The sequence below is a fragment of the uncultured Pedobacter sp. genome (genome assembly GCF_913776295.1).
GTDB lineage: Bacteria > Bacteroidota > Bacteroidia > Sphingobacteriales > Sphingobacteriaceae > Pedobacter.
Genome location: NZ_CAJYOJ010000013.1, coordinates 1 through 57,671 on the forward strand (window position 1 = coordinate 1; position 57,671 = coordinate 57,671).

General features: G+C 37.5%; 49 protein-coding genes (1 of these 49 running past the window's edge). 7 read left to right on the forward strand and 42 right to left on the reverse strand.

Annotation, left to right across the window (positions count from 1 at the left end; all coding sequences use genetic code 11):
• Positions 1 to 239: 239 nt before the first annotated feature.
• From QZ738_RS02320 to QZ738_RS02495, 36 genes are all read right to left on the reverse strand, one after another.
• On the reverse strand, positions 240 to 1,847 hold the full coding sequence (locus QZ738_RS02320) for a gliding motility protein RemB (RefSeq protein ID WP_293783965.1): 1,608 nt from the start codon (positions 1,845 to 1,847) through the stop codon (positions 240 to 242).
• A gap of 108 nt (positions 1,848 to 1,955) precedes the next feature.
• Complete coding sequence (locus QZ738_RS02325) at positions 1,956 to 3,290, reverse strand: undecaprenyl-phosphate glucose phosphotransferase (protein WP_293783968.1); 1,335 nt, start codon at positions 3,288 to 3,290, stop codon at positions 1,956 to 1,958.
• Between the two features lie 315 nt (positions 3,291 to 3,605).
• Entirely contained in the window at positions 3,606 to 4,700 is a 1,095-nt protein-coding gene (locus QZ738_RS02330; protein ID WP_293783971.1) for a mannose-1-phosphate guanylyltransferase, read from the reverse strand.
• Between the two features lie 17 nt (positions 4,701 to 4,717).
• The gene (locus QZ738_RS02335; protein ID WP_293783974.1) at positions 4,718 to 5,827 is read right to left on the reverse strand and encodes a glycosyltransferase family 4 protein; all 1,110 of its coding nucleotides are present in this window, start codon (positions 5,825 to 5,827) and stop codon (positions 4,718 to 4,720) included.
• Positions 5,828 to 5,865: 38 nt separating this feature from the next.
• The gene (gene galE, locus QZ738_RS02340; protein WP_293783977.1) at positions 5,866 to 6,885 is read right to left on the reverse strand and encodes a UDP-glucose 4-epimerase GalE; all 1,020 of its coding nucleotides are present in this window, start codon (positions 6,883 to 6,885) and stop codon (positions 5,866 to 5,868) included.
• A gap of 1 nt (position 6,886) precedes the next feature.
• Positions 6,887 to 7,876 (reverse strand): UDP-glucuronic acid decarboxylase family protein, encoded by a 990-nt coding sequence (locus QZ738_RS02345; protein WP_293783980.1) that lies wholly within the window; start codon positions 7,874 to 7,876, stop codon positions 6,887 to 6,889.
• A 1-nt stretch (position 7,877) separates the two neighbouring features.
• A complete protein-coding gene (locus QZ738_RS02350; RefSeq protein ID WP_293783983.1) occupies positions 7,878 to 9,188 on the reverse strand; it encodes a UDP-glucose/GDP-mannose dehydrogenase family protein in 1,311 nt (436 codons plus the stop codon).
• Between the two features lie 29 nt (positions 9,189 to 9,217).
• A complete protein-coding gene (locus QZ738_RS02355; RefSeq protein WP_293783986.1) occupies positions 9,218 to 10,066 on the reverse strand; it encodes an alpha-1,2-fucosyltransferase in 849 nt (282 codons plus the stop codon).
• 3 nt (positions 10,067 to 10,069) lie between these two features.
• Positions 10,070 to 11,245: a DegT/DnrJ/EryC1/StrS aminotransferase family protein gene (locus tag QZ738_RS02360; RefSeq protein ID WP_293783989.1), complete on the reverse strand. Its 1,176-nt coding sequence runs from the start codon at positions 11,243 to 11,245 to the stop codon at positions 10,070 to 10,072.
• The gene (locus QZ738_RS02365) at positions 11,242 to 12,192 is read right to left on the reverse strand and encodes a GDP-L-fucose synthase family protein (protein ID WP_367268554.1); all 951 of its coding nucleotides are present in this window, start codon (positions 12,190 to 12,192) and stop codon (positions 11,242 to 11,244) included. The genes QZ738_RS02360 and QZ738_RS02365 overlap by 4 nt, the downstream gene beginning before the upstream one ends.
• Complete coding sequence (locus QZ738_RS02370; protein WP_293783992.1) at positions 12,185 to 12,655, reverse strand: CatB-related O-acetyltransferase; 471 nt, start codon at positions 12,653 to 12,655, stop codon at positions 12,185 to 12,187. The genes QZ738_RS02365 and QZ738_RS02370 overlap by 8 nt, the downstream gene beginning before the upstream one ends.
• A gap of 75 nt (positions 12,656 to 12,730) precedes the next feature.
• Positions 12,731 to 13,660, reverse strand: coding sequence for a glycosyltransferase family 10 (locus QZ738_RS02375; protein WP_293783995.1), 930 nt, complete (start codon positions 13,658 to 13,660; stop codon positions 12,731 to 12,733).
• 1 nt (position 13,661) lies between these two features.
• Positions 13,662 to 14,435: a WecB/TagA/CpsF family glycosyltransferase gene (locus tag QZ738_RS02380; RefSeq protein ID WP_293783998.1), complete on the reverse strand. Its 774-nt coding sequence runs from the start codon at positions 14,433 to 14,435 to the stop codon at positions 13,662 to 13,664.
• Positions 14,425 to 15,684 carry a hypothetical protein gene (locus QZ738_RS02385; protein WP_293784001.1) on the reverse strand — a complete coding sequence of 420 codons (1,260 nt, stop codon included), beginning with the start codon at positions 15,682 to 15,684 and terminating at the stop codon, positions 14,425 to 14,427. Before QZ738_RS02385 ends, QZ738_RS02380 begins: the two co-directional genes overlap by 11 nt.
• 31 nt (positions 15,685 to 15,715) lie before the next feature.
• Positions 15,716 to 17,086 carry a hypothetical protein gene (locus QZ738_RS02390; RefSeq protein WP_293784004.1) on the reverse strand — a complete coding sequence of 457 codons (1,371 nt, stop codon included), beginning with the start codon at positions 17,084 to 17,086 and terminating at the stop codon, positions 15,716 to 15,718.
• Positions 17,087 to 17,096: 10 nt separating this feature from the next.
• Positions 17,097 to 18,008 carry a glycosyltransferase family 2 protein gene (locus tag QZ738_RS02395; RefSeq protein WP_293784006.1) on the reverse strand — a complete coding sequence of 304 codons (912 nt, stop codon included), beginning with the start codon at positions 18,006 to 18,008 and terminating at the stop codon, positions 17,097 to 17,099.
• Positions 18,009 to 18,037: 29 nt separating this feature from the next.
• A complete protein-coding gene (gene gmd, locus QZ738_RS02400) occupies positions 18,038 to 19,150 on the reverse strand; it encodes a GDP-mannose 4,6-dehydratase (protein ID WP_293784008.1) in 1,113 nt (370 codons plus the stop codon).
• Between the two features lie 20 nt (positions 19,151 to 19,170).
• Positions 19,171 to 21,522 (reverse strand): tyrosine-protein kinase, encoded by a 2,352-nt coding sequence (locus QZ738_RS02405; protein WP_293784011.1) that lies wholly within the window; start codon positions 21,520 to 21,522, stop codon positions 19,171 to 19,173.
• Between the two features lie 12 nt (positions 21,523 to 21,534).
• On the reverse strand, positions 21,535 to 22,341 hold the full coding sequence (locus QZ738_RS02410; RefSeq protein WP_293784014.1) for a polysaccharide biosynthesis/export family protein: 807 nt from the start codon (positions 22,339 to 22,341) through the stop codon (positions 21,535 to 21,537).
• A 157-nt stretch (positions 22,342 to 22,498) separates the two neighbouring features.
• Entirely contained in the window at positions 22,499 to 23,239 is a 741-nt protein-coding gene (locus tag QZ738_RS02415) for a CpsB/CapC family capsule biosynthesis tyrosine phosphatase (protein WP_293784017.1), read from the reverse strand.
• Between the two features lie 491 nt (positions 23,240 to 23,730).
• Complete coding sequence (locus QZ738_RS02420) at positions 23,731 to 25,014, reverse strand: nucleotide sugar dehydrogenase (protein WP_293784020.1); 1,284 nt, start codon at positions 25,012 to 25,014, stop codon at positions 23,731 to 23,733.
• A gap of 458 nt (positions 25,015 to 25,472) precedes the next feature.
• Positions 25,473 to 26,333 (reverse strand): glucose-1-phosphate thymidylyltransferase RfbA, encoded by an 861-nt coding sequence (gene rfbA, locus QZ738_RS02425; RefSeq protein ID WP_293784023.1) that lies wholly within the window; start codon positions 26,331 to 26,333, stop codon positions 25,473 to 25,475.
• Between the two features lie 72 nt (positions 26,334 to 26,405).
• Complete coding sequence (gene rfbD, locus QZ738_RS02430) at positions 26,406 to 27,263, reverse strand: dTDP-4-dehydrorhamnose reductase (protein WP_293784026.1); 858 nt, start codon at positions 27,261 to 27,263, stop codon at positions 26,406 to 26,408.
• Positions 27,260 to 27,808, reverse strand: a complete 549-nt coding sequence (gene rfbC / locus QZ738_RS02435; protein WP_293784029.1) for a dTDP-4-dehydrorhamnose 3,5-epimerase — start codon at positions 27,806 to 27,808, stop codon at positions 27,260 to 27,262. The genes rfbD and rfbC overlap by 4 nt, the downstream gene beginning before the upstream one ends.
• Entirely contained in the window at positions 27,808 to 28,860 is a 1,053-nt protein-coding gene (rfbB, locus tag QZ738_RS02440; RefSeq protein ID WP_293784033.1) for a dTDP-glucose 4,6-dehydratase, read from the reverse strand. The genes rfbC and rfbB overlap by 1 nt, the downstream gene beginning before the upstream one ends.
• Positions 28,861 to 29,075: 215 nt before the next feature.
• The gene (locus tag QZ738_RS02445) at positions 29,076 to 29,639 is read right to left on the reverse strand and encodes a DUF3109 family protein (protein ID WP_293784335.1); all 564 of its coding nucleotides are present in this window, start codon (positions 29,637 to 29,639) and stop codon (positions 29,076 to 29,078) included.
• Between the two features lie 2 nt (positions 29,640 to 29,641).
• Positions 29,642 to 30,415 (reverse strand): DUF3108 domain-containing protein, encoded by a 774-nt coding sequence (locus QZ738_RS02450; protein WP_293784338.1) that lies wholly within the window; start codon positions 30,413 to 30,415, stop codon positions 29,642 to 29,644.
• 293 nt (positions 30,416 to 30,708) lie between these two features.
• The gene (locus QZ738_RS02455) at positions 30,709 to 31,224 is read right to left on the reverse strand and encodes a DUF2480 family protein (protein WP_293784036.1); all 516 of its coding nucleotides are present in this window, start codon (positions 31,222 to 31,224) and stop codon (positions 30,709 to 30,711) included.
• 65 nt (positions 31,225 to 31,289) lie between these two features.
• Entirely contained in the window at positions 31,290 to 33,374 is a 2,085-nt protein-coding gene (locus QZ738_RS02460; protein ID WP_293784039.1) for a SurA N-terminal domain-containing protein, read from the reverse strand.
• Between the two features lie 243 nt (positions 33,375 to 33,617).
• Positions 33,618 to 34,190 carry a hypothetical protein gene (locus QZ738_RS02465; RefSeq protein ID WP_293784042.1) on the reverse strand — a complete coding sequence of 191 codons (573 nt, stop codon included), beginning with the start codon at positions 34,188 to 34,190 and terminating at the stop codon, positions 33,618 to 33,620.
• Positions 34,190 to 35,503, reverse strand: a complete 1,314-nt coding sequence (locus QZ738_RS02470) for a hypothetical protein (RefSeq protein ID WP_293784045.1) — start codon at positions 35,501 to 35,503, stop codon at positions 34,190 to 34,192. The genes QZ738_RS02465 and QZ738_RS02470 overlap by 1 nt, the downstream gene beginning before the upstream one ends.
• Positions 35,484 to 36,218 (reverse strand): type III pantothenate kinase, encoded by a 735-nt coding sequence (locus QZ738_RS02475; RefSeq protein WP_293784048.1) that lies wholly within the window; start codon positions 36,216 to 36,218, stop codon positions 35,484 to 35,486. Before QZ738_RS02475 ends, QZ738_RS02470 begins: the two co-directional genes overlap by 20 nt.
• 152 nt (positions 36,219 to 36,370) lie before the next feature.
• Complete coding sequence (locus tag QZ738_RS02480) at positions 36,371 to 37,351, reverse strand: DUF6427 family protein (protein WP_293784051.1); 981 nt, start codon at positions 37,349 to 37,351, stop codon at positions 36,371 to 36,373.
• Positions 37,352 to 38,045: 694 nt separating this feature from the next.
• Positions 38,046 to 39,035 carry a glycosyltransferase family protein gene (locus QZ738_RS02485; protein WP_293784054.1) on the reverse strand — a complete coding sequence of 330 codons (990 nt, stop codon included), beginning with the start codon at positions 39,033 to 39,035 and terminating at the stop codon, positions 38,046 to 38,048.
• Between the two features lie 20 nt (positions 39,036 to 39,055).
• Positions 39,056 to 39,910 (reverse strand): UDP-2,3-diacylglucosamine diphosphatase, encoded by an 855-nt coding sequence (locus QZ738_RS02490; protein ID WP_293784057.1) that lies wholly within the window; start codon positions 39,908 to 39,910, stop codon positions 39,056 to 39,058.
• 792 nt (positions 39,911 to 40,702) lie between these two features.
• The gene (locus QZ738_RS02495; RefSeq protein WP_293784060.1) at positions 40,703 to 43,204 is read right to left on the reverse strand and encodes a YfhO family protein; all 2,502 of its coding nucleotides are present in this window, start codon (positions 43,202 to 43,204) and stop codon (positions 40,703 to 40,705) included.
• A gap of 130 nt (positions 43,205 to 43,334) precedes the next feature.
• Here QZ738_RS02495 and QZ738_RS02500 point away from each other — a divergent pair, with 130 nt between their 5' ends.
• The 4 genes from QZ738_RS02500 to QZ738_RS02515 all read left to right on the forward strand — a co-directional run bounded on the left by QZ738_RS02500 (position 43,335) and on the right by QZ738_RS02515 (position 46,932).
• Positions 43,335 to 44,429 carry an alginate lyase family protein gene (locus tag QZ738_RS02500; RefSeq protein WP_293784062.1) on the forward strand — a complete coding sequence of 365 codons (1,095 nt, stop codon included), beginning with the start codon at positions 43,335 to 43,337 and terminating at the stop codon, positions 44,427 to 44,429.
• 51 nt (positions 44,430 to 44,480) lie between these two features.
• Entirely contained in the window at positions 44,481 to 44,987 is a 507-nt protein-coding gene (locus tag QZ738_RS02505) for a MarR family transcriptional regulator (RefSeq protein WP_293784064.1), read from the forward strand.
• 203 nt (positions 44,988 to 45,190) lie between these two features.
• The gene (locus tag QZ738_RS02510) at positions 45,191 to 46,006 is read left to right on the forward strand and encodes a DUF393 domain-containing protein (RefSeq protein WP_293784067.1); all 816 of its coding nucleotides are present in this window, start codon (positions 45,191 to 45,193) and stop codon (positions 46,004 to 46,006) included.
• Positions 46,007 to 46,011: 5 nt separating this feature from the next.
• Entirely contained in the window at positions 46,012 to 46,932 is a 921-nt protein-coding gene (locus QZ738_RS02515) for a TIGR01777 family oxidoreductase (protein ID WP_293784070.1), read from the forward strand.
• Positions 46,933 to 47,537: 605 nt separating this feature from the next.
• On the opposite strand, the gene QZ738_RS02520 is transcribed toward QZ738_RS02515, so the two are convergent.
• The 4 genes from QZ738_RS02520 to uvrB form a co-directional block, all read right to left on the reverse strand.
• Entirely contained in the window at positions 47,538 to 47,786 is a 249-nt protein-coding gene (locus QZ738_RS02520; RefSeq protein ID WP_293784073.1) for a DUF4834 family protein, read from the reverse strand.
• A 131-nt stretch (positions 47,787 to 47,917) separates the two neighbouring features.
• A complete protein-coding gene (locus tag QZ738_RS02525; protein ID WP_293784076.1) occupies positions 47,918 to 48,115 on the reverse strand; it encodes a YwbE family protein in 198 nt (65 codons plus the stop codon).
• A 49-nt stretch (positions 48,116 to 48,164) separates the two neighbouring features.
• Positions 48,165 to 49,457, reverse strand: coding sequence for a DUF3472 domain-containing protein (locus QZ738_RS02530; protein ID WP_293784079.1), 1,293 nt, complete (start codon positions 49,455 to 49,457; stop codon positions 48,165 to 48,167).
• 66 nt (positions 49,458 to 49,523) lie between these two features.
• The gene (uvrB, locus tag QZ738_RS02535; protein WP_293784082.1) at positions 49,524 to 51,566 is read right to left on the reverse strand and encodes an excinuclease ABC subunit UvrB; all 2,043 of its coding nucleotides are present in this window, start codon (positions 51,564 to 51,566) and stop codon (positions 49,524 to 49,526) included.
• 195 nt (positions 51,567 to 51,761) lie between these two features.
• Here uvrB and QZ738_RS02540 point away from each other — a divergent pair, with 195 nt between their 5' ends.
• Positions 51,762 to 52,922, forward strand: coding sequence for an ATP-binding protein (locus QZ738_RS02540; RefSeq protein ID WP_293784085.1), 1,161 nt, complete (start codon positions 51,762 to 51,764; stop codon positions 52,920 to 52,922).
• A 107-nt stretch (positions 52,923 to 53,029) separates the two neighbouring features.
• On the opposite strand, the gene QZ738_RS02545 is transcribed toward QZ738_RS02540, so the two are convergent.
• On the reverse strand, positions 53,030 to 55,402 hold the full coding sequence (locus QZ738_RS02545) for a M1 family metallopeptidase (RefSeq protein WP_293784088.1): 2,373 nt from the start codon (positions 55,400 to 55,402) through the stop codon (positions 53,030 to 53,032).
• An 11-nt stretch (positions 55,403 to 55,413) separates the two neighbouring features.
• A complete protein-coding gene (locus QZ738_RS02550; protein ID WP_293784091.1) occupies positions 55,414 to 55,998 on the reverse strand; it encodes a HupE/UreJ family protein in 585 nt (194 codons plus the stop codon).
• A 185-nt stretch (positions 55,999 to 56,183) separates the two neighbouring features.
• On the opposite strand from QZ738_RS02550, the gene QZ738_RS02555 reads away from it, so the two are divergent.
• Positions 56,184 to 56,690 carry a DUF6702 family protein gene (locus QZ738_RS02555; protein ID WP_293784094.1) on the forward strand — a complete coding sequence of 169 codons (507 nt, stop codon included), beginning with the start codon at positions 56,184 to 56,186 and terminating at the stop codon, positions 56,688 to 56,690.
• Positions 56,691 to 56,824: 134 nt separating this feature from the next.
• Positions 56,825 to 57,671, forward strand: partial view of a hypothetical protein gene (locus QZ738_RS02560; protein ID WP_293784097.1) — the 5' portion only. The gene runs 422 nt beyond the window's last position; only the first 847 of its 1,269 coding nucleotides appear in the window; it begins with the start codon at positions 56,825 to 56,827; its stop codon lies beyond the right edge, outside the window.

Below are 57,671 nucleotides of genomic sequence, written 5' to 3' on the forward strand. Positions count from 1 at the left end.
AAAATTTGTTAGGCCGGATTTAAGCGAAACGGAGATACGGTGCTACGGCCTAGCTACGCGGAAATGCATAGGTTCCGCAAGTCGCTCATTAATAAATAATTGCAAAATAACGTCAATGGTAGCGCAGCGAAGAATCTTAAAATGGAAAAGATCTTCCGATCGTCAGGACACCAGCTAAACTAACTAAAAAGCCTCAGCTATAATAATAGCTGGAGCTTTAATTTTTTTAGGAGGCCTTTTTAAAAATCAGAATATAAATTCCTAAACGAACTCCGTAAACCAAAAGTGATTAAACCGGTATTGTTTTTACCCAGGCTGTTGCTTTCACGTCTTAATATACCACCTAGTTCCAAACGTAAGTTATATTTCGGATTAATGACGTAAGCCACCCTGCCTTCTGCATAAAAAAGATCGGTACGGATACCCTGAGTGGTGTAATTTCCGGTAGGTTGTACCGCATCCGTATAAGGCTCGAAAATATTCTTGCCATAATTTTGTCCGGCAATGTCCAGGCCGTATTTGGCGTACATCAATTCTCCACTAAAATCGAAACGTTTGTAAGAGTAGTTTAACAAGCCTACCACTTCTCTGAAGTTTGCGCCCATTGGGTGGGCTAAGGGCTCGTTATAATTGGCGTAATTGCCGATACGTGTTCGTGATGAAAAGGTGTAGGGTTTTGCAGTGTTGTATTCTAACAAGTAATTTAGACCATCAACTTTAAAAACATCTGCTCCTCTTACCCCTAACTGCCAGCCATATTTATTCCTGGAACTACCTGAACTCGAGAAGAAATTTTTAGCTTCAAACTCATCTAAGGAGAATTGCCCATAGGCAACCAATTCTTTCATAAATTTATATTTACTGGTAAAACCGATTAAAGCATTATCAGGAGAGCCACTTGATGCTTCAACTGGTCTTAAAAAGATAATTGGATTTGCATACCCCCAATCGAAACCTCTATTGTTACCAGCTTCATCGGTTTGTGCCCATATAATAGAATCAAAAAATCCTAACGATAATCTGTTATTTACATTCCAATCTAAGTAATGAAATACACCTCCTTTTTTACGGTTACCTGCATCGTAAGATAATTTGGAAGCTCCGGGGTCTTGCATGGAAGTCCACATGGCCATATACTGTACATTTCCTAAATTTCCAGTCAGTTTTAAAAAGGGTGCTGGAGAAGAGAAATCGGACAATAATAATGACCGGTACCCATCGCCAATAAAGGTTTTATCATAGCCAGCAGTAATGTTTAAATATTTTACCGGCGTATAAGATAGCGTTGCAGTTACATAAGACCAATCTAAAGAGCTCTTACCTGCATTAAAACCATAGGCACGATTATAAGACTGTCCTGGAACAACCTCGCTTGAGTTTACGTAATTATTATAATATTGCGAGAATTGCCCCTGATTTTCAAAGCCGCTTGTATAAAAAGAGAACTTTTTACCAACTGTCCCACCTACCTGATACCCCCTGGTGTTTAACCACAGGTTTTGCTTACCCGAAAAATCTCTGCCAATTTGAAAATCCGGCAAAAAATCTGCATATACCGTAAAGTCTTCTTTTTTAATATCCAGCAGGTGTTCATTAAACAACTTTCGCGAAACCCAAGAATGTCTGCTTGAATCGACCCCAACACTTAGTAATAAATTGCTTATATTCCTTAACAAACTATCATCAATAAAAAAAGGTTTTAATGAGCTGTGTATTCTGTTATTGGGGTTATAAACCTCACCGCTTAATTTTTGATAGAATTGAAAAGAATAGGGTTGATATACTGCCTGTGCCTTTAAGTCATAAAAAGAGACTGATAGAAGGAGCAGAAATAAAAGTTTCTTCATTTGGTAAATTTTAATTCAAGGGGGCAAAGAAAGTAATTATTTATTAATTTAATGATGAATGCTAAAGTTCATAAAAAAGAAAAGCCCTTTCGGGCCTGTATTTTGTTATTAAAAGGCATTTTCTTCACCCTTAACCATATTAATTACCGTCATAAAAATAATCTTAACATCTAACATTGCGCTCCAGTTTTCCAAATACCAGATATCATGTTCTACACGCTTAACCATTTTATAATCTTCCTTTGTTTCGCCACGATATCCGTTTACTTGAGCCCAACCGGTAATACCGGGTTTTAAAAAGTGACGCACCATAAACTGATCTACAATACCTTTATATTGTTCGGTATGGCTTAACATATGAGGACGGGGTCCTACTACACTCATGTGCCCCATAAATACGTTAAAAAATTGCGGTAGTTCATCCAAACTCGATTTCCTTAAAAACTTTCCAATAGACGTTATGCGGTCGTCATTCTTACTGGCCTGTCTTTTATCGCTATCCGCATTCATACGCATGCTCCTGAATTTAAAACACCAGAAAGGCTCATCATCACGGCCGCTTCTTAATTGTTTAAATAACACTGGGCCTCTACTTTGCATTTTAATCAATAAGGCGATAATTGGGTATAACCAACTTAACACGAATAGAATCACCAAACCGCTGAAAACTACATCAATTACCCGTTTTTTGAAGCGGTTGTGAATTTTCTCTAAAGGTTCTGAACGCAAAGAAATCACAGGGAATTCATTTCCCAGATAACTTACCGTATAAGGAGACAGTAGGGCTCCACTAATATCAGGAATAAATTTTAACCGTACACATTGCCGCTCAGCTTCCTCTGTTAATAAGGCCATATCAGCCATTCGATCAGGGGCGATCGTTACGTAAATATCTTTAATCCCCTTATCAACTGCCATCTTAAACTGCCTTCCCACTACATCGGAAATCTGACCGTTACGGTCTAAATAATTGTCTGGTACATCGTTAATAAAACCATGAAATTCAATATAGCGCTGCTTTTCAAAATAATTAGCCAGTTGTAAACCTGTTGCATTATTCCCCATAATGGCTACTGATTTAACTCCCCGGAGATGATTAAATAGCAAGAACTGGAATGAAGTGCCTATGAAACGGTTAACCAAGAACAAAATGGCTAACATACCATAAAATATCACAAGGAACGACCTTGAAAAATCATTTTGTTTTGAAAAGAAAAGGTAAATAGAAAATAAAACTGCATGCAACACCACGCTCTTCCAGGTTCCCCTGTAAATTCGTTCTATTCTTCTTGAACCATATTCACTGTAAAGACCAAAGCTGGTGGTGCTCACAATCCAAATCAGGTTACAAACTACTACATAATGCCATTGCAATTCCGAGCTTACCGCCTTACCCATGTAAGCTGTAAATTCGTAGGCAAAAAAGTACACAATATTGACCATGATCAGATCAGTTATTGGCAGAATATATTTTAGTATAAATAAGTAACGTGTTTGCATAGGCCTAAAAAGGAAACTTAAACATTTAATCGGTGTTTTTGTTTGAGCGAATTACAATGAACAAAATTAATGCCTAAATTCAGACCCAAAGTTAATTAATCATTACCAAATTAAAAACCGATTAACAGTTGCGCAATGTAAGCTTAAAATAAATTCTAAAAAATTTGAGTATCTGTATACTGATAATTAGTAGATTAATCCATTTAATCGGTAGATACCAAAACTTACGACAAGCCAGATAAAAATAGTGGCCTATAATTAAGCATATTTTATCCCATGCTCAACGACCATATTTTTTGCGACCTGTTTAATCTCCTGCTCATCTGATTTTGGATAAATCAAGAGTATCTCACCATCATCCACCACGATATAATTATCAAGCCCTTTTATCACGGCAGCCTTTTCTTTTGGCAAATGAATAATACAGTTGGTTGTATCTTTTAAATTAACTTTACCTAAATTAACCATGTTATTTGCTGTATCCTTTTCTCCAACGGCATGTAAAGATGCCCAAGTACCTAAATCAGACCAACCTATCTCGGCCGGAATAGTATACACATTATCAGCCTTCTCAAGAATGGCATAATCAATAGATATATTAGGGCTAGAAGGGTAATGATCAGCGATAAATTTCGATTCGTTTGCGGTATTATAAAATGGCAGGCCGCTTTCAAACAATGCAGCGATCTCAGGAGCATGACTACAAAATGCCCTTATCAACGAATTTGCCGACCAGACAAATATACCCGCGTTCCAAACGTAATCCCCACTTTTAAGGTATTCTTCTGCTTTGGCTAAAATAGGCTTCTCCATAAATGCACTTACCTTTTTAACCTCATTTAACTCGTCATGACCTGTTACATCCGTTTTTTGATACCTGATGTACCCATAACCGGTATCAGGTCTTGTAGGACTAATGCCTAAAGTTAACAGCGCATTGTTTTCAAAACTAAACTCCAGGGCCTGTAGCACTTTGGATATAAAAACATCTTCCTTTAAAATCAAATGATCAGAAGGGGCAACTACAATATTAGCATCCGGGTTTAATTTACTAATCTTGTAGGTTGCATAAGCTATGCAAGGTGCGGTGTTATTTCTGCTTGGCTCTAAAAGGATATTTTCCTTTAAAACTTCAGGTAACTGCTCGGCAACCAAATTTGCGTAGGCTTCATTGGTTAAAATAAAGATTTGGTCGTTCGGACAGATATTTAAAAAACGTTCGTAAGTTAACTGTAATAAAGATTTGCCTATTCCTAAGATATCTATAAACTGTTTTGGAAAAAGATTCCGGCTTTTTGGCCAAAAGCGGGAACCTACTCCACCCGCCATTATTAATACATAATTATTTTTCATTTATTTCATTATCAAATTTAATTTCCAGATAATTTTAGAAGGTTTTCAATCATTCTATCACTAATACTATTGCTAGAAAAGTTCAGCGAAGTTTTTATAGCGTTATCTGAAAGAACATTCTTTTCATCCTGATTTAAAGAGTAAAAATTAACAACCTGCTCCATTAGTTTCGTGTGGCTTCCAGGTTCAAATTTAAATCCATTTATACCATTTTGTAAATAATCATTTATGCCCCCTCTATCTGATCCAATTACCGGGGTACCACAGGCCATAGCTTCCAATCCAACCAAACCGAGGCTTTCGTACATTTTTGTTGGAAAAACAAAAGCATCCATTTGATTAAATATCTCTGGTAATTCCAATTGAGATTTAAAGCCCAGGTATTTAACGTATTTGTTAAGGTTTAATGAGCTAATCATTTCAGAAAAAGCTTGTTCACTATCGCCACGCCCAACAACCAATACCTCTAAGTTGTTAAACTCTGGTAGCTTAATGAGCTCATGTGTTGCCAATAATAGTGTATCCCATCCTTTTTCAGGCGCAAGTCTAGAAACATATCCAAGAACACGGCTGCTACTGTTGGATTTAGGCTTAGGTTTAAAACTGTCAAGATTTACTCCTCCAGATGCAGATATAAAGGTTTTATCAATGTTTAAATCGTATTTCTTCACAATTTCATCCCTGTAAAAAATGCTTGGACAAACAATTTGATCAGCTAACTTGATCAAGGGGATCGACATTTTTAACAAAAATCCATCGAGCGAATGGGTTATGATCATGTCTTCACCATGAGGATTAACGATGATTAAGAATTTATTGAATATCTTTTTTATTAAAAGTGCATATACCGGTAAAAGGCTATGTGAAACATTGTGAATATAAATAATGTCGTATTTCTTAAAAAAACCAAAGAAAAGCACATTCAAATAAAATTTAAGATATTTATACAGTTTGGATAAGGCGCTTTTACCCTGCCCCTTTATAAGAGATTTGTGTACTATATTTATTTGATCTCCTTGTTCCAAACCAGTGCAAAAATTCTTAACAAACACCCCGAAATATGCATCATCTTCAGATGGGTACATATTGGAAACCACATAAACTTTTAAACCTTTATCAATACTCATTAGGCGTTGCTTTTATAATTTTATCCCAAAAGAGCTTACTAAAAAATATGATGTACATTTTTTTCCCATTCCCATGCCGAGCGCATCATCTCATTGATATCAAGATTAGCTCTCCAGCCTAGTTCATTGTTCGATTTCTGTACATCGCCATATACCTTCACCACATCACCAGCCCTTCTTGGTCCGATCTTATAGTCCAGTTTCCCACCATTTACCCTTTCAAAGGCAGCAATAATCTCCAAAACAGAAGAACCTTTACCTGTACCGATATTGAAAACATCGTAATTCCCGTTCGGGTTTCCATCTTCTAATTTTTTGATCGCGGCAACATGTGCTTTTGCAAGATCTACAACGTGAATATAATCGCGGATGGCCGATCCATCTGGGGTATCGTAATCATTGCCATAAACCGTAATCGGGCCACGTTTACCAATTGCAGATTGGGTAATAAAAGGAACCAGATTTGCAGGAACGCCATTTGGCAATTCACCAATCAAAGCGGTTTCGTGCGCGCCAACCGGATTAAAATAACGCAAAGAGATTACATTTAAATCAGGGGTTACAGCTGCGGTTTCGGCCAAAATTTCTTCGGCTATCTGCTTGGTGTTTCCATAAGGAGATTCTGCTTTCTGCACAGGTGCAGCCTCGGTTACAGGCAAGGTTTCTGGCTGACCGTAAACGGTACATGAAGAAGAAAACACAAAATCAATCTTCCTGTTAAAAGAGGTTAACAGGTTAATTAAGCTATAGAAATTGTTTCTGTAATATTTTAAAGGTTCCGCTACCGATTCGCCAACTGCCTTGTAAGCCGCAAAGTGGATAATCCCGTCGATATCAGTGTGCTTTTCGGCAAATTCCTGCACCGCCTTATCTTCCTGCAGGTCGATTTCGTGAAAATCGAACCACTTGCCGGTGATGGCATGTAGCTGGGTTAAAATTTTGATATTCGAGTTAGAAAGATTGTCGATAATTACAACTTCGTATCCTGCATTGTGTAATTCTACAGCGGTATGCGAACCTATGTAACCAGTTCCACCAGTAACTAATATTTTTGCCATTTTAACGGTTAAATGTTGTAAAATCTTTATGTTCTATCTTTTCCAAAGCCTCTGCAGGCAGTGATTTAAAATATTCGTATGTAATTTTTAATCCTTCCGCACGCCCTATTTTAGGTTCCCATCCCAATAGCTCCTTTGCCTTTGTAATATCAGGCCTGCGCTGTTTCGGATCATCCTGAGGCAGTTCTTTGTACATAATTTTCTGTGTGGTACCCGTAAGTTTAATAATTTCTTCGCAGAACTGTTTAATGGTAATTTCATCAGGGTTACCAATGTTTACAGGCTGGGCATAATCGCCCATCAATAAACGGTAAATCCCTTCAATCAGATCATCAACATAACAGAAAGAGCGGGTCTGGCTTCCATCGCCAAATATAGTTAGATCTTCTCCCCTTAGGGCCTGTCCGATAAAAGCAGGTAAAACACGACCATCATTCAGACGCATTCGTGGACCATAAGTATTAAAAATCCTTACAATCCTTGTTTCTACGCCATGAAAAGTATGGTAGGCCATGGTAATGGCTTCTTGGAAACGTTTCGCCTCGTCGTAAACACCACGCGGACCTACCGGGTTTACATTGCCCCAGTATTCTTCGGGTTGTGGGTTAACACTAGGATCACCGTAAACTTCGGAAGTTGAAGCAATCAGCATCCTGGCTTTTTTACTGCGGGCCAAACCTAAAAGATTGTGTGTACCCAACGAACCTACTTTAAGGGTCTGGATTGGGATTTTAAGGTAATCAATCGGACTTGCAGGTGAGGCAAAGTGTAGTATATAATGAAGCTCACCAGGAACATGTACAAATTTGGAAACGTCGTGGTTGTAAAACTCAAAATTATCAAGTTTACACAGGTGTTCGATATTTGCCAGATCGCCAGTAATCAAGTTATCCATTCCGATAACGTGGTAACCTTCTTTTATAAAGCGATCGCAAAGGTGTGAGCCCAAAAATCCGGCAGCACCAGTAATCAATATTCTTTTCTTACCCATTTTAATCTATTAACTTTCTGCCAATACTGTTATAATAATAGCCCATATCAATCATTTTATCTAGATCGTACAAGTTCCGGCCATCAAAAACTACCTTGTTTTTTAAGGTGTTGTCGATTTTTTCGAAATCAGGGTTACGGAAAACCGACCACTCTGTTGCAATAAGAAGGGCATCGGCATCTTCTAATGCTTCGTACTGGTTTTTGGCATAATTTACCTGGCTGCCAATGATATTTTTAACATTTCCCATTCCCTCCGGATCGAAAACAGTAACGTTTGCACCGTTTTTAAGCAATGCATCGATAATATATAAAGCCGGGGCTTCACGTATATCATCCGTTTCGGGTTTAAATGCCAGCCCCCACAATGCAAAATGTTTGCCGTTGATATCGCCTTTGTAGTATTTAAGTACCTTATCAACCAAAATTGTTTTCTGCCTTTCGTTAACCTCCATCACCGATTTCAGAATCTGGAAATCATAGGCCGTTTCATCGGCAGCTTTAACCAATGCCTGCACATCTTTAGGGAAACATGAACCACCGTAACCTATACCCGGAAAAAGGAAACGTTTGCCGATACGGTCATCGGAGCCAACCCCCCGGCGTACGGCATCAACATCAGCACCTACCAGTTCGCACAGGTTGGCTATCTCGTTCATGAAGGTAATTTTTGTAGCCAGAAAAGAATTTGCTGCATATTTGGTCAGTTCAGATGAGCGCTCATCCATAAAAAGAATCGGATTTCCCTGACGTACATAAGGTGCATACAGTTCAGCCATCAATTTTTTAGCTTTTTCGCTTTTGGTACCCAAAACCACACGGTCGGGTTTCATAAAATCTTCAACTGCTACGCCTTCTCTTAAAAATTCAGGGTTCGAAACCACGTCAACTTCTATCGAAGTATTTTCGGCAAAAACAGCTTTAACTTTATCGGCAGTTCCAACAGGAACGGTTGATTTATTTACGATAACCTTATATTCGGTAATCAGTTTTGAAATATCTTTTGCAGCACCTAAAATGTAAGAAAGATCGGCCGCACCATCACCGCCCGGAGGGGTTGGTAAAGCCATAAAAATAATCTGCGCTTCTTTTACGGCATCAGCCACGTTGGTGGTAAAGGTTAACCTTTCCTGTTCAATGTTCCGGTGGAACAAAAGATCTAAACCAGGTTCGTAGATCGGCACCTCGCCATTCTGCATCTGCTTTACCTTTGTTTCGTTAATGTCAACACATATTACATCATTTCCTGTTTCGGCTAAACAGGTCCCGGTAACCAAACCTACGTATCCGGTACCGATAACGGCTATCTTCATATAATTTTAATTATTAAGTTCAATAGATACTAAATCCGTATCCATTTTTCTGGCACTAGATCTTTTGTTTGGGAATTTTTAATTTCATCAGCATACCATCTTCTGGGCGCAATTACTTCTTTTTCTGGATTTGGGTTTAACCATGCGCCCCAATAACTAAAACTGCTGTTTGCTATGATGTTATGATTACACTTGCCCATTAGGTGCAAATCGGCATAATTGGTATCAGCATTATTATGGTCACAAAACACAGAGTTTGCAGAAATATCCAGATTTTCTTTACACCATTGAATATCATCCGAAAACACTAAAAATTTAGGATTTTCGTGTTTTTGCGAGAAATATTCTATTGCATTCGTATAGTAAGATAAATCACAAGTTCCGTGTACCGCATTTGCACTTTTATCACTTAAAAAGTCTCCACGCCTAACATGGAGACTTATTGATACGTTACCTTGAATTTCTTGTAAAATTTCCCGATCTCTTGATTGTAATGGAGCAATTACCTTAAAATCACTTAACAGGGATTGACGGATGTCCTTAAAATAAGGTTCACTTTGCCAATACCCGTCAATTAAAACAATTGATTGATTGTATTTTTTTAAAATCGAGCCATCATAGTAGTAATTTTTTTCCTTTAGAAGCTTACACCCATTAAATAATCTTTTAATGGGATTATTAATTTGTTTTAAAAGAGAAGATGTTGCAATTTCAGCTTTAATATCAAAATTCATTAAACCATAGCTGTGGAGTTTATACTTTTCAAAAGCACTTATATCTAAAATCAAATCCACATTATTTATTAATGCTAATCTTTTACCAATGGCATATTGAAATAATTGATTACCTAATCCACCTAATAGTTTAACAACAATCATTGATTAAATTTTTTGTAAAGCACTTTTAAAAGTTTCAATATCATTAAAGGTTAATTCCGGGTAATTACCACAATAAAAACCATTAGTATGCAAGAAATCTGAGTTTGGCAAATCATACAATGTTTTAACATATTTGTTATAGAAAGGTTGATTTTGCATATTTCCAGCAATCATTGGTCTGATTTCAATACCAGCGCCCGAAAACTGAGACAGATAAAGTTCGCGCAGTTCTGGTGTTTTACATACAACAGGAACAGCAAATGTTGAAAGTACATCTATGTGATCATGTCTTAAGCCGATAAAATCATCATTAGCTAAAATTTCGGTCTCAATTTCCAGATAATTTTTTTGTCTTGTTTGAATGTTTGAATCTAAATATTGTAACTGGAATAAACCAAGAAAACCGGTAATTTCTGTTGGACGGAAGTTAAAGCCTAAATCATAAAAAGTGTACTTCGCTTCGAATTCGCTTTTAATATTATATTTCTTTCTCCACTTACTTTGTTGTTTGGCTGTTAAATTTCTATCCCAACCATTCGCCCTAACGATTCTTAGCATTTCTCCAAAATCTTCATCATCTGTACAGATCATTCCGCCTTCAATTGTAGACATATGATGCGCAACAAAAAATGAAAAGCTTGAACCTAAACTAAAATTACCTGCTTTACCATACTTGGTTTCCGTTCCTAACGATTCGCAGTTATCTTCGATTAAAATAATTCCACGTTCGTTACATATATTTTGAACTTCCCAAATATCATCAACAAATCCCAAAACGTTTGTTAGAAATAATGCTTTGATTTCTGTTTGCTCCAGACAGCGTAATAACTGTTTAGAACTAATGTTTAAAGTATCTAACTCACAATCAATGGCTACAGGCACTAAACCCAATTGAATTATAGGCATTGTATTGGTTGACCAAGTTAAAGCAGAAAAACCTACCTGATCCCCATCCTGAAGCTTACCCATATTTTTTAAGGACTGGATCATAGCTAAGTTAGCACTGCCTCCGCTATTAAATAAAATAGCATCTTTTCGTCCTTGTTTTTTTGCAAACTCCTGTTCAAACTTAGCACATTGTACATCCATACTAAGTTTGTCAGCCGTCATTATAAACTCAGCAAGAGCTTTTTTTGTTTCATGCTCATTCAAGAAAGCATTTTTCATCAATGGTATCATATTCCCTTTTTTTTATTTAATTTTATTTCTTTATATTCAGATATCGTCTTTTTAACACCTTCCAACAACGTAATTTTAGGTTCAAAATTTGCAAGCTTCATATTGGTAACATCCATGCATTTTCTCAACATGCCATTAGGTTTTGTTTCGTCCCAGATAAGTCTACCGGTATACCCGCATTCAGTTGCAACAATTGTGGCAAGTTCTTTAATGGAAACATCGGTACCCCAGCCAATATTTATAAATTCGGGGCTTTCGTAGTTTTCTGTAAAATACAATACTGCATCTGCCATATCGTCAACATGCATAAACTCTCTTCTGGCTATACCTGTTCCCCATATTTCTACCGAATCAGTACCTTCATCAACTGCATCAACAAATCTTCGAACTAATGAGGAAAGAACATGCGAATGAGCTGGATCAAAACTATCATTAGTACCATATAAATTACAAGGCATCAAACTAATGCTTTTGAAACCATATTCTTCATTTAAATACTTCAAAAATTTTAAGCCCGCTATTTTAGCCAAAGCATAACCTTCGTTTGTTGGTTCTAATTTACCCGTTAGCAGATACTCCTCTTTCATGGGTTGCTCGCATTCTTTAGGGTAGATACAAGAGCTACCCAGAAAAACAAATTTTTTAACACCGTTTTTGAATGACTGGTTAATAATATTGTTCTGGATAGTTAGGTTTTCGTATAGAAATTCGGCCGGTTTTTCCATATTAGCCTTAATTCCGCCAACCTTGGCAGCAGCAAGAATAACATAATCGGGTTTATTCGCCTCGAAAAATTCCTTTACCGAATTTTCATTTAACAAATCGAGTTCTGCCCTGCTTTTGGTGATTATGTTAGTGAATCCATTAGCTGTTAAATGCCTTAAAATTGCCGAGCCAACCATTCCTTTATGCCCGGCCAAAAAAATCTTATCTGTTTTATCAATCATTTATCTTCAATTTTTCTATTATTTGTTTAGCTTCTTCCAAATCGTGTAACCACCATTTACTTTGTTCAATTTTATCAATTACATCACATGTAAATCTACTTTTTAATTTTTTTGCAGGAATACCGCCAACTATGCTATAGGCAGGCACATCTTTATTTACGAACGAATTGGCACCAATTATTGCGCCATTTCCTATTACCACACCTCTTCTGATCACTGCATTTACACCTATCCAAACATCGTTACCGATTGTGCAATGTTTTAAGGTTAATGTTTCGTAGGCATTATTATAAAACAAACTACTTGTAGACACTTCGTCAATTAAATGTTCTCCCATTCCGATAGAAACATTATTAGCAATAGAGCAATATCTTCCAACAGTTGCTTTAGTTAAAAAACAATTGAAACCGATATATGTAAATTCACCTATTTCACTATCATCACTTATAACTGTATTATTCATTACAGTAATGTGTTTTGAGTTAAACTGCTTAAGCCTGATAAATCTTTTAATAAAATTAAACATCTTTTATTAATATTAAATGTTTAGCCATTTGAGTATTCTTGATTCAGGAGTTACCATTATTTCCGATTTTTGTGCATGGGGATTCATCTTCTCAAGGTATTTTACAATCAAAGGAAATAAGTTGTATTTATTTAACGACAATTCTCTTGCAGTTTTTAAATGCTGAATATTCTCCTCATAAAAATTATCAATTGACAACACATTTTCAATTATCTCCACACTATTTTTGAAATCATCAATATCGATCCTGCAGAATGATTTTTCATCGAAGTAAGTTTCGGCATTTGGGCAGCCATAATAAAAAGGGAAAGTATATGCCAGATGACAATCATAAAACTTTTCCGTTAACCAATCATTACAATTGTCGTTCTCAATGGCAATCGAAAACTCGTAAGGTGCCAGCACATCCCATTTATCGTTAAAATCACGGATTCCACGACCATATAGATCTATTTTATCTTTAAAATGATCCTTTAATTTATTTGCAAAATCCAATCTTTTTCTATGCCCCTCAGTTTGTACTTTATTGGATGTAATTAAAGAAATCTTCTTATCTTTTTTTACACTTTCTAATTTGATAAGTTCGTCATAACTTTTACCAACGAACCAGGGGTGCCCGGCAAGATCGAGTGCTTTATTCTGATGTTTTATCTCTGTTTGACAGGTTATGATCTGAGCAAACTGTTTTAAAAACCGATTGCTAAACCGTTCAATGGAATACGCCTCGCAAGGCATAAAAATAACATTTGTTTTCGCACATACAGCCTTTGTTTTTTTCAGGTTATATTTAGAGAAAATAACCCAAAAATCACATTCTACAATATCATCATTTAAAAAGAAATCATAATTTTCCCACTTTCCCAGCCCACCTGGCGTTTGCCGAAAAAGAGGCCATTCATGGGGGAATGTTAATTTTACGCTTATTCTTTTATCTTTCATCATTTTATTTTTTACCTTGTTGAATAAGTACCTTAAAAAAACCAAAACTATCGATAAAGTATCGCTTAAACAGTCTTGTAGGCTCATTAACAAACCTATAAAACCATTCGAGTCCAGCTTTCTTAAAAAACTCGGGGGCTCGTTTTTTCAGCCCAGCTTTAAACTCTAAACTTGCTCCCAAAAACGCTACTGTAGGTAGCTTTTTAATTCCCTGTTTCTTTAACTCATCTAAAATACGGAAACCCAGCACGTCTTGTTTGGGAAAGCTCACTCCAATGTATACTATCTTAATTTCATGATCTATTATCAATCTTGCAGTATCTGATACAATTTTATCCAAAGCCACATTATCATTCTGATCGAAGAACGGGAGCGTATAGGTTTTACAATAGGCATCATTAACTTCAAAATAGTTGCTTACCTTTATACCAGAAGTAAGATAAAGCGTTGCGATTTTATTTTGGGTAGTAAGGGTAAATAAGCTTAAAAATAAATCGCTCCCCGCCAACCTGTGCCTTAAATTTTTACCTTTTAACTTAGCCGCCCAGATAATTGGCTGTCCGTCTGGAAGTATATATTCAGACTTTACTAACTTTTCGTTTAAATAAAAATTTTCAGGCCTGTTTAATTTAACAAGATAATCTACGTTAGGCGTAAAAATAACTGGATATTTAAGATCAGAAGTTTGATCAAGCGCTCTAATAATATGTTGAGCAACTATATCTACATGCTCAGCAGAAATGAAATCGTAACCTAAGAAATCGACTTTATTTAGCATTTTGTTCAATCTTTAAAATGGTTAAATTTTTAATATCCGATTCCTTACTGTAAAAGTATAATACGACCAGGTTTAAGTATAATGAATTCATTGCGCTCGCAAAAAAGTGACCTACCAAAAACGCAAGCAGAAAAAACGAAATACAAAAAAATAATCTAAAATCTTTAAGGGTAATATCCCTGAAAAGCGTTATGAAATACAACCTAAAATAAATGACTATACCAACGAATCCAAAAATTAAAAATCCATCAAAGAAATCCATCTCAATCATAAATTTTAATTGATCGGTACCCCCGAATAAATAATTGACGGGATTCCAAATTTCTAAGTTATCAAAGAATTTGGTATAGATATATGCACTCCTTCCTGAGGTTATCGCATCTAAAAATCCGTTTTCTTCGTACTTATATATAAAGTACTCGTACAGGTAACTATTTTCTTCGCTAATTAAGAAGGTAAAAAGACCAAACGCAAGCAAAGCAAGAAATCCAAGGGAAATAAATTTATATATTAATTTCGCTTTGAAAAAGATGTGATAAATGGCAAGTATAAATAAGAATAAATAAATCGCCTTTGCACCCAATAGCAATGATGCAGCGGTACACAATAACAATGGATATATCTTCTGTATTTTATTGATATAGTTGAAGTAAAAATAAGATACCCCAATCATATAAAATAAAGTAGCTTCATTTATGGCGGGGATAAGTCCGTCATATCCATATCTAAAATCCTGAGTGAAATAGGATTTAAACAAAGTAATATTAAAAGTTGCGCCCAGGAATATTAATATTGAATTTGCGATATAGATATTACCTAATATTGATAATGTTTTTGTTATAAGCAATTGATAATCGACAAGGTCACATATGGCATAATAAACAATAAATACAAATATATATTTATTAAAAAGGGTCAATTGATATCCGAATCTAAAATCAGGGTTATTGTAGTTAAAAAGAAATATTACTTGCCCAAAAATGAAAATAGCAAAAAGCCATCCCATTAAGGTAACCCCTTTTAATGCAGTTTTATTAAACCTGGTTGATATTCTGTACAGAAAAATAAGTTCGAATAAGAACCTTACATATATTGATACACTGATGGTGTTACTAAAAACGTCTCCATCCTCAACTGCCAGCGCATATTTAACCTGGAAATATTTATTTAGTGCATCCGAAATAAAAAATAAGACAAGAGCAGAAGATAAAATTAAGCGTAAAGATTTATTATCAATTCTGTTCATCATTATTCTTTTGTGCATTTATATATTATGGTAATTAGGCCTGTGCGGCAATTCTCTTTTTCAGTAGGAAAAAGGCCTGCCAGAATGTTACAACCGCTAAAATGAAAAAAATACTACAAGACACGATCGAAATGCCGTTTATTCCATATACCTTACTACTCCAATTTCCGAGAGAAATATAAATTAATGCAAATACACCTGTTGAAAACGTAATTAGTTTAACTTTACCTAAGGCACTTAAAAATGCAGAGCCCATAGAATAAAGTGAATAAAAAAGTGCCCAAAGCCCCATAGATAAAAAGAGGTATTGGTTACTAACATATCCTTTACCGGCCAGGGTTTGTAAAAAAAAGTTCCCAAAAAAAGTAAAACATAATGCGCCAGAAATAAAAACCAGTGATGTAAACTGAATAATTCTGGTTAATGCCTTTCTACACCATTCCCATTGTTTTTCGTTAATTGCTTCTGCAAACCCTGCCCAAATTGGGTTATAAAAACTTAAATAAATCGTAATCAGGAATGTATAAAGCTTCTGAACCAGATTAATTTCGGCACCATTAGCTAAGCTTAGATTTGCCGTTGCAATTAATGTTGTTGCATTATAGATAAAAGCCCCAGCAATTTGAAAAGCAGCAAATGTTAAACTCAGTATGAGCAAACTCTTCACCTTGATCCAAATAAATTTTGCCTTAACGTCAAGTATATTCCACTTTCTTTTGATCAAAAAGTGAATTGTACCTGTTGTATTAACCAAAATTGAAATGAGAAAAAATGTGATCGCAGTAACGGTAACACTAGAATGGAAAAACGCGAGGGCCGCAATTACCACTAAACTCAGAATACCAATGCAGATGCTTTGAAAAGCTACATATTTTGATTCGCCGTAGGCAAAAAACATTGGACAGCCTATACTCAAAGGGATTCCGTAAAGAAAAATAATCTGCACAGCGATTAAAATATTCCTTCCTTCAATTTTTAAGCTACGATCGGCTGTTTTAAACATTTCGCCATAAGGAATCTGATTTCTAAAAAAGATAAGAGATAACGAAATAACCGTTGCTACCACCAGAAAGAAGTAGAAAACAGATAAAAAATATTCTCTTGCTTCATCATCTGCAGCGTTCCCTTTAGCCCTCAATTCTGCCAATTTATTCTTTAAAGAACTTCCTAATCCAAAATCAGAAGTTGCCATAACAGCAGTTGCCGATGTTATGGCAACCCACATCCCAAACTGATCTTTTGTATAAATTCTTGCTAAAATTCCGATCAAAACAACCCTGGTGATTGTACTAATCAATGTTCCAAGCGCCATGAGTCCAGATCCATATACAACGGCCTTGGTACGTCCCCCTAATCCGTTTTTTATAGAGGCTAGTCTTGTTTTTATACTAAGAATACTAAACATGTTGCATAAGCTATTTGGAAGTTAAATTTCTCGCACTGGCGAGAAGCATATAAACTAATGTGGTAAGTGTTTTAATATTGAATGAAGCGAGCGACATCGACTTGCTAAAATATAAGTAGGATAGTTTAAACAAACCCATCTTATAAAATTCAGTACCAAAGTATCTGTAATAATTTTCCCAGACCTTATTATTTACATTTTTTTCCTTTGCTAATTCAGCGTAAAGCTTAATAAATACGTTATAAGCTTTTTTATACTTGGAAATATTCCTGGATATTCCATTTGCATTAATTCTGTAAAATGCCAGGCTAGATTTGATGTATCCAAATCGATAACCTTTTAGTCCAACCCTTATCCACAAATCAACATCCTCAAATGTTTTCAGATTAGTGTTGAACTGCCCGGCTTCAACAAATACCTGTCTGGCCATCATAACAGTTAATACCCCAATATTGTTCTTATAAAGTAACTGGGGTATTAAATCGCCACTGTAATGATAAAGATGTTTTGAAATAAAATCAGCTTTAAAATGCTTTTGAACATCGTCGTAAAAAAATGAAAAACCGGTGTGGCTGATTTCAAATTCCTTATGTGCTAGATGAAATTCATATTGCTTTTGCAATTTGGTTTCATTCCAAACATCATCTGAATCCAGAAAAGTTATCCACTTTCCCTTCGATGCCTCGAAACCTTTGTTCCTGGCATTTGGAAGTCCTCCATTTTTATCCAGATCGACGATAATTATCCGTTGATCTGTAGCTGCATGCTTGTTAGCAATGTCTAAACTTGCATCTGTTCCACCGTCAATAACAATTATTAACTCCCACTCTTTGTAAGTTTGGCTAATAACCGATAATACTGCTTCTTCAATTGTTCGTGCAGCATTATATGCCGGCATTATTACAGATATCAATTCACTCATTATAAAAATACGAGAAGCTCTAAATCATCTTATTCAAATTGATTATTGATCTTATATCCATGAGATTTTAGTAATTTCTGTTTGTGAAAATGTTCCACGTCTGCAGCCACCATCTCTTTTACTAATGCAGCTAAATCATACTTTGGTTCCCAACCCAATTTAGTTTTTGATTTTGTTGGATCGCCGATAAGCAAATCTACCTCTGTAGGTCTGAAATATGCAGCATCTACACCTACAACCTCTGATCCGATTTCTAATTGATAATCTGGGTGATTACATGCAGCTATATATCCTTTTTCATCAACACCTTCTCCTTTAAAATCGATTACAATTCCAACTTCTGCGAAAGCCATCCGTACAAACTCACGCACCCGAGTGGTAACACCTGTTGCAATTACAAAATCTTCTGCAATGTCCTGTTGTAAGATTCTCCACATCGCCTCAACATAATCTTTGGCATGCCCCCAATCACGTTCAGCGTCAAGATTTCCTAAAAATAATTTCTTTTGCAGGCCCTGAGCAATTTTTGCAACTGCGCGGGTAATTTTACGGGTAACAAAAGTTTCACCCCTCAATGGGCTTTCGTGGTTAAATAAAATACCGTTACATGCAAACATACCATAGGCTTCGCGGTAGTTTACGGTAATCCAATAAGCATACATTTTAGCGACAGCGTATGGCGATCGTGGGTAAAAAGGTGTCGTTTCTGATTGGGGAACGGCTTGAACCAATCCATACAATTCTGATGTTGACGCCTGATAGATTCTAGTTTTTTTCTCTAAACCTAAAATCCTTAATGCCTCTAAAAGCCTAAGCGTTCCAATACCGTCAGCATTTGCTGTATATTCAGGGGTATCGAAACTTACTTTAACATGGCTCATTGCACCAAGATTATAAATTTCGTCAGGCTGAACATCCTTGATAATCCTAATCAAGTTAGTAGAATCGGAAAGATCTCCGTAGTGTAGTTTAAACCTTACATTTTCATCGTGAGGATCTTGATATAAATGATCGATACGTTCTGTATTAAATAAAGAACTTCTTCTTTTAATTCCATGAACCATGTATCCTTTTTCAAGCAATAGTTCAGCTAAATATGTACCATCCTGACCTGTGATACCGGTAATTAATGCAATTTTCATTTTCCCTTTTTTTTTAAAATCTACCTAAATATATTTTTTATTCTTGCCATGAAACCTTGTTGAATATTTTCCCCATAAGTTCCATAACCATAGCCATAACCATAATATTTACTAATAATATCGTTAACCACTATACCCATATTTTTCATTTTTCCACTGCTGTAAAGTTCTTCTACAATATTCAGTTGGTTCTTTTGTGTTACTTTTTGTCTAACCAGATATAAAATTGCATCAGAATATTCTGATAGAAGCTGTGCATCGGTTATAATTCCAATAGGAGGCGCATCCATAATAATATAATCAAATTGCTCCCTTAATTCTGCTATCAAAGTTTTGGTACTTTCACTCATCAATGTCTCTGCAGGATTAGGTGGCAGAGGGCCGGAAGAGATGATAAACATATTGTTATTTATAGATAATGGTTTTACAATATCTTTAACCTTAAGATCCGGGTTAATCGTATAATTACTAAATCCCACATCATTAGAAATATCAAGTTTAGCGGATAATCCCGGCTTTCTTAAATCAAGCTCCATCAATACCACTTTCTTGCCGGCCAAGGCAAGAATATTACCAAGATTAATCGCAGTGAATGACTTACCTTCACCGCTCATACTTGAGGTTAGCAGTATTACTTTTTCATTCTTGGATTTTAGGTAGAAAGAGAGATTTGTTCTTAAAGCCCTAAATTGTTCAGAGATTGCAGACCGGCTCTGATTAGCTACAATTAGGTTATCGGATGACGTATTGTGACTGATCTCTCCAATAACAGGTACCCTTGTCAGATTTGTAATTTCATCTTTAGTGTTAATGCTGGTACTAAGTAGTTTTTTTCCAAATATAACGATAAGTGGAAAAACCAATCCCGCAATAAGACCTGCAAGATATATTACTTTCTTTTTAGGACTAATCGGGTATACCTGAGCCTTTGGCGGATCGATGGTTTTTGCTATAGAAATATTAGAAGTTTTGGAAATTGCCGTTTCTTCAGCCTTCTGCATTAAAAATATATAGAGTTCTTGTTTAATTCCCTTGTTTCTGGCCAATTTCAAGTAATTCTTCTCTATTTTAGGTACACCCGAAATCTGACCCTCGGCATTTGTTAACTGCTTACGTAATCTATTTCTGGTTAAAATTGATGATTGCTTACTGCTCTGAATATTTGATAAAATAGATTTTCTTAAACCTGCAATTTGTGCATCTAAACTTTGAATAAACGGGCTCTGTTCTGTTACACTCATTAACTGTCTTTCCCTATCAATTAACAAAGCATTGTATTGCCCCATTAAATCGCTAAAAACCATATCTGATGGGATTAATGCTGAAGGGAATATTCTTTTGCTCTTATTATCATCTCTAAGATAAGATTCAAGTTCCGACAAAATACTTACCTGTGTTTCAATTTTGGCTAACTCAGTTGAGAAATTACCGGTATTTTGAACTAGCAGTTTACCTTGCTCGCTCATATCGGCTAACTTATTTTGCTCTTTAAAGTTTTCCTCCTGGTTTTCTACATCACCAAGTTCGGAAGCAATAACATTAAGTCTTTCTTTTATAAACTTATAAGTACTATCGGCTATTGCATTTTTATCACTCAAATTGGCAGCCGTATATTTCTCAATTAAAGTATTTAAAATATCCTCTCCTTTATTTTGCAGGGGATAAGCTAATCCAAGATCAACAACTGTTGAAAGCTTATTGGATACTGAAACAGTAAGCTGAGACATTAACGAGGCTACACGATCATCTACTGAAGTTATCATTGCCGAATATTCCTTATCATCCAGCTGCATGAACTGATTGTTGGAAATTTCGACAATACCTACACCGTTTATGGCAATCTGCTCGTTCCATCTTACCTCTTTTTCAAAGTTTTTGATACTCACTTTAATTTTATCACCCTTAATCTTCGTTATAAAAAGTTTGGTAGTTATGATCGTGTCAACGGGTTTTAGAATATTTATTTTAAAGGGTGCCTCATAAAGTTCACGACTTACAAAATCCAACTTTTTTGAATAGATAATATTAAGTTGTTTCTGTCTCACCACCTGCTCCATTAAGAACCTGGTTTTTAAGATTTCGATTTCATTATCTACAGAATTTTTAGAGCCTAACAAACCACCCAGATCCATAAGTGCACCACTTTGCTTGCCTAAAGAGCCGCCCTTTTCGTTATCATTTACTAAAATTTTAGCATTTATCTGATATACAGGCGGAGTATATCTGGTATATAGAAAAGCTACAAGAAGACAAATAATTATACTCGTAACAAACCAAATCCATTTATCCAACAGATTGTTAAAAATATTTTTCAAATCAATTGACTCTTCGCCGTTATCTTGGATTACGTTTTTCGTAGACAGGTTATTCATTAAATATTATCTTTATTTGAAAGTTGAGAACGCTAAAACAAGAACAGATAACACTGAGGTAATAATGCCTATTGTTTGTATTTGTGGTGTATTATTTGCCGAAACTTTAGCCTTGTTTGGCTCAACATAGACAACATCATTTTGTCTTAAATAGTAATATGGGCTATTAAAAATATCAGATGAATTTAAATTTAGCCTTGCGAATTCCTTTTTTCCATCATTATCTCTTATTATTAAAATATTGTCTCTTTTACCATAAATGGTTAGGTCCCCGGCAAGACTTAAAGCATCCAAAATAGTTACCTTTTCATTTGGTAAAGTATAAGCCGAAGGAGCATTCACTTCACCCAAAACGCTGATTTTAAAATTAGCAAAACGCAATTGAACATTTGGTTGTTTGTAAAATTCACTAGCTTTTTCACGGATTAGTTCTCTGGCCTGATAGGTTGTTAAATTGGCAACTTTTACTTTTCCAATAAGGGAAAGCTCTATTTCGCCATTCTTATCAACTAGAAAACCTGTATTTTGGGTTGAAAGGCTGTTGTTGGTGTTTCCGCCTAGCGTAGGAGTAGATGCAGCCTGATTAACAATGGAGCCACTTTGGGGATTTAAAGTGAATATATTGATACTAAGAACGTCATCTGTTTGAATTGTTGGCTCAGTATATTTGGTTGCTCCCTCCAATTTAGCCTGATTTACTGTTTGAATATCCTGAAAGTAAGTGATTTTTTTATTACTAACACAGGAAGAAATTAGGACCACAGCTAATAATAAAACTGTTAATGTTGTCCACCTTTTTGAATTATTTATTTTGTTCATAGGTATATATCCGTCTAAAATGAAATTGACCATTTTAAACAGCTTGCAAACTTAATCATTTAATTGTAATATCTAAAAACGTTATTATTTAGAAATTAGAATTAAGAGAAATCAATTTTAAATTATTTAGTATTTATATGTAAATCAAAGATTTCGATTAAGCATAAATTGAGCCAAAAATTTCCTGATTTTTAAAAGGATAGTTTCCCAAAAACTCATATAATCTTCCAGATTGCACGGCGTCTGTTAATGTACTTAAATGTTTATTGTGATGAAGGTCAGTTCCTGCCAGATCATACATTTTTTCCTTTAGCAAAACCTCTGCCAGTTGCTTAACGTCTTTCCCATAATAACCCATGATAGAGAGCAGATTTAATTGGAGCAAACAGCCTTTTTCCTTAAATCTTTTTAATTTACTTTTATCCTTAAAGTAAAAGGTATACCGTTCGGGGTGGGCTAATATGGGTTTATAACCTTTAATTTCTACATCAAAAATGGTTTGACTAATCCCCGGAGTTTCATTCAAATAAGACATTTCGATAAGAAGGTGTTTTGAATCTAAGGGACATAATTGTTCATTCAAATTAAAATCCTGATCAACCATATACTCTGCACCAGCGCTTAGTTTCAAAGAAACATTAGCTTTATCCATCTCTTGTTGTAGTGAATCTTTTGCACTAAAGATTATTTCTTTTGTATTTGGATACAACTCTTGGTAGATGTGAGGTGTAGCGATTAGCTGATCAAACCCCAGTTCCTGTAAAGATTTAACAAAATGCAAAGATGTAGATAAATCTGGGGAACCGTCATCTATGCCGGGTAGGATATGAGAATGAATATCAACACCTAACCAGGAAATATCAGTAATTTTATTTTTTTTACTAAAAAAGTTAAACATTATTATAAGGAAATATTAAATCAATTGCTTGACTATAAAGTTAACGAATCACCTCAATTCATTCGAAGACATCCATTAAACGAACTACTCTACAAAAAAGTCTATCAAATGAGGTAAATCTAACCTAATTCATTGGAATTATCAATAAGCAGTAGACTAAAACAGACAAAAAGTAGAAATAATGCCGAAAGAACAACTTGTAACTCTACAAAGGTAAGACTTATAATAATGATTTAATCTGTAATCGCCAAAGTTTCTCAGTTATTTTAATTCTCCAGTACAGTCCTACCAATGAACCTCACACCATCCGAACCCTTTGTTACCTTATTCACTAATTTTTATTCGCTGTTTGTTTACTGTTTCTTTACCTTTTAGGTAATAAAAAGGTAAAGAATGGGTAAGCCAGGGGTAACCATGGGGTTAACATGGTGCCTAGAAAGGGTAAACAATTGGTAAAGGATAGGTAAATAAATATTGCGTTATTTCGGATATTATAACCTTGCGTCTGTCAGATCTCTGTTGATAAAAGATTTAGTATCAAAAATTATAGTACCTTGTTCCCTGAATCTTTGGTAATCAATTTCTAGAAATTGCTGATGAGCCACTGCTAAAATAACCACTTCATAATGTTTGAAATTGTTATTTTCCAGCATCTGGATATGATATTCTGCTTCTACTTCAGCTGCATTGGCCCAGGGATCGTACACATCTACCTGCATACTGAAAGATTTAAGTTCTTTATAGATATCAATTACCCTCGTATTCCGGGTATCCGGGCAATTTTCTTTAAAAGCGAAGCCCAGAATGAGTGCTCTCGCGCCATTAATCACCTTATCTTTTGCCACCAACATCTTAATCACCTTATTGGCAACAAACATGCCCATATTATCATTCACTCTTCTGCCAGACAGAATTACTTCAGGTTTGTAGCCCAAAGCTTCTGATTTATGGGCCAAATAGTAGGGATCAACTCCAATGCAATGTCCACCAACCAGGCCAGGTTTGTAATTGAGAAAATTCCATTTGGTGGCTGCAGCGGCTAATACATCTGCCGTATCAATTTCCATACGGTCGAAAATTAAAGCCAGTTCGTTGACGAAGGAAATATTGACATCCCGTTGTGCATTTTCTATCGCTTTGGAGGCCTCAGCCACTTTAATGCTAGGTGCCAGATGCGTACCAGCAGTAATAATGGAAGCGTAAAGTTGATCGATCTCGATCGCAATCGTAGGGTTAGAGCCTGAGGTGACCTTTTTTATTTTGGTCAGGGTATTGATTTTATCTCCCGGATTGATCCGCTCTGGCGAATAACCACAGAAGAAATCAATATTATATTTTAGACCCGAAATTTTCGCTAATACAGGCACACAATCTTCTTCGGTGCAGCCCGGATAAACAGTCGATTCGTAAATAACGATATCATCGGCTTTTAGTACGCTACCCAACATCTTGCTAGCCGCGAGTAGAGGTGCCAGATCTGGCCGCTTAAGGTGATCGATAGGTGTGGGGACGGTAACAATATAGATCGTACACATGGCCAGATCAGCCAGGTTAGCACTCAACGTTAATCCACTATGCTTATCCGTCGAAGAACAGACCAATTTAAGGTCTTCTAAATTCGCTTCGTGGGTGCGGTCTTCTAATTGTTTTAGCTCTTCGACACGATTATCGTTCGTATCGAAACCAATAACCTTATACTTTTTTGCAAATTCGATAGCCAGCGGGAGCCCAACATAACCTAAACCTATAATCGCAATTTGCTTGTTTGTATTCATTTTTACTTCGGTGATTGGGCAAAGATAAGATAAATCAGTAAAGCTTAATTCTTTTAACCACAGCGGACGCAAAGAGAATGCGCGAAGGACACAGCGTTGGATGGAGCGCAATGCTTAAATGAACTTACATTTCTTGCATGGTAAAAATGGCATATATGCATTTTAAACATCCATCGCTGCGCTAGCATTGACAGACTCCTATACGAAAACTCGTCATCTCGAACGAAGCACCGCAAAGTGTCCGCCTGTGCGGACAGGCCTGTCCGTACAGGCGGGGAGAGATCTTTAGGTCAAATTAAATTGGAAATAGATTTCTCGACTACGTTGCACTTCGCTCGAAATGACGATACTTGGAGGAGAATTAAATTATGCCTAAGTCGACAGCCAACTAAAAATAGATCGTCGATAAACACTTTTGCATTTATCGGCGATTAATAGGCGTAATATTTTTAATAAATTTACTTAATCTGCTTCAGCAAGTAACTGCCATAGCCGCTTTTAACCAGTGGCGTAGCAATGGCTTTTAATTGTTCTGCATCAATGAAACCCATGCGATACGCAATCTCTTCTATACAGCCGATTTTTAAGCCCTGACGCTCTTCAATGATGCGTACGAACTCACCAGCTTGCATTAAGGAAGCAAAGGTTCCGGTATCCAGCCAGGCAGTACCGCGGCTCAGTACACCTACCTTTAGTTTTCCACGCTCTAAATACACCCGATTTACATCGGTAATCTCATATTCGCCACGAGGAGATGGCTTCACATTTTTAGCGATTTCAACAACCTCATTGTCGTAAAAGTATAAACCCGGAACAGCATAATCTGATTTAGGTTGTTCAGGTTTCTCTTCGATGGAAATCGCTTTTTTGTTTTCATCAAATTCAACTACACCATAACGCTCCGGATCTGCCACCTGGTAGGCGAATACGACTCCCCCCTCTGGATTGGTACTTTCCTGTAATAACCTGGACATCCCATTTCCGTAGAAAATGTTGTCGCCCAAAACTAAAGCTACTTTATCTGTTCCAATAAAATCGGCACCAATGACAAAGGCCTGAGCAAGTCCGTTGGGTTCTGCCTGTACGGCATAGCTGAATTTACAGCCCAGCGACGCACCATCACCTAATAATTTCTCGAAATTTGGCAGATCGTGCGGGGTAGAGATAATCAAGATTTCTTTTATACCAGCCAACATTAAAGTAGATAGGGGATAATAGATCATCGGTTTATCGTAAACCGGCATCATTTGCTTGCTACAAGCCAAAGTTAAAGGATGCAAACGAGTACCGCTGCCACCAGCTAAGATTATACCTTTCATATTCGTATTAGATTTGAGATGTGAGACATTAGATTTAAGAAGAATGGCGTTATCTCAACATCAGTACTAGTTCTATTTATTAATTTGTTTTATACACTCCACCAAACTATCCCTCCAGTAAGGAATTTCGAGATTAAAAGTTTCTTTAATCTTGGTTTTATCCATTACTGAAAATGCCGGCCTCGTAGCTTTAGTGGGATAGGCTGAGCCTGGAATAGGATTTGCTTTTACCTGTGTATTGCTGATATCGAAAATCGCAGTTGCAAAGTCGAACCAAGAAGTTACCCCTTCATTGCTATAATGGTATATACCATAATCTGTCGATGAAGACGTTATGATATCAAAAATCGCATTTGCTAAATCTATCGCGTAAGTAGGTGTACCCACCTGATCTGCGATGATATTTAATTCATCACGCTCAGCACCCAGCTTTAACATCGTTTTTACAAAGTTGTTGGCATATTCGGAATACAACCAGCTGGTACGGATAATAAAATGAGCAGGTAATACTGAAGTAACCGCTTTCTCACCGTCTAATTTAGTTACGCCATACACATTGATTGGCTTAGCTTCATCCTCTTCTTTAAGCAGTTTCACCACATTTCCTTCGAAAACGAAATCGGTAGAAACATGTACCAGTACTGCACTATTGGCTAAACAAGCGGAGGCCAGATTAGCCGCTCCGGTTTCATTAATGGCTTTGGCCAGATCAACTTCGTCTTCCGCTTTATCAACAGCTGTGTAGGCTGCACAATTGATGACATATGCTGGTTTTTCTCTGGCTAAAAGATTATTTAAACCTTCTGCATTTAAAATATTGGCATCCTGCTCTGCCGGAAAAAAAATTTCGGTGATTCCTCTTTGTTCTGCAACTGTCTTTAAACACTGGCCTAACTGTCCACCAGCACCAATTACTAATATTCTACTCATATATGCCGTAATTCTGCAAATGGTTTTAAAAGCATATCTTTTTCGGAGATGGATTCCATTCCGGCTGGAATTAGCCAGTCAATATTCAGGTCAGTATCATTATAGATCACCCCTGTTTCCGAAGCTTTGTTATAAAAATTATCACATTTGTAGAGAAACTCTACCGTTTCGCTCAATACCGAAAAACCGTGTACAAATCCACGTGGGATATACAACTGCAATTTATTTTCGGCACTTAAACGTACCGAAACATGTTGTCCGTAAGTTGGAGAACCCGGACGTACATCTACCGCAACATCCAGCACTTCTCCCTTAGTTACCCGCACCAGTTTCGCCTGTGCAAAAGCACCGGTTTGCGCATGTAAACCACGGATGACGCCATAGGAGGAATAGGATTGGTTATCCTGTACGAAGGCCCCTGAAAGGCCGGTTTTATCTTCGAAAGTCTGCTGGTTGAAACTTTCGAAAAAATAACCACGTGCATCATCAAAAACCCTGGGTTTTAAAATCAGACAGTCTTTTATTCCTGTTTCGGTAATTTCCATTATTTGTTGCTGTACTGTTGCTCGTAATAAGATTGATAGTTGCCTGAAGTAACATTATTCAACCAATCTTCATTTTGTAGGTACCAATCAACCGTTTTAGCCAAACCTTCTTCAAATTGTAAACTTGGTACCCAGTCTAATTCTTTTTGCAGTTTAGTAGAATCAATAGCATAACGCAAATCGTGGCCGGCACGGTCGGTTACATAAGTAATCAATTTAGCTGACTCTCCTGTTTCACGACCCAGTTTTTGATCCATAATGGTGCAAAGCAAATTAATCAGATCGATATTTTTCCACTCATTATGGCCACCAATATTATAGGTATCACCGGTTTTAGCATTATGGAAAATCACGTCAATTGCTCGGGCATGGTCTTCAACCCATAACCAATCGCGTACATTTTCTCCTTTACCATAAACGGGTACAGGTTTGTTGTTTTTGATATTATTAATGGCTAAAGGAATCAGTTTCTCAGGAAAATGATGTGAACCATAATTGTTTGAGCAATTAGAGATGACACAATCCATACCATACGTATCGTGATAAGCACGCACAAAATGATCAGAACTTGCCTTTGAAGCTGAATATGGGCTATGTGGATCATAAGCTGTCGTTTCAGTAAACATGCCTTCTTCGCCTAATTCACCATAAACCTCATCGGTACTTACATGATAAAAACGTTTTTTGTCGTAATCACCTTTCCAAAATTCGCGGGCGGCACTTAATAAGTTTACCGTACCGATTACATTCGTCATTACAAAAGCAGTTGGATCAGCAATAGAACGGTCTACGTGGCTTTCTGCTGCTAAGTGAATTACTGCGTCGAAATTTTCTGCTTTAAACAGCTCAAACATGGCCGTAGCATCGGTAATATCTTGTTTTACAAATCTGTAATTTGGCTTATTTTCAATATCAGTTAAGTTAGCTAAATTGCCTGCGTAGGTCAATTTATCTAAATTTACAATCTCATATTGAGGATAGTTATTGACAAAACGGCGAACTACATGGGAGCCGATAAAGCCCGCGCCACCAGTGATTAAGATTTTTTTCACAGTTATAAAATGAATTTCAGTCGGCTAAAATAAGTTAGATTCAGGCAAAAAACAACTTGAGTCTAACACAAGCAGTAAACTAATCAAAATCGGATGGCATAACTTGACTCATTTGTTCGCCGGCAAGATCAAAATCTATAGATGATATTATAGGTGTAATAGATAAGCTTGACTCATTTATAGATCAAGAATTCCATAGCACAGCCACATACAAATTACATCGCCGCTACCGAACTTTCCAATTCTTTATACCACTCCTCACCATACCTACGGATCAATGGTCCTTTCAGGAAACTATATACCGGCACTTTAAGCTCGCGGCCAAAAGTACAGGCATCATGGCAGATATGCCAGCGGTCGTAATTCAGCACCTCAAATTCCGGATACTTAGTGATCCGAATAGGGTATAAGTGGCAGGAAATCGGCTTCTGCCAATCTACAATGCCCTGCTCATAAGCTTTTTCAATCGCACATTTGGTAATGCCACCTTCGAACAGCACATAAGCGCATTCTTTATTTTTATCTACACAAGGCGTAGTTAAATCACCATCTTCGTCCACCACGTAGACCCCTTGTTCCTCAATTGCTTTAATGCCCTTTTCGTTTAACAGGTGTTTTATTTTCGGATAAATCTCTTCCAGAACCGCTTTTTCGTCATGATCCAATGGGGCACCTGAATCGCCTTCTACACAGCAGATTCCCTTACATTTGCTTAAATTACAAACAAAATTTTCCTTTAATACATCTTCGTGCACCAGCACCTGTTCAACTTCTATCATCATTATTCTTTTGCTAAAGCATATTTCAGCCCATCGGCCGATTTTAATTCCATGGTTACGGCACCTACCAATATCTCAACCTGGGCCTTCACCGGCACCCGGTTCCCATCATCGGTTACCCAAAGGTATAACCGGCTGTCTTTTTTAAAGATACGCCCAGGTTTAATAGAAGGGCTAAATTTCAAACAGCGGATATTGCCTAATTTACTCTTTACTGTTTCCTTACCGATATATTCAACCTCAAGTGCTGAAATCTCATCGCCCAGGAAATAGTTCAGCTTAAACTTATCCCCGACTTTTATTTTGCTCATATCCAGGCTCCGGGCGAAATAATACGCCGAAACCAGGTCAAAGGTCTGGTTGGTTGGTGTGGTAAAGGTACCTCTATTCGAAACAACCTTCTTTCCATCCTGATTAAAACGAGCCTTATCCTGTCGTTTATAACTGGCCTCACGGATATTCTCCTGATAGAAATAGGGTAAAAGATCAGTTTTATCAATGTAAGAATCGTAATGATCCCTGATTTTATAAAAAATATCAAATGTTCCCGAAGTCTGCGCATCAACCGTAAGTTTATAGGTCGGTTTATTATCAAACTTTAAATCAGAATTGGTCACTTTAATCGTAGCTTCTGCCGCGGTAATAAAACCGTACCTTAGTTTATATTGTAATACTTCACCTTCCTGAAATACAGGCTCTTTTTTCAAAGGGAGTTGCTGAGCCACCGATAGTAAACTACACAGACCAGCTGTAACCGTTATCAATAATTTTTTCATTGCTTTTGTACTCATTTGTGTGTGTTACGAGGAAAAAACCTTTTTTTAATCATATGGTTAAATTTTCCCTCTATGAAGATATACAAAAAGCCAACCAAAATTTAATCTTTCTCATATTCATGCTTACAAAGAGATCGATTAATAATATCCCGTTTGAAACACACTTCTGATATTTAAGCTTAGAGTCGTCACCCTGAATTCATTTCAGGGTCTATTTTGAATAAAAGATGCTGAAATAAATCCGATAGCTATCAGATCAGCATGACGATCGCTTGAAGCTAGGGGCTTAAAATTTAATCTTTTCTTTTATAAACAGGCACCGTAGAGCAAGGCTCACCAAACATAATACTTTTTACTACGGGAGTAAGCAGATTAGTAACTTCTACATAGGCAGCAACCGGCACTTCAACATCGCCACATCCTTTTACCACCACACGTTCATTTGCGTAATCCTGGGGATTGATTTTAGCCAAGGCTTTGGTAAATAGAACAGCTTCCAAAGTATTTAAATCGCCAAAAACCACTTCGTTTGCATAGGGCTTTAGTTTATTGGCCAGCAACATATAAGCCCAGGTGGGTACAATGGCATCCGCAGAGCAAGTGATGGCTACATTCTTATCCTGATACTGTGCCCAATCATGATCCTTTATAAACGCCCGGAAATCTTTTTCCCTTAGTATTAAACCGTGAAAGAGATTATCTACAATATCATATACCACCCTTTCGCCTTTATGATAAAAATCCTCAAGGTTTAGGGTAATTAAACCACTATTGGCTACTTTATTGATGATGTTTTCCTGAATTTCCATGACCTTAAATAAAAAAACCGTCCCGATTGATCATCGGAACGGTTACAAAATTACGTATTTTCTAATTAATAGAATTTCACACGATTGTCTTTTATCTTGGCATTATCCTGCAAAGCCTGGAAAGCTGCTCCTAATGAACGCTGACCTATACTTAATAACATGCTTTCTTTTTGCTTAAACATGTTTGCTATTGGTGCAGGATTTGTAAATCCATCAACAGTAAATACATATACACCACGCTCACCCTGAACAGGAGCAGACAATTTACCCGGCTGCGAACCAAATACACTACCTACCAGGGCATTTTCCTGTGCAACGCCTGGAATTACCGGATTGGCAAATACCACATTCTGCACTGGATTAACCGGACGGGCAACTTTAGCCGCAACCTGATCGATACTTCCTTTACCTGCATTGGCTAACTTTTCCTTTAATTGTTTTGCTTTAACCGCATTAAGTACCATCGGTTCGATTTCTTTTTTTACATCGGCTAATGGCAAAATGCCTTTCGGACTAATGTTGGTTAAACGTGCTACCACGTAAGCATTGCTCATGGTATAAATTTCAGGTAAAACATCACCTTTATCTGCTGCGTAAGCGTCCTGGATCAGTTTGCGTGGATTATCTAAACCTGCAGCAAATCCCTGTGTGGCAACAACCTTATCTGCTACACCTACTTTTAAGCCTTTTTGGGCCGCGAATTTACTGAAATCGTTGCCTTTTACATCCGTTAGGAAATTGCTCGCTGCTTTATAGGCAGCGGCCTGTGTTTTGCTACTTGCTGCCAATGCTTTTTCTACATAAGCTAATTTAGCTACTTTAGACGAACCGATCTGTTTTTCAATTTTGATTACGTGAACGCCAAATTGAGATTTTACTACCTTAATATCTCCGGTTTTACCATCAAAGGCAGCATTTTCAAATTCAGGAACCATTGCACCACGCGCAAAAGTACCCAACTCGCCACCTTTATCTTTCGAACCATCTACACTATAGTTTTTAGCCAGTTCGGCAAAATTGCCCCCTTTTAAAATTAATCCTTTTAATGAATCAGCTAATTTAATTGCCTTATCTTCTCCGCCAACTTTAGCCGGATCGATTAAGATATGGCTTGCTTTTACAGAATCAGGAGACATACGGGTAGCCACTACTTTTACAATTTTGTATGAGTTGCCACTTAATTTGGGCCCATAGAAACTACCTGCAGGTAAAGCAAATACTGCCGAGTCAACAGCCGGATCCAATTTACCTTTAGAGATATAACTGAAAGGAACTTTCACGTCTGAATTGATTGCTGCGAAAAGTGAATCGTTTTTAGCCACCTGGAAATCAGCAGCTATTTTATCTACCTGAGCTTTGATGGCCAGTGAATCTGCTTTATTAGGGCTGATACTGAAAGTAACATATTCAAAAGCACGTGTTTCTTGTGGATTATTAAAGCGAGCTTTGTTCTGATCATAATATTCCGAATAATCAGCATCCGTTAATTTAACCGATTTATCAGGAACTGAAGCATAATCTAAACTCACATATTTAAAATTAGCCAGTTTGTTACGGTTATTATATTCATCTGTAGCTTCTAATGAAGTTACATAAACCGAATTACGGATTAGGTTAGAATATTTGGTTTGTAAGGCCTGGTTTTTAATCTCCTCCTGTAACATATTAGATTGTTGCAAAGCCTGAGGATCTTTTGATTTCAAAAAGTTCATCAGGGTAGCACGGTCTAACTGTCCGGTTTGCGGATTAGAAAAATATTGCTTGATCAACGGGCTCGGGTTTTGACCTTGTAACAAATCTAACATTTCGTCTTCTGATATGGTTAAACCTAAACGATCATACTCTTTGGTTAACAAAACTTTTGCTAACTCTGCATTCCACGCCTGGTCAACAGCCATAGCCGTCATCTGTGCATTGGCACTGCCACCATATTGTTGTTTCATCTGGTTTACACCCTGATCAACCCTTGGTCCGAACTCATCAATGTTGATGTCGTTACCATCTATAGTCCCTACAACCTTTTGATTTGCAGACCAAAAAGGCTTACCCACGTTAATTGCATCACCTACTAAAAATGCAACAATTGCAAAACCGATTGCAAAGACCAGAATATAGCCTGCACGGTTGCGCAAAAATGTCATTAATCCCATATTGTATTTATAATTTATTTAGTTCTTTTTTAAGAGGGCGCAAGATACAAAATTGCCTTAAAAAAGAAAATACAAAATTTTATTTATCAAGCACCTAATTATTAAGGGGATGGAAGAGGTATGAATGGAGGTTGGAAGATGTAAAAATGGTGGGTGGAAGGAAAGAAATTTGGCTTTGAATCTATAGATATTTGGAAGGTTTCCGATTACCTCACCCATCTTACATCTCACATGTTGGATTAATTAAGGCGCAACGCCTTCTTTCATATTCAATTCGCCATTTCCACTATCCATTTCATACGTACTAAAATCCTGTGGCGCTTTGAAGTTTATCCCTTCTCCCACGCTTCCGTCAATCCCCTTTACATACACACGCTGATTAGAATAAAAAATTTTCTTCGATTCATCCCAGATGAGTTCCTGTGAGGAAAAGGTATCACCTTTACTGCTCTTCACTACTACATTTTTCCGGAATTCCGTTTTGAGCTCATTATCTCTCCTAATGGCATAATCGCATACCAGGTTTCCATCAATAGTGCCATTGGGATTATAAAAATCGATGTTTACCCCTTTAATCATCTCCTGATAAGAACTCCCGTTAGCCGGCGTTACTTTGTCGAGTATCGGGGCAACACCTTTTGCTTTGATCCTGGCCGAATCGCTGTAAATAATATCTACACCTAAAGTCCGGTCTCGGGAGAGGATGGTTTTGTTGATCGAAACAGCATCTGCTTTTTTTAGATCGTCGTCTCCACAGGAAGCCAGAAAAAAAGGCAACATCAAAAACAGACCATATAAAAATGCTTTTGATTTCATTAATCTACACGGTACTTACGGAACCAGGTATCGTTCAAAGTAAAACCTAAATGAAAATTAATATACTGCTCTTTAACCAGGTTATTGTTTAATGTTCCCCTTTGCCCAAATTCTGTTGTAAAATTAATTTTATAAAACGCGGTACCACCATTAGCGGTAGGCAATGGGAAGCCAAAACCTAAAGATGCGCCCATTTGTTTAATATCCTGGTTACCGATTTTGATATAGGTTTTATCGTAATTAAAACCAATTCGGTAATCGATCCGTTTCATATAACTGTTATAAGAAAATGCATCCGGTGTCCATTGGCCACCTAACGATGCTCCCCAGCTATCCTGCAACCCTTGATTTACATCGTTGATAGTGGTTTTAGACCATTTGCCCATTCTGAAATCAGCACCGATTAACCAGTTATCATTTTGCTGGATAGCGATCCCAAAATTATGTGTTAAGGGTAGAGTAAGATTAGATTTTCCATTGTTCACCGTATTCAGGGTATCTGCTGCAGTACTTTCATTTCCATCCTGATCTCTGGTGTAGAGTGTAGCATAAGAAGTTAATGTTGAGTTCACTCTTCCTGAAGTACTTCCGGAGTAACCCAGGGTAACAATGGTTTTCTTGCCTAATGTAAAATCGTATTGGATGCCGTAAGAATAGCTTAATCCGGCAACACTGTTTTTGGTCTGCAATTTTGCATTATAAGAACCTACACTACTAAATTCTGTAGCCCGGGTGGTTTGAAGATTTCCAAAAATGTATTCGAGATTACCACCAATCCTTAAATGGTCGCCAAAACGATAACCATAACCCAAATAAGCTTTTGATAAACCACCTTCACCCTCATAGAGCTGATTCAAGGTGGTAGTATCAACTTTCACCGTATTCCTGTAATTATACCCCAGATCCGAATAGGGCAAAATGCCAAAGCTCAATGCCGATCTTCTGGTAACAGGAGATGCAAAAGCCAGATGACTGAAAGTAGAGTTAAAACTTGATTCGCTTAAGTTGTTCCGCGTAAGGTTAGTCACACTTGCACTCATACCAATATCAATAGTAGTTAACGAAATACCCGCATATGATGCCGGATTCTGCATATTGATGTTATTAAAGCCGGTAACTTTGCTTACCGCAGTGGAAATTCCGCCCATTGCCCTAAACTGGGGCAATAACGATCCTTTTATATTCCCAAGTCCATATCTTGAATATGGTGATGAAGTGGTAACTTGTGCCTGAGCATTTAAACCACAAACCAGAAGGAGTATGGTTGCAATATAATTTATTCTTTTGTACATTTTAATCTGCAATAGCTTCATTTAATCCTTTTAATACTAAGTAAGGATCTTTTATAATTTGAGGCGCAAAGATGCTGTTTTGTAATTGTTTATACAAAAAATTAGCATCTCCTCCTGTTATAATTACCTTCAGAGCACTTTCTTTTTTATTATTTAGGGCAATAAAGCCTTCAATTTCATTTATTATACCTTGTAAAACACCGTTTTTAATAGCCGATAAGGTGTCTGTCCCTTCCGGTATATCCTCACTTCCGTCCCAGTCTACCAACGGTAAGCGACCTGTAAATTCGTTTACTGACTTAAAACGCATTTTAATGCCCGGGCTTATACTTCCTCCAAAATACTCCTTCGAGCTACTCAAAATATCGTAAGTAATACAGGTTCCTGCATCAACCACTAAACTTGCATTTGTTGAATATAAACCATTTGCGCCCAATATAGCAGCCCACCTATCTAAACCCAGGGTAGCTGGCGTTTTATATCTGTTTTGTACGCCATTTGTTAATAAGGTTGAAAAACGGATATATTTGGTATGCTTCTTTAAAAATACCTCTAACGGCCCGATTTCCTGGTTAACACTACTGATGATAGATTTAATTGGCGAAAACTTCTCGATCAATTGAGCCAGATCCAATATTCCAATTTTATTGAAACGCTGATGGTGAACAATTTCTTTATTTGCGAAAACACCAATCTTAACTGCAAAATTTCCGATATCAATGCTTAAACTACGCATTTAAAATCTCCTGCTGCAAATAATATGTTCTTTGCAATTCCAATGAGCCCATTTTTTATCCATCTTAATTAAAACTAAAAAGCTTTAACGCTAATCATCCACAAAGCTATTAATCTTTGTTAAGTTTCGTTCTAGTTATTTGTTAAAAAAGGTTAAACAAAAAGAAAATACTGTATAGAAAGCACAAATAAAACGAACAAAGTTTCATAAAACCAACGTTTTTTGGCATTGCTGAAATAGTAGGCCAGCAGCACTGATCCCGGAGGCACACATAGCAAAAAATGCCAGGTCCTGAAATCTGGTTTGAGATAAAAACTGGCGGCAGCAATTATAAACATGAAAAACAACAGCTGAAAACTTTTTCTTGTACTGATAAAACTCCTGAAGAAATTTTCTCGGAGCTGTAGCGATGCCAATATCATGATTACCGTTACCGGGATGAGCACCAGATAATCATTATAATTGATTTTAAACACAGAAGGGAACTTATTAGCGAGTGGCCTCCAAATCTGATAAAATGAACTTAAATTGTCATTCCAGTAATAAAATACCGCCAAAAAAAAGAAAACCGTGATAAAACCGATTAAACCTGCCACCCACTCGCGCCAGTTAAACGATCTAAAAAGCAACAGTGCTAAAAAGATCATGATCAACATGGCCATAAAGGGAAAGTAGATTAACGTGCCAACCCCAATAATCATCCCGATATCAAAAATAGTGGTAATGGAATTCGCACTTTTGCCTAGTTTTAAAAACTTATCGATGATCCATATCAATAAAAAGTTGCATAACAACGCCGGACTAAGGATCATAAAAGGCATAAACAGGCTTGTTCCGGTAATAAACATCAGTCCTGGCAGGAAACTGGGTTTCGCCAATAAATTATGGTTGTTTACCACCCGGTTGAAAATTAAAGCCTGTACATAAACCAAGAGTGCCGCAATAAAAATATTGGTGTATGGGGTAAAGGCATGATCTAAATCAATATTGATCAGTAAACGCGCAAAAGGTTCTAAAAAATCAAAGTTCAGCTGATCATGCGTTTCCCGAAAAATGGCAATACGTAAAAAGAACGTGTACGCCAGCAAGAATACGAGGTTAACTGGATTTAGTTTTCTAAACTGATTAATCATGCTTTTTAAAGAGTAGACAAAGTAAAGAAAATAATTTTAGAGTAGGGAACAAAGATGAAAGCAGATAGGCTAAAGCGGAAAGGTAAAAGGCAAAAGCTTCAAGAGGAAAGTACTAAGGGATAATTTATAGTCTGATAATTATAGAATTGTCAGTCTGAACGGAGTCGAAGGCCGATTGACCGGTAAAAAGCAAAAAGGATAAAAAAGAATTCTTTTGTTTTTGAAAAGCAGATTTCTGTTCTTTTTGGTTCCGGTAGTCCTGCCATTACCGGGCACATTGCAAAAACCGTTTAAGCTTATATTCTCTGATGTATCTTTCATGGTTAAAAATGTTTGATTTAGCTAAAAGGTTCTTCACTACGTTCAGAATGACAACTGATTGGTACATTAACACGGAGATCCTTCGGGTTACGCTACCCTTGACAGTTTCAATAGAACGAACCTCATGCCCGCGCCGGGGGGAACAACGATAGTGTTTAGCGAAGCTAATCTTAATCTCCATCGCTTTAAGATTCCCAATCAAGTTGGGAATGACGATTTTCTTCAGGATATCACCCTATGAAATTTATCTATCAATCCTACTGATTTTATAACCTGTTCGATTATTGCCAAATATAACTGTTCCTTAAAATGACAAACCGATAGTGCTTCACTTTGGGCTGTCGACTCAGGACTACAGGCTCTAAACTACCAACTAAACCCTCGCGTATTTCTTCACCATATCATCAATAATCTTGGCGGTTTCATCCGGAAAATCGAACTCATGTTTTTGAGGGTTTTCCACCCAGTTTTTAACAATTGGCAGCCAGTTACGGGTACTTCCCCAAATTACAGGCAGGCCAAACTGTTTTAAAGCATAAGCATTACACTGCTGCTCAAACTGGAAACGCATGGGAGCAACCAACAGTTTTTTCTTTAAATAAAGTGCCTCGGCGGGACCTTCAAAACCACCGCCGGTAAATAAACCTTCGCAGGTAGCCAGGCTTTTATTAAACTTTTCGTTATTAACGGGCTCTACCAAAACGTTTCCTTCCTGATAAGCAACCTTGCTGTGTTTGGAAAAAACCTGCCAGGTAATTTCAGGGAGTTGTGTAAAAAGCTTTACCAGGCGTTTATCGTCGATGGCCGGAAGATAGACCGTGTAATGCCCTAAATTTTCATTTTTCAGGTTCCGGATTTCTGCCCTGATTACCGGGGTATGGATAAAGCTATCATAACGGTCAAAATGGAAACCAATGTGATATTTGGTGGGCGCATAACGGCTCAGAATAAGTTTTCCCCAATCCAAAGTTCTGGGACGGGGTACTTTTTTTGATTTAAAGGCAGCCTGATGACTTAATGATACAGATTCTATTCCCTGCAGTTTACAGGCCCATGCACTTACAGGCTCAAAATCGTTTACAATTAAATTGTAGTCTTTAAGGGGCAGTTGCTTCATGTCTTTCCTAAAGCGGAAAAGATTCATATTCAACCATGTTTTATAATGGTCTACGCCACCTTTTTTGCCAAAGATAAAACTGAAACCATGTAACTGGTATTTTACGGGCTGACTCAATTTTACATCGGCCTGCGTACCGCTTACCAAAATATCCAGTTCGCCATATTTTTGAAGTAAAGGAATAATCTCCCTTGCTCTGCTGATATGACCGTTACCTGTTCCCTGTATTGCGTAAAGTATCTTCATTTATGCCCGAATATCTAAAATTATTGGGCAATTTCATATTTTATATTCTGCAAAAGAATATTGATGTCCAGTTTGCTCTTTAAATCTTCTGCATCCGAAAGCATTCCTTCATCCAGCTGATCTTTTGTAAAATGTTGGTGTTCATACTTAAACACCGTCCAGGTTTTATCCTGGTATTCCAATGCCGTTAAACTTTCTACCCAATCACCGCTGTTCAGGTACGTTACTTTTCCGTCTGCAGTTACGATTTCGCGTTGCTCGGCCTGGTGAATATGGCCACACACTACATACTCATAACCCTTTTCAATGGCCAGTTCTGCGGCAGTTTGTTCAAAACTGTTGATAAACTTAACGGCATCTTTGAACTTGGCTTTGATTTTTTTTGAAAAGCTCATTTTCTCCTTTCCAAAAGCGGTTAATACCCAGTTTACAAAACTATTGATCAGGATGAGCGTATCATAACCAACCGCACCCAATTTAGCCAGCCATTTAGAATGCTGCATGGTCACATCAAAAACATCACCATGGAAAAACCATGCTTTTTTTCCATCCAGTTCCAAAATCAACTTATTCTGTAAATGAAATGTCCCCATTTCCATACCGTCGAATTTACGGAGCATCTCGTCGTGGTTTCCGGTAAGGTAGTGAACCTGCACCCCTTCTGAAACAAATTTCATCAGTTTGCGGATCACCTTCATATGCGATTCAGGCCAGTAACTTTTGCTAAACTGCCAGATATCAATGATATCGCCATTCAAGATTAATGTTTTGGGTTTTATGCTTTTAAGATACTTTAAAAGTTCTTTAGCATGGCAGCCATAAGTACCCAGGTGTACATCAGAGATTACGACTACATCGAGATTTCTTTTATCCATAAAAAGGAAAGTTCAGGGGAAAGGATATTAATACCGCCCGGTTTAAGCAGTTTAGAGTTAAATCAAACGTGTTACCACTCTTCTTCCTCATCGAGTTTTACCTCAAAAGGGCTGAAGAAATAAATCACAACAATTAATAAGCATACGGCAAAGAATGACTCTAACATATTACCTGATTTTCATTACAAAGATAAGACGCTGGATATCAAACAAATGTTACGACACTGTTAAATTATTATTCTATTGCACAAGGATTGTTAAAGTGAGTAATGGCTGTTAATTGGTCAGCCGCTTTCGGTTTTTCCATTTAATCAGAAAATAATCGAAATAGGGTTATTATAAATAAGCAGTTTGTAGGTCAAAATAAAGGTTATCGCAGCTTAGATTTTGAAAATGAGCGGTTTGTCTTCCTTGGCAATCACAGTCCCGCTATCGCTTATAGTCCTCGCTGCGCTCCGGGCTATTCCGCTCTATCGGGTTTAGACACAAAGGTTTATGCTTCTGCAATCCTGAAGATGAAATGCTGTTCCAGCTCAATAGCCCTGCCTTTTGCAGGTGGCATACCTGTAACGATTTCATCGGTAGCCGAAGCTAGACTGTGCTGTTTGACATCAAAAATCAGTTAGGCCGTTTATATTGATTTTTACACCATAAATTATCCCTCAGGATGATAAACCGAGAAGATATTCGCGATTCCTTATTTCCCTGGCTTGAAATCATTGGAAAAATTTGCCAAAACAAAAAACCCCGTAAGATCAAATCCCACGGGGTTATAAATTATCTAAAAAGAATTTAAGCTTTAACTACTTTCTTTTTCTTCTTTTCTTCCGAATAAAATCCAAAACCTAATCCGGCCAATAACAAGATTGATCCTGCCAAAGAGATTTTCTCTCCGGTATAATAAGATGTTGGATGGAAAATAAATTCAAGCTTGTGGTTACCAGCCTCTAATTGTGCCGCACGTAAAACGTAATCGGCCCTGAAATATGGCTTCTCCACTCCATCAACATACATTTTCCAGCCCTTATCGTAATAAATCTCCGAAAACACTGCAATTGCATCTTTCGCCGTTGAGTATTCATAAGTTAAATGATCAGGATTATAGTTGGTTAATTTGATAAAACCTTCCTGACCAGTCCCTAAACGTTTAGTATCAATCAGTTTTTTATAACTTTCGTCAACGATAGCCTCTTTTTTAGCATCAAAACTGCTGATTGCCTTCATTTCTTCATCGGCATTTTTAGCAAACTGTACACTTTGTACAAACCAGGCATTTCCCGCAGCTGTTGGGTTACGCTGCATTTTATATGATCCGTTTTGCTGATCCTGTGTAATGATGTACTTGGTATTTAACATATCAAGAACGTCTTGGTTAACACTTTTTGAAAACTGATGTTGAATAAGTTCATCAAAACGTTTCAGTTTAGCAGCGTGATAACCACCAACTGTTTTATGAAAGTTAGAGGTACTCGCATCGCTAAAAGTATTTATAGATGCATCGTACACCCTAAAATCCGGGTCTTTATCAGCCATAATAAAATTATCAACGTCTCTTGGCTTAAAGAAATCAGAAGCCGTTTTTTTGTATTCAAAGTTTTGGTTATTCAAATACCTTCGGTCTACCTGCCACATATCAACCAGAACAGCCAGCACTAACAATCCTGAAGCCAGTTGCGTGTTTAATTTTTTGGTAATAAAAGCCCAAACGATTCCGAAACCTATTAGTACAAAAAAGAATGAACGCAAAGCATCCGCACGACCTATCGCAATTCGATCTTCAACCAATCCATTGGCGATTTTTTGAGCAATGCTGGCATTATTTTGTAAAGTCTGCGTTAAAGCCTGCACAATCTGCATATGGTTTGATGCTTTAAAACTGAAAAAAAGCGTAGGGACAATGGCTACAATTAGCGCAAAGCCACCGGTAATAGCAGCAGACCAGGTTAACTTTTTGATTAATATTTTTTGCTCAATATTTCCATCCTGAATTTCCTTGATGGCTAAGATAGCCAGCATTGGAACCATTAAACCCACTACGGCCAAAATAGACTCAACCGCTCTAAACTTATTGTAAAGTGGGAAATAATCGAAAAACAGATCGCTTACCAGCGGGAAGTGACGGCCAAAAGAAAGCAACATAAATAAAACGGTAGTGGCCAATATCCACCATTTTAAACGGCTGCGAACGATAAACAATCCAAAAACAAATAAAAAGCATATAATTGCACCGAAATAGTAACCACCTTGTGTAAATGGTTTCTCTCCCCAATACTGTTGCATATTTAATTGTCCGCCCAGCTGTTGCATAGCTTGTGTGGTTTGGGCAGGGTCGCCCCCTGTAACTTCGGCTACAGCCTTATACATATTACCTTCAGGATTCACCAATTTATCTACGCCTGATGCACCTCCATATAAATCAGGAATCAAAAAGGTAAAGCTTTCGCCAACACCCTGGCTCCATTGATAGGCATATTCTTTTGACATGCCCGAACCTTTTTCAGCAGTTTCGGTAGCCGTTAAATTAGATTTACCACGGTTGGTTTCTTTTGCGTATTCTGCTGTAGACCACAATAAACTTGCGTTAATCATAATTGCAATAGCGACCGAAAAAGCAAGAAAACCGAACGATTTTAACAGGGTTGGTATGGTTTTGTTGTTAAATGCCTGGTAAAATTCTACAATGACGAATATAAAAATAGCCAGCATCAGATAGTATGTCATCTGAACGTGATTGGTCCTGATCTCAAGAGCTAAAAATAATGCCGTTAAACTCGCTCCATACCAATATTTACCCCTTAAGGTGAGCAGGATACTCGCTATTATCGGCGCGAAGAAACCAATAGCCAATGCCTTACTGCTATGTCCGCTGGCAATTAAAACAAAGTTGTACATGGTAAATGTAAAGGCAATTGCACCTGCGGCAGCCAGCCATGGATTAACCTTTAATACAACAAATAGAAAATATGCACCCAATAGTAGCAGCAGAACTGTACCTGTTGGGTTAGGTAAGGCTTTTGTGATTAGCGCAATTCCGTAAGTAGCCCCGTTATAGGCATATGGCACCCAAATTTGATAAGCAGGCATACCACCAAACATCTGGTTGGTCCAGAGTGGTGCTTTCCCATCTTTTTCTTTAAAGTCCATAATTTCCTTTTGCATCGCCTGCGATTGGATCACATCGCTTTGCGCTGGGGCTTTACCTACCAAAACAGGACTGAAGTAGGCAAAAGTAATGACTACAAAAAATGCAATAATGGCCAAGTGAATGCCATTTTTATTAAACCAGTTATTCATTAAGGTTTGTTTAAGTTTAAACGAACGTCAAAAATAAAAAATTGGGCGGTATAAAAAAGCAATAAATGAAATGCATGCTGAATAAAAAATTAGTTTTGTTATAAAGAATGAAAAATTTAACCTGTTTATTATGAGAAAGTTTGTTGTGACGATAGCGCTTGCTACCCTATCTTTTTCTTCGTTTGCCCAGATTATAAGTTTAAATAACGATGAAATAAATAAGCTAAAAACGCAGATCAAAAATGATGGGCAAACCAAAAAACTATACCAGAGCTTTGAAAAGGCGGCGTTAAACGATCTAAATGAAACACCCAACCCAATTGATACCATCCGAACGGAAGGATTATTAAAAGGGAATCCTCAAAAAGAGAGGACCAGGCTGGCACTGGAAGACATGAACAAAATGTTTATACTGGCCCTACAATACCGCCTTACTGATGACCGAAAATATTTAAACAAATGTGCAGAATTTCTTGGTGCATGGGCCAAAATCAACAAGCCAAATGGCGATCCTATTGATGATACCAATTTGGATAAAGCGATTGAAGCTTACGACCTGATTAAAAATGACCTATCCAGCGCAGATAAAAAACAGGTTGAACAATGGTTAACTGAAACGGCATGGGCAGAAATAAACAGCAAGCGAATGAAAGCTGGAAGAGCTACTGCCATTAATAACTGGAACGCGCACCGTTTAAAAGAAGTTGGTGAAATCGGTTACACTTTAAACAATCAGGATTTTATTAAATGGACCATCGATAATTTAAAAAGCCACATTAATATCAATTTAAATCCTGATGGCACAAGTTTAGATTTTAAAGAGCGTGATGCCATGCATTACCATATTTATGACCTGGAACCGATGTTAAAGCTGGCCATTATGATTGATAGGGCAAAGGGACCTAACTTTTACACTTATCAGTCGCCAAGAGGATCTTCAATCAAAAAATCAGTAGAATGGTTGATTCCGTATATCAATTTTGAAAAGCAACATGAAGAATATGTAAACACAACCGTTAAATTCGACCGGGAACGGGCCAAAAACAATGAGCCTGGATTTGCTGCAGGAACCATGTTTAAACCGGATCTGGCTTTACCTGTTTTAAAAAAATCTGTGTATTTCGATAGAAAACAGGCCGATCTATTGAAAAGCGTAAATAAGAATGAGACCGACTGGCAGATGGTATTAGATGAAATTCAACATGAAAGCAAACTTACGAAATAAATAAAGTTTCAATAATTTTTGAAAGTTTAAAAATAATATTTATATTTGATTATGGAATTGGCAGCAGCGAAATTAAAATTTATAGAAGCCTGGGGCAAACTAGGCTCAGAATGGGGAATTAACCGCACCATGGCCCAGGTACATGCCTTATTATTAATTTCTCCTGAAGCATTGACCACAGAAGAAATTATGGATGCACTTAGCATTTCAAGGGGAAATGCCAATATGACCCTCCGCGATCTAATTGGATGGGGCCTGATTGAAAAGCAGCATAAAGCGGGCGAACGTAAGGAATACTTTTTTGCCGATAAGGATGTTTGGAATATTGCACGTCAGGTAGCTAAAGAACGCAAAAAAAGAGAATTAGAGCCTGTATTAAAAGTTTTAAATGAGCTATCAAGTGTAGTGGGCGACGAAAAAGATCCGGAATATAAAACGTTTAAAAAATCAGTAAACGATATTAACAAACTTGCGGTAAACGTTGATAAAACTTTAGAAACGATGCTTAAAGCTGAAGAAAACTGGTTTTGGGGCTCAATATTGAAGGTATTTAAATAAATTGGGAAGGGGGAGGTGTAGGATTTGAGTAACTAGCAGTAAGATAAAAGTAGCAAGTATCAAAATAGATTTACTTTATAAGTTAAATGTTAAACCCTAAACCATACACCCTAAACCTCATCCAAAAGGCCTAACCAATTGTTTGGCTTTATTTTTTAACGAAAACTTTCATTTTTTACTGAAAATACTAAAAATTAAATAAAATGAGAACGCTTAAAAACCACGTGATTTTATTTGACAATGAGTGTCCGATGTGTTATGCCTATACCAAAGCTTTTGTCAAAACAGGAATGTTGTCACAAAAAGGCAGGGAGGCTTACCAGAAAATGCCATCAAACATTTGTCCACTGGTAACTCACCAAAGGGCGGCCAATGAAATTGCCCTGGTGAATACCGAAACCGGCGAAGTTACTTATGGCATCAAGAGTTTGTTCAAAATTATTGCACACGCCATGCCCTTTTTTAAGCCTTTATTTTTGTTTAGTCCCTTTATTTATTTGATGCAAAAACTTTATGCATTCATTTCTTACAACCGCAAAGTGATCATCCCAGTTGCAGTTAAGAAGAATAGTTTACAACCCTCTTTTAAACGCCATTACCGCATTGCCTTCCTGACTTTCACCTGGATTATCACGGCCTATATATTAACTAATTATGCGCACCTGCTTACCGGTTTTGTACCACTAGGCGGCAAATACCGTGAATATTTAATCTGTGGCGGCCAGTTGTTTTTTCAGGGTGCGATCATTAGTTTTTATAAAAAAGAAAAACTCTGGGATTATTTAGGGAACATGATGACCATTTCCTTTGCAGGTTCGCTTTTACTCTTGCCTGTTATAGTGCTGGCAAGATACATCGACTTTGAGTCATTATTTTTTTTATTATGCTTTTTAATGGTTGCGGGACTGATGTTTTTGGAACATATCCGCAGGAGTAAGGTATTAAAGCTGGGCTGGTTGATGAGCGTGACCTGGGCACTCTACCGCCTAATTGTTTTGGGTTTAATCTTTATTTTATAACGATCATGAAATACGGAAAAATTGTACTTGCCGGCGGAAACGGCTATCTGGGTGGCATACTTTCAACATATTTTAGCAGCAGGGCAGATGAAGTGATTGTTTTGGCCAGAAAGCCACATGCTAAAAAAGGCAATATTAAAACATTGGTTTGGGATGGTAAAACCATTGATAATTGGACCCTTGGTTTATCTGGAGCAGATCTCCTGGTTAACCTTTGCGGCAAAAATGTAAACTGCAGGTATACTGAAAAAAACAAAAAGGAAATTTTTGATTCCAGATTGATCCCCACTCAATTATTAGGAAAAGTGGTTGAAAAAATGAAAAATCCACCAAAATGCTGGATCAATATCACTTCTGCCACTATTTATCGCCATGCAGAAGACCACACACAGGATGAATTTACTGGCGAAATTGGTAAAGGGTTCTCTGTTGAGGTATGCAAAACCTGGGAAACTTGCTTTTTTGAAACCCACACACCCAATACCCGAAAAATAGCCCTTAGAATGGGCATTGTTTTAGGTCTGAAAGATGGAGCATTTCCACGATTACTTAATCTGGTGAAACTGGGTATGGGTGGTAAACAGGGCAAGGGGCAACAATACATGAGCTGGATCCACGAAAAGGACGCCGCCAGAAGTATCGAATGGTTGCTCAATCATCCGGAAATGGAAGGAACTGTAAACTGCACAGCGCCAGAGGCGATTGAAAACCATGTTTTCATGCGCAGCATCAGAAAGGCCTTTGGTCGCAGTTTTGGATTGCCTGCTCCGGCCTGGCTATTGGCCATTGGTGCAAAAATTATTGGAACGGAAACGGAACTGATTTTAAAAAGCAGGTGGGTTAAACCAACGTTACTTTTAAACAGTGGATTTGAATTTAAATACCCGAACATCCAAGGAGCTGTTGAAGATATTTTAAAAAATTAAATTTTAGCCCGCCGAAAACCTAACATAGAGGCTATACAATAATTACAAAAACTATCCTAGGGGATAATTTATTTTGTATAAATCAATATGGTTGCCAGTAGCATCAATAGAAATGATCCCTTCCAAAAGATCGTCATTGCGAGAAGGCTTTTTCAGCCGACGAAGCAATCTTTATAGCAAGGACCATTAACTAGAAAGATTGCTTCGTCGTTCCTCCTCGCAATGACGACTCATTTTTTTAAAATCTGTAAATGGTAGAAGTTAGCATTTTTCAAATACATTGGAGGACTGATGAGCGATTTGCAATTTGAAAGAGTATCTCTTGCTTGTTATCAATCCCATAAAATATCTGTCATTGATAGCGTAGCCCAAGGACCTTTTTAAAATATTTAAATGCATTTAGATATTTCGCCAAGCTCAGTACATGCTAAGTTCAACGAGACAAATTAGAAGTAAAATTCAATTATAGTAGCCTGCATTTTACATTTTCAATAAGACCCTGAAATAAATCCGGTGGCTATCGGATCAGGGTGACGATGACGCAGGAAGAACTGACAGCAGCCCTACCTTAATAAAAAACCCTGAATCAGGTTCAGGGTTTAATTTTATTTCACTTCTTCGTAATCTACAAAGTCGCCGAGTTTATCTGTTTTACTTTGATCGGGTTTTGGCGGCATGTAATCTATTGAAATAGAACCTTCAGGTTTCGATCGCCGCTGTTGTTGCTGCCCCGTAGCCTGACTCTGCATTTTGCTGGCCAGGTTATTAAACAGCATAGGTAAAATCAGCCTGATCAACATTCTGATTAGCCAAAGTACCAATATTGTAATAAAAATGAATTTTATTAATCCCATGCTTTAAATTACTATTGTTACAAATATAGACGTCGTAACATTTATTTTGTTACTTCTTAAGCTTTTAATTGCAATCCAATTACAAATACAGTACGCAAATAAGACTATAAAGGTTTTAATCATTACGATTCTTAATCTTCAATAATTTCAGCTACGCGTCCAACCTGGCCATCTTCAAGCCTCACTTTTATCCCTCTGGAATGATATGCGGATGAAGTAAGCAGGTCTTTCACCACGCCATAGGTGATGTTTCCAGATCGCTGATCTTTTTTCAATATGATTCCGACTGATAAGCCCGGATAAATATCTTTTCTATTTTGACCGTCCATGTGTACTGTAAATAATTAACCACTCAAATTTCCATAATAATTTCGAGTGTTATGGTAGTTTACTGAAATCTATTTCCGGTTTTCTCCCGGCGGAAGCTCTGTTAAGGATTTTTCCGGGTTTGGTATAATCATTAAAGAAACCACCGTTTTTTAGATAAAACATTCCTTTTTCAGTCCCTCCCTGATAATCCATCCGGTATCCTCTTGCTCCTGTATCATCAGTGGTAAAACGTGCAGATTTTAGTTCGGTCCATGTACCCTTATCGTCACAAATCCATTGGTTATCGAACAACACTTTTCGCGACAGATTTCCTTGATCTGGTGAAAAGTTCTCTAAAAAGGAATGGAAGCGTTTTAAATAGGTTTTAGTTTGCGGCCTTGTAAAACTGGCGATCAATTGCCATTTGTTGGTTTCTGGACCAAAGAAATAAGCGGTATAAGTAGTGGAGCTATCTTTTCCGGGTAGTCCATGCAATAAGAACTTATACGCATTTCCTGCTTTCCACATATAGTTCAGGTAACTCTGCCCTCCTGATCCTTCATTACCAAATTCTCCTGTGTGCACACCTTCGCCTTTCCTGAGCATTTTTATCTTTTGCGATTCCGGAATACTTTTAGGGTCGTCAGTATTGAAAGGACTCCATACTGAAAATAAGATATGTCGCTCTGTCGGGCTATTTACCTGCATACCGAAGTAACCTTCGCCAAAGCCAGTCGCCATAAAATAAGATCCCGTGTTATCTTCACCCTTTGGCACCGTTACTTCGTTGTAATACCACGCAGCATTTACATTTTCAGGCTGTTGATAATTTAGGTGAACCGAGGGTCCGCGTCTGCCCCAATAAAAAAAATTGCCTTCATTGTTTTTAACGTAAGCGGTCTGGCCTTCAATAGCAGTACCACCGATGTTAAGGTTTTGAATGGAAGGGAATTTGCCCGCGCTTTTGCTTATTCCTTTGATGGTTATCGCCACGTAACCTGTATCCTGAATGTTCCATTCGCCAATGTTACGCTCAAAGGGCTTGAGTTCCTCTAAACTAATCTTTTTGGGTTGATTATTAATGGAGAATTCTAAGGTTGACAGCCCTTCTACAACAGGTTTATTGCCAAACGAAATAACCAGCGTACCAGGCTTTGAAACCCGGAGGTAAGCCGTAAAATGTTCCTTTGGGTCAGACCAGTTGGTAATTCCCCCGTTGGATAATGTTCTTTCAGCATCTTGATGTAAAGAACTGTAGGCATTGCCTCCAAGTGGAAGGGAAATTGCCGGAGCATTTTGGGCATGGCTTTTTAGTCGCAAGGCGACAAGTACCATCAGCGCAAGTAGTTTTAGAACTTTCATTTGATAATTTTAAGGCCCTTTTATCGAAAATAGCTCCAGCTAAAATCATGCTATCAAACCAAATCTTTATTTGGCGAATTTTTCGTTAAACATTTTCTCCAGCGCAAACATTTCATCACGGAGCTTTGCAGCCTGTAAAAAGTCCATATCCTTTGCGGCTTTCTGCATATCCTTACGGGTGTTATCAATTGCCCTCTGCAGTTCTGCCTTACCCATATACTGTACAATTGGATCGGCGGCAATACTGATTTCAGCATTTTCCACATAGGCTTTTGCTTTATTATCACTTGCTTTTTGCGAGAAATCGAGTACTGAGGTCTGTTCTAAAATTGCTTCTCTCGATTTGCCGACAGTTTTGGGTACAATTCCATTTTCAAGGTTATAGGCAATCTGTATATCCCTGCGCCTGTTGGTTTCGGAGATGGTTTTTTCCATACTTTCTGTAATGCCATCCGCATACATAATTACCCGGCCACGATCATTACGTGCAGCACGGCCGATGGTTTGGATGAGCGATTTTTCAGACCGCAAGAAACCTTCTTTATCTGCATCTAAAATCGCTACCAGTGTAACTTCCGGCAAATCCAAACCTTCCCGTAAAAGGTTAATTCCTACCAAAACATCAAATTCGCCCAGGCGTAAACCGCGCAGAATTTCTACCCTTTCTAAAGTTTTAATTTCGGAATGGATATACCTGGTTTTGATGTTTAAGCGATCGAGATATTTGGTCAACTCTTCAGCCATACGTTTAGTTAACGTAGTGACCAATACCCGTCCGCCGTCTTTTATCGTAATATCTATTTCATCCAAAAGATCGTCAACCTGGTTAATGGCAGGCCTGATCTCTATAACAGGATCCAACAACCCGGTTGGCCTGATTACCTGTTCTACGACCACCCCTTCTGATTTCTCCAGTTCATATTCTGCCGGAGTAGCACTTACATAAATGGTTTGTGGCGCAAGGGCTTCGAACTCGTTAAAGTTTAAGGGCCTATTATCCAGTGCGGCCGGTAAACGGAATCCATATTCAACCAAAGATAATTTTCTTGACCGGTCTCCTCCGTACATGGCCCTGATCTGCGGAACGGTTACGTGGCTTTCGTCAATGACCATTAAATAATCATCAGGAAAATAATCCAGCAAACAGAAAGGCCGCATCCCGGGCTGTCTCCCATCAAAGAAACGGGAATAATTTTCAATACCCGAACAATAACCCAATTCTTTCATCATTTCAATATCGAAATTGGTCCGCTCTTCCAGTCTTTTGGCTTCCAGTAGATGCCGATCGGCAATTAACTGGTTTTTACGGATTTCCAGTTCTTCCTGTATCCCCCAAATGGATTGATTGAACCTGTCTTTTGGCGTTACAAAAAGGTTAGCTGGATAAATGGCCATATCTTCCAGTTTTTCGAGGGTTTTGCCCGAAACAGGATCAATGGCTGTAAGTTCCTCAATATCATCCCCAAAAAAAGAGATGCGGTAGGCATGATCCAGATAGGCAGGAAAAACATCAACAGTATCGCCTTTTACCCTAAATGTTCCCCGTTTAAAATCTGTTGTGGTTCTGGAATATAAAATTTCTACCAAACTATGCAAAAATGCATTTCTCGAAATCCGCAGCCCTACACCAAAGCGAAAAACCATCCGGGAAAAATCTTCAGGATTACCCATACCATAAATGCAGGATATGGATGATACAACAATAACATCCCGTCTGCCACTCATTAAAGCTGAAGTGGTACGCAACCGAAGTTTTTCTATTTCCTCGTTTATACTCAGGTCTTTTTCGATATAGGTATTGCTCGAAGCAATAAAGGCTTCCGGCTGATAATAATCATAGTAGGAAACAAAGTAATTTACCGAATTTTCTGGAAAGAAGTTTTTAAACTCACCATAAAGCTGAGCAGCCAGGGTTTTATTGTGACTTAAAATTAAAGTGGGCTTTTGGGTCTGTTCAATTACATTGGCTATCGTAAATGTTTTTCCTGACCCGGTTACGCCCAGTAAGGTTTGATAATGTTCATTAGCGTTTACACCATCTACCAGCTGTTGTATTGCATTGGGCTGGTCTCCGGTAGGTTTATATTCTGAAGTGATTTTAAATTTCATGAGTATATCAAATATACGATTTAGGGTTAAACAGTAAAACAGGCGAAAGTCAAGAAAGTTGGAGATTGATCAATTTACAACCCTTAACTAATTCGACAAAAACTATAATATCGATTTAAAGCGCCTAAACAAGTTCAAACCTAGTAAACCGAAAGTTTAATTTTCGATTTACTAGGTTTGTACCTATATTTGTGAATGTTAATTATCAGAAATCTTGCAACCCAGTTAAGAAACAGACTTAAAAAATCTCCTGCTATTGCTATTCTTGGGCCACGACAAGTTGGAAAAACGACATTGGCAAAAGATTTAAGCCATGATTACGTCTACCTTGATATGGAAAATCCAAGGGACGTTGCTAAACTACAGGATGCTTACACTTTTCTCGAAAGCCTCCAAGATCATACAGTAATTATTGATGAGGTACAGTTATTACCTTCATTATTTTCTTTATTACGCCCATTGATTGATGCTAAAAGAACCCCGGGGAGATTTATTTTGTTAGGCTCTGCTTCACCGGAATTGGTCAAAGGAGTTTCTGAAACACTTGCTGGTAGAATTTCTTATCATGAATTATGTCCCATCGGACTAACTGAACTACCGGATAACATAGATTTCGAACAACACTGGTTTCGGGGCGGATTTCCAGAATCCCTACTATCAGAAAACGACTCGATTAGTAAAGAGTGGATTGATGATTTTATTGTAAGTTATGTAGAAAGAGATTTAGCCAAGATGTTTGGTGTAGATTTAGCCCCTATGCTACTTAGGAACTTCTGGAGTATGCTTGCCCATTTAAATGGAAATTTATTTAATGGCGAATCTTTTGCGAGATCACTAGGCGTTAGCGCGCCCACCGTAAACCGTTATTTAGATTTTTTAGAGGGAGGTTTTTTGATCAGACGATTACAGCCATGGTTTGTTAACGCAAAAAAACGGTTAATTAAGTCGCCTAAAACATATATAAGGGATACGGGAATTCTTCATCGCCTATTAAATATTCCAGGTTATAGCGATCTTTTTGGCCACCCTGCCGTGGGCGCATCCTGGGAAGGATATGTCATTGAACAGATTTATCAAACGAAAGCCAAACAGATTGATCTTTTCTTTTACCGGACACAAACCGGAGCAGAATGTGATCTAATCCTCGTTCAGGGCATTACACCAATAGTCTGTATTGAAATTAAACTGTCGAATGCGCCTTCAGTATCAAAAGGCTTTATCAGCTGTATAAAGGATCTGGAGCCGAAGTATAAATACATCATTACGCCAAAAAGCGAAACTTACCCGTCATCAAATGATATAATAGTAACCAACCTGAAAAATTTTCTGTTGAATATCTTGCCTCAGATTCAATAAGAAACTCCCCGCCGAATGTTCAACGGGGAGTTTGATAAGTTTCTTTATCCTAAAGCTTTAAGATTCCCGATCAAGTTGGGAATGACGATCGGTTAAATCATGATACATTATTTCCCAGTAGCAGCCTGCATTGGGTTTTTACCAACTGATTGGCCTCTTACGGCGCCACCAGCTTTTGCCTTATATACTTTGAACTTACTTTCTTTTGCCTTACCGCCCCAGGTATTGTTAGCAGTGTCAATATCTGCGGTTTCGCGTAACGGATCAATTAAAATTGATGCCACTTCTTTGTTTTTAACATAGAATTTAGAAGTTTTAAGTTCATTGTGTCTCCAGATTTGTGCAGGGATACGGTCTATTTCTTTTGTTCCATCTTTATAAGTAAATTCTACAATGATTGGCATCACCAAACCACCTTTATTGCTAAAGCTCAATTCGTATAAAAACTGGTTGGCATATTTACTTTGATCGGCCTCTGCAACGGGTTCCACAGGTGGTGTCATATCCATTTTCGTTGCTACAGTGGTATCAACAGTTACCAGACCTCTATCGTATTTATAATAAAAATCCTGAGCCGCTGTATTTTTATCTACATAGAAGCTGATTTTTTTGTCTTCGCGGTTTCTGATTTTAGAAATATCCTCAAAAGCATTTACGGCAGGCCTATCAATTTTCACCATTCTTGCCCTGGCAGCAGGAACTTCTTTAGGAAAATCAGCTTTTGCAAATTTCACGCTATCTAAAGATATATCGCACGGATCAGTTCCGTAAAACCATCCTCTCCAAAACCAATCCAAATCTTCGCCACTGGCATCTTCCATGGTACGGAAAAGATCAGCAGGTTGAGGGTGTTTAAAGGCCCATCTTCTCGAATATTCCTTAAATGCATAATCGAAAAGTTCTCTGCCCATAATCGTTTCGCGGAGAATGTTTAATCCCGTAGCCGGTTTGGAATAGGCGTTTGGACCAAAACGTGCGATATTTTCAGAATTGGTCATAATGGGCTCCAGCTCATCTTTGGGCAGTTTCATGTAATCAACAATGGTGTAGGCAGGTCCTTTTTTACTTGGAAACTTATTATCCCACAGTTCTTCGGTTAAGTACTCTACAAAAGAATTTAGTCCTTCATCCATCCAGGTCCACTGGCGCTCGTCGCTATTTACAATCATTGGAAAAAAGTTATGCCCAACTTCATGAATAATTACCCCTAACATGCCGTTTTTTGTGCTTTCGCTATAGGTACCATCTGCATCAGTACGGCCATAATTAAAACAGATCATCGGATATTCCATTCCATTTGCGGCTTCGATACTTTGTGCAACGGGATAAGGATACGGGATGGTGAAATCTGAATAGGTTTTAATGGTATGTGCCACTGCACGTGTAGAAAATTTACTGTATAGGTTGTAAGCTTCTTTTCCATAAAAACTCATACACATTACAGTGTTGTTATTGGCCTGAATTTTTTGAGGCATGGCATCCCAGATAAATTTACGGGAAGAGGTCCAGGCAAAATCGCGGACATTGTTTGCATTAAAAACCCAGGTTTTTTTAGCTGTAGACTTTTTGGTTTCTGCCAGTTTAGCTTCAGCCAAAGTTTGAATTTCTATAGGTGCCGCAGCCGTTTTTGCAGCATTATACCGGCTTAACTGTGTTGGGCTTAACACAGCACTATAATTAATACACTCTCCGGTTGAACCCACCAGGTGGTCTGCCGGAACAGTCATTTGCACCTTAAAATCGCCAAAAGTTAAGGCAAATTCACCTCTACCTGTAAACTGATGGTTCTGCCACCCCTGAAAATCGCTGTATACACATAAACGTGGGTACCACTGGGTCATGGTAAACAGGTAGTTTCCATCCCCTGGAAAAAACTCATAACCACCGCGACCTCCAACACTCATCCTGTCGGATATTTTATAGTTCCAATTGATGTTGAAGATGAATTTCTGCCCGGTTTTTAACGCTACCGGCAAATCAATTCTCATCATGGTTTTGTTAACCGTATAAGGCAGGCTTTTGCCGGCCGCATCCGTTAATTTGGTAATATTGATGCCATAGCCATTGTTGCCTGTTGCACTTAACTGATCTAAAGTTTTGGTGGTGCCTACTGCGGGCATTTTTGTCGCATCCTGGTAGTTTGCGTTTTTGTCTGTGCTATGCTCATTCTCATCAAGCTGCAGCCAGATATAAGTTAAAGGGTCAGGAGAGTTGTTGGTATAGGTGATGGTTTCAGCGCCTGTTAACAACAGATTTTTTTCATCCAGCTCACATTTGATATTATAATCGGCACGCTGCTGCCAATATTTTACACCAGGCGCCCCACTGGCGGTACGCTGTTCGTTTGGGGTAGGTAAAATAGTACCCAGCTGCTCAAACTTATTCCCATGGTTACTGCCAGGGTTATTCTGAATATTCTGAGCGATAGCCAAACTTCCGGAGAAGAAGAGCAGGCCGGTTAAAATAAATAGTTTATTCATTGTATATTTAATTAAAAAGGAATTCGTTCTAAAGCCATTTTTAAAGCCAGACTAAATACGGCTGCTGATATAAATAAAACCCAACTTATACGTTTTATGCGGGTATAATTGAAAATTAAATAGGTAATTAAAAGAATAATAATCACCATAAAAACCTGCCCGGCCTCCAAGCCTATGTTAAAACCGAACAACCCCCAGCCAATCTGCTGATCTTTGGCCAACATGATCCTGATGGAATTTGCAAAGCCCATTCCATGGATAAGCCCGAAACCTAATGCCAAAAAGTAATTGATCTTGATTGATTTTAAAGAAAAATTTTTCCTGAACAAATTGCTGATTGCCGTAATGACGATGGTACAGGGAATCAGGAATTCTACCCATTTACTATCAAACCTGATAATATCCAACACGCTTAAAAGTAAGGTAAATGAGTGGCCGATGGTAAAGGCCGTAACCAATATAAGCACCTGCTTTAAATTCACATAGCTATAAATAGCCACCAGGGCTAAAACAAATAGCTGGTGATCTAAAGCATCCGCACTGATAATGTGCGCCCACCCCAATTTAAAATAAAAGATAACATCTTGTAAGGGCATTGAATAACAAGCTAACTATTGGAAATAAAATAGTTTACAACAGTTAAAATTATATTTTTAATTATAAAACGCCAAATATCCTTCAAATAAAAGCATAAATACTAAATTTGTTACTGTTTTGGCTATTTACACCCATAATTTGATTGGCTTTAAGTATAACTTTGCCTTTTCCTAACAAAAACCCGATGCGTAAATTAAAATATATCCTGCTGTTTTTGGGCTGTGCTTTTTTTTCTGTTAAGGCGGGAACAAAACATCCCTTACATGTAAGCACAACTGAAGTTAGCTTTAATGCAAAGGATAAAACATTAGAAGTAAGCTGTAAAATCTTTTCAGACGATTTTGAGGCTATTTTGGCCAGATTATACAAACAAAAAATCGATCTGAGCAATCCAAATTTAAAGAACGCTATGGATGAACTGGTAAAAAAGTACCTGCTTGCTCATTTACAGCTAAAAGCCAATGGCAAAACCGTTGCCATGAACTACATTGGGTTCGAGATCGATCATGAAGCCACCAATATTTACCTGGAAGTTGAAAAAGTGGCTACCTTAAAATCGGTTGAAGTTAATGACAGCATTTTATACGATATGTTCGATGATCAAATGAGTATAGTTCATGTGGTGAAGGGCAACAACCGTAAAAGCACTAAAATCCTTTATCCCCAAAAGAAATTCACGGCAAACTTTTAACTGTCATTTTTGTATTAGGTAATGGTTTGGTGTTAAATTACCGTTAATTTTAATGGTCAATATTTTTAGGTTAATATTTGGCTAAGATATATTCTTGTACTCTTTTTTTAAATACCGCGTTGTTAAAATAAGTTATGCAGCTAATCATCTTCTCCAACATATTAACGCCCCGGATTAAATATATCTTCAATTTTATTTTTAAAGATATTCTTAAAGCAGAAATAGAATTTACAGGCAATAGCCAGCATTTTTTGCAGAGCGAACACATCAAAATCAGTTATGGCGATGAGCCTTTGGGCGAAGAAATTTTCTTTAAAAGCACACCATTGCTTTTCTCCAATAAATTAGAAGATATTAAACTCAAAACCATACCATTTGGGGAATATCAGGTACCTTTTCCGGTTGATCGGTCTGCTTTACCTTTCGATGTTTTTGCGGCCTCCTTTTTTATGATCAGCCGGTACGAAGAATACCTTCATCAGCAAAACACGGAAGAAGCCTTTAAGGCATCCAAAAGTTATCAGCATAAATGGCGGATGCTGGATAAGCCGATTATAGATGAGTGGGCATTGATGATTAAAAGTCTCATCAAAAAGAAACACCCCAACTTCAAATTTCAGGAGAAGAAATTTCATCACCAGCCTACCATCCATTTTAGTATGTTAACCCATTTGCCAGAGGGTTTCTTAAATAAGACCAAATTTATTTTCAGCACTTTATTTAAAAAAGAGAATAATTACCTGAGTTCGAAATTTGACAGGTTAATGGGAATTGGCATCAATAACGAACAAGTACTTGAAGAAGTAAAAGAAATCTTGGTTTCAAAAAAAAGTAATCCGCTTTATTTTGTCGATTTTCCTGATGTTCCGGTTAATTTTTTCAAGATAGATCATATATCTAAAGCCTTGAGCAATCAATCGGTAGGTTTGTTAAGTCCATGCACCAGTAGCCAGCAAAAGATGGCTGAAATTAAAGAAGGCT

What these genes read in the sequence shown, in the direction of transcription:
- QZ738_RS02380 (WP_293783998.1), bottom strand. Translation starts at nt 14,435, where the DNA reads ATGCTAAATAAAGTCGATTTCTTAGGTTACGATTTCATTTCTGCTGAG.
- QZ738_RS02330 (WP_293783971.1), bottom strand. Translation starts at nt 4,700, where the DNA reads ATGAAAAATAATTATGTATTAATAATGGCGGGTGGAGTAGGTTCCCGC.
- uvrB (WP_293784082.1), bottom strand. Translation starts at nt 51,566, where the DNA reads ATGAAATTTAAAATCACTTCAGAATATAAACCTACCGGAGACCAGCCC.
- QZ738_RS02405 (WP_293784011.1), bottom strand. Translation starts at nt 21,522, where the DNA reads ATGAATAACCTGTCTACGAAAAACGTAATCCAAGATAACGGCGAAGAG.
- QZ738_RS02495 (WP_293784060.1), bottom strand. Translation starts at nt 43,204, where the DNA reads ATGAATAACTGGTTTAATAAAAATGGCATTCACTTGGCCATTATTGCA.
- QZ738_RS02350 (WP_293783983.1), bottom strand. Translation starts at nt 9,188, where the DNA reads ATGAAGATAGCCGTTATCGGTACCGGATACGTAGGTTTGGTTACCGGG.
- QZ738_RS02480 (WP_293784051.1), bottom strand. Translation starts at nt 37,351, where the DNA reads ATGATTAATCAGTTTAGAAAACTAAATCCAGTTAACCTCGTATTCTTG.
- QZ738_RS02465 (WP_293784042.1), bottom strand. Translation starts at nt 34,190, where the DNA reads ATGAAATCAAAAGCATTTTTATATGGTCTGTTTTTGATGTTGCCTTTT.
- QZ738_RS02475 (WP_293784048.1), bottom strand. Translation starts at nt 36,218, where the DNA reads ATGCGTAGTTTAAGCATTGATATCGGAAATTTTGCAGTTAAGATTGGT.
- rfbD (WP_293784026.1), bottom strand. Translation starts at nt 27,263, where the DNA reads ATGAGTAGAATATTAGTAATTGGTGCTGGTGGACAGTTAGGCCAGTGT.
- QZ738_RS02365 (WP_367268554.1), bottom strand. Translation starts at nt 12,192, where the DNA reads ATGATTGATAAAACAGATAAGATTTTTTTGGCCGGGCATAAAGGAATG.
- QZ738_RS02355 (WP_293783986.1), bottom strand. Translation starts at nt 10,066, where the DNA reads ATGATTGTTGTTAAACTATTAGGTGGATTAGGTAATCAATTATTTCAA.
- QZ738_RS02510 (WP_293784067.1), top strand. Translation starts at nt 45,191, where the DNA reads ATGAGAACGCTTAAAAACCACGTGATTTTATTTGACAATGAGTGTCCG.
- QZ738_RS02515 (WP_293784070.1), top strand. Translation starts at nt 46,012, where the DNA reads ATGAAATACGGAAAAATTGTACTTGCCGGCGGAAACGGCTATCTGGGT.
- QZ738_RS02525 (WP_293784076.1), bottom strand. Translation starts at nt 48,115, where the DNA reads ATGGACGGTCAAAATAGAAAAGATATTTATCCGGGCTTATCAGTCGGA.
- QZ738_RS02395 (WP_293784006.1), bottom strand. Translation starts at nt 18,008, where the DNA reads ATGAGTGAATTGATATCTGTAATAATGCCGGCATATAATGCTGCACGA.
- galE (WP_293783977.1), bottom strand. Translation starts at nt 6,885, where the DNA reads ATGGCAAAAATATTAGTTACTGGTGGAACTGGTTACATAGGTTCGCAT.
- QZ738_RS02325 (WP_293783968.1), bottom strand. Translation starts at nt 3,290, where the DNA reads ATGGTCAATATTGTGTACTTTTTTGCCTACGAATTTACAGCTTACATG.
- QZ738_RS02490 (WP_293784057.1), bottom strand. Translation starts at nt 39,910, where the DNA reads ATGGATAAAAGAAATCTCGATGTAGTCGTAATCTCTGATGTACACCTG.
- QZ738_RS02555 (WP_293784094.1), top strand. Translation starts at nt 56,184, where the DNA reads ATGCGTAAATTAAAATATATCCTGCTGTTTTTGGGCTGTGCTTTTTTT.
- rfbC (WP_293784029.1), bottom strand. Translation starts at nt 27,808, where the DNA reads ATGGAAATTACCGAAACAGGAATAAAAGACTGTCTGATTTTAAAACCC.
- QZ738_RS02415 (WP_293784017.1), bottom strand. Translation starts at nt 23,239, where the DNA reads ATGTTTAACTTTTTTAGTAAAAAAAATAAAATTACTGATATTTCCTGG.
- QZ738_RS02410 (WP_293784014.1), bottom strand. Translation starts at nt 22,341, where the DNA reads ATGAACAAAATAAATAATTCAAAAAGGTGGACAACATTAACAGTTTTA.
- QZ738_RS02375 (WP_293783995.1), bottom strand. Translation starts at nt 13,660, where the DNA reads ATGATGAAAGATAAAAGAATAAGCGTAAAATTAACATTCCCCCATGAA.
- gmd (WP_293784008.1), bottom strand. Translation starts at nt 19,150, where the DNA reads ATGAAAATTGCATTAATTACCGGTATCACAGGTCAGGATGGTACATAT.
- QZ738_RS02360 (WP_293783989.1), bottom strand. Translation starts at nt 11,245, where the DNA reads ATGATACCATTGATGAAAAATGCTTTCTTGAATGAGCATGAAACAAAA.
- QZ738_RS02420 (WP_293784020.1), bottom strand. Translation starts at nt 25,014, where the DNA reads ATGAATACAAACAAGCAAATTGCGATTATAGGTTTAGGTTATGTTGGG.
- QZ738_RS02530 (WP_293784079.1), bottom strand. Translation starts at nt 49,457, where the DNA reads ATGAAAGTTCTAAAACTACTTGCGCTGATGGTACTTGTCGCCTTGCGA.
- QZ738_RS02520 (WP_293784073.1), bottom strand. Translation starts at nt 47,786, where the DNA reads ATGGGATTAATAAAATTCATTTTTATTACAATATTGGTACTTTGGCTA.
- QZ738_RS02545 (WP_293784088.1), bottom strand. Translation starts at nt 55,402, where the DNA reads ATGAATAAACTATTTATTTTAACCGGCCTGCTCTTCTTCTCCGGAAGT.
- QZ738_RS02455 (WP_293784036.1), bottom strand. Translation starts at nt 31,224, where the DNA reads ATGGAAATTCAGGAAAACATCATCAATAAAGTAGCCAATAGTGGTTTA.
- QZ738_RS02370 (WP_293783992.1), bottom strand. Translation starts at nt 12,655, where the DNA reads ATGAATAATACAGTTATAAGTGATGATAGTGAAATAGGTGAATTTACA.
- QZ738_RS02450 (WP_293784338.1), bottom strand. Translation starts at nt 30,415, where the DNA reads ATGAAAAAATTATTGATAACGGTTACAGCTGGTCTGTGTAGTTTACTA.
- QZ738_RS02550 (WP_293784091.1), bottom strand. Translation starts at nt 55,998, where the DNA reads ATGCCCTTACAAGATGTTATCTTTTATTTTAAATTGGGGTGGGCGCAC.
- rfbA (WP_293784023.1), bottom strand. Translation starts at nt 26,333, where the DNA reads ATGAAAGGTATAATCTTAGCTGGTGGCAGCGGTACTCGTTTGCATCCT.
- QZ738_RS02505 (WP_293784064.1), top strand. Translation starts at nt 44,481, where the DNA reads ATGGAATTGGCAGCAGCGAAATTAAAATTTATAGAAGCCTGGGGCAAA.
- QZ738_RS02470 (WP_293784045.1), bottom strand. Translation starts at nt 35,503, where the DNA reads ATGAAGCTATTGCAGATTAAAATGTACAAAAGAATAAATTATATTGCA.
- QZ738_RS02390 (WP_293784004.1), bottom strand. Translation starts at nt 17,086, where the DNA reads ATGTTTAGTATTCTTAGTATAAAAACAAGACTAGCCTCTATAAAAAAC.
- QZ738_RS02485 (WP_293784054.1), bottom strand. Translation starts at nt 39,035, where the DNA reads ATGAAGATACTTTACGCAATACAGGGAACAGGTAACGGTCATATCAGC.
- QZ738_RS02445 (WP_293784335.1), bottom strand. Translation starts at nt 29,639, where the DNA reads ATGATAGAAGTTGAACAGGTGCTGGTGCACGAAGATGTATTAAAGGAA.
- QZ738_RS02500 (WP_293784062.1), top strand. Translation starts at nt 43,335, where the DNA reads ATGAGAAAGTTTGTTGTGACGATAGCGCTTGCTACCCTATCTTTTTCT.
- QZ738_RS02335 (WP_293783974.1), bottom strand. Translation starts at nt 5,827, where the DNA reads ATGAGTATTGATAAAGGTTTAAAAGTTTATGTGGTTTCCAATATGTAC.
- QZ738_RS02345 (WP_293783980.1), bottom strand. Translation starts at nt 7,876, where the DNA reads ATGGGTAAGAAAAGAATATTGATTACTGGTGCTGCCGGATTTTTGGGC.
- QZ738_RS02540 (WP_293784085.1), top strand. Translation starts at nt 51,762, where the DNA reads ATGTTAATTATCAGAAATCTTGCAACCCAGTTAAGAAACAGACTTAAA.
- QZ738_RS02320 (WP_293783965.1), bottom strand. Translation starts at nt 1,847, where the DNA reads ATGAAGAAACTTTTATTTCTGCTCCTTCTATCAGTCTCTTTTTATGAC.
- QZ738_RS02460 (WP_293784039.1), bottom strand. Translation starts at nt 33,374, where the DNA reads ATGGGATTAATGACATTTTTGCGCAACCGTGCAGGCTATATTCTGGTC.
- QZ738_RS02385 (WP_293784001.1), bottom strand. Translation starts at nt 15,684, where the DNA reads ATGATGAACAGAATTGATAATAAATCTTTACGCTTAATTTTATCTTCT.